Annotated in this window: 52 protein-coding genes (1 of these 52 running past the window's edge); 18 read left to right on the plus strand and 34 right to left on the minus strand. The window is 39.9% G+C overall.

What is annotated here, in order from left to right; all coding sequences use genetic code 11:
* Nucleotides 1–264: 264 nt before the first annotated feature.
* The 8 genes from DK207_RS07560 to DK207_RS07595 form a co-directional block, all read right to left on the minus strand.
* Complete coding sequence (locus DK207_RS07560; protein WP_109440655.1) at nt 265–825, minus strand: hypothetical protein; 561 nt, start codon at nt 823–825, stop codon at nt 265–267.
* Between the two features lie 32 nt (nt 826–857).
* On the minus strand, nt 858–2,873 hold the full coding sequence (locus DK207_RS07565; RefSeq protein WP_109440656.1) for an esterase/lipase family protein: 2,016 nt from the start codon (nt 2,871–2,873) through the stop codon (nt 858–860).
* A 113-nt stretch (nt 2,874–2,986) separates the two neighbouring features.
* Nucleotides 2,987–3,886, minus strand: a complete 900-nt coding sequence (locus DK207_RS07570) for an ABUW_2363 family tetratricopeptide repeat lipoprotein (RefSeq protein WP_109440657.1) — start codon at nt 3,884–3,886, stop codon at nt 2,987–2,989.
* Between the two features lie 105 nt (nt 3,887–3,991).
* Nucleotides 3,992–4,813: a serine O-acetyltransferase gene (gene cysE / locus DK207_RS07575; protein ID WP_109440658.1), complete on the minus strand. Its 822-nt coding sequence runs from the start codon at nt 4,811–4,813 to the stop codon at nt 3,992–3,994.
* Nucleotides 4,810–5,646 carry an RNA methyltransferase gene (locus DK207_RS07580; protein ID WP_109440659.1) on the minus strand — a complete coding sequence of 279 codons (837 nt, stop codon included), beginning with the start codon at nt 5,644–5,646 and terminating at the stop codon, nt 4,810–4,812. Before DK207_RS07580 ends, cysE begins: the two co-directional genes overlap by 4 nt.
* Nucleotides 5,647–5,659: 13 nt before the next feature.
* Complete coding sequence (gene dnaE / locus DK207_RS07585; protein WP_109440660.1) at nt 5,660–9,223, minus strand: DNA polymerase III subunit alpha; 3,564 nt, start codon at nt 9,221–9,223, stop codon at nt 5,660–5,662.
* Nucleotides 9,224–9,392: 169 nt separating this feature from the next.
* On the minus strand, nt 9,393–10,460 hold the full coding sequence (locus DK207_RS07590) for a type II asparaginase (RefSeq protein ID WP_109440661.1): 1,068 nt from the start codon (nt 10,458–10,460) through the stop codon (nt 9,393–9,395).
* Between the two features lie 338 nt (nt 10,461–10,798).
* A complete protein-coding gene (locus DK207_RS07595) occupies nt 10,799–12,034 on the minus strand; it encodes a pyridoxal phosphate-dependent aminotransferase (protein WP_109440662.1) in 1,236 nt (411 codons plus the stop codon).
* Nucleotides 12,035–12,188: 154 nt separating this feature from the next.
* Here DK207_RS07595 and msrB point away from each other — a divergent pair, with 154 nt between their 5' ends.
* Nucleotides 12,189–12,608, plus strand: a complete 420-nt coding sequence (gene msrB / locus DK207_RS07600) for a peptide-methionine (R)-S-oxide reductase MsrB (RefSeq protein WP_109440663.1) — start codon at nt 12,189–12,191, stop codon at nt 12,606–12,608.
* Nucleotides 12,605–13,093 (plus strand): glutathione peroxidase, encoded by a 489-nt coding sequence (locus DK207_RS07605; RefSeq protein WP_109440664.1) that lies wholly within the window; start codon nt 12,605–12,607, stop codon nt 13,091–13,093. The genes msrB and DK207_RS07605 overlap by 4 nt, the downstream gene beginning before the upstream one ends.
* A gap of 52 nt (nt 13,094–13,145) precedes the next feature.
* On the opposite strand, the gene DK207_RS07610 is transcribed toward DK207_RS07605, so the two are convergent.
* The 3 genes from DK207_RS07610 to DK207_RS07620 form a co-directional block, all read right to left on the minus strand.
* On the minus strand, nt 13,146–16,286 hold the full coding sequence (locus tag DK207_RS07610; RefSeq protein WP_109440665.1) for an efflux RND transporter permease subunit: 3,141 nt from the start codon (nt 16,284–16,286) through the stop codon (nt 13,146–13,148).
* A 1-nt stretch (nt 16,287) separates the two neighbouring features.
* Nucleotides 16,288–17,478, minus strand: coding sequence for an efflux RND transporter periplasmic adaptor subunit (locus DK207_RS07615; protein WP_109440666.1), 1,191 nt, complete (start codon nt 17,476–17,478; stop codon nt 16,288–16,290).
* A 159-nt stretch (nt 17,479–17,637) separates the two neighbouring features.
* The gene (locus DK207_RS07620; protein WP_004639361.1) at nt 17,638–18,090 is read right to left on the minus strand and encodes an Lrp/AsnC family transcriptional regulator; all 453 of its coding nucleotides are present in this window, start codon (nt 18,088–18,090) and stop codon (nt 17,638–17,640) included.
* Between the two features lie 151 nt (nt 18,091–18,241).
* Between DK207_RS07620 and DK207_RS07625 the strand changes: the two genes are divergently transcribed.
* Nucleotides 18,242–18,859 carry a LysE family translocator gene (locus tag DK207_RS07625; RefSeq protein ID WP_109440667.1) on the plus strand — a complete coding sequence of 206 codons (618 nt, stop codon included), beginning with the start codon at nt 18,242–18,244 and terminating at the stop codon, nt 18,857–18,859.
* Nucleotides 18,860–18,910: 51 nt separating this feature from the next.
* Here the strand turns inward: DK207_RS07625 and dapC are convergent, their stop codons facing one another.
* The 3 genes from dapC to purT all read right to left on the minus strand — a co-directional run bounded on the left by dapC (nt 18,911) and on the right by purT (nt 24,072).
* Nucleotides 18,911–20,080 (minus strand): succinyldiaminopimelate transaminase, encoded by a 1,170-nt coding sequence (gene dapC, locus DK207_RS07630; RefSeq protein ID WP_109440668.1) that lies wholly within the window; start codon nt 20,078–20,080, stop codon nt 18,911–18,913.
* An 84-nt stretch (nt 20,081–20,164) separates the two neighbouring features.
* Entirely contained in the window at nt 20,165–22,831 is a 2,667-nt protein-coding gene (glnD, locus tag DK207_RS07635; protein WP_109440669.1) for a [protein-PII] uridylyltransferase, read from the minus strand.
* Between the two features lie 23 nt (nt 22,832–22,854).
* Nucleotides 22,855–24,072 (minus strand): formate-dependent phosphoribosylglycinamide formyltransferase, encoded by a 1,218-nt coding sequence (gene purT / locus DK207_RS07640; RefSeq protein ID WP_171293651.1) that lies wholly within the window; start codon nt 24,070–24,072, stop codon nt 22,855–22,857.
* A 306-nt stretch (nt 24,073–24,378) separates the two neighbouring features.
* On the opposite strand from purT, the gene DK207_RS07645 reads away from it, so the two are divergent.
* Both DK207_RS07645 and DK207_RS07650 read left to right on the plus strand, forming a co-directional pair.
* The gene (locus DK207_RS07645) at nt 24,379–24,843 is read left to right on the plus strand and encodes a hypothetical protein (RefSeq protein WP_109440671.1); all 465 of its coding nucleotides are present in this window, start codon (nt 24,379–24,381) and stop codon (nt 24,841–24,843) included.
* A 138-nt stretch (nt 24,844–24,981) separates the two neighbouring features.
* Entirely contained in the window at nt 24,982–26,112 is a 1,131-nt protein-coding gene (locus DK207_RS07650) for a CNNM domain-containing protein (RefSeq protein WP_109440672.1), read from the plus strand.
* A gap of 91 nt (nt 26,113–26,203) precedes the next feature.
* Here DK207_RS07650 and DK207_RS07655 read toward each other — a convergent pair whose 3' ends face one another.
* Nucleotides 26,204–26,908, minus strand: a complete 705-nt coding sequence (locus tag DK207_RS07655) for a Crp/Fnr family transcriptional regulator (protein WP_109440673.1) — start codon at nt 26,906–26,908, stop codon at nt 26,204–26,206.
* A gap of 107 nt (nt 26,909–27,015) precedes the next feature.
* On the opposite strand from DK207_RS07655, the gene DK207_RS07660 reads away from it, so the two are divergent.
* The gene (locus tag DK207_RS07660) at nt 27,016–27,549 is read left to right on the plus strand and encodes a DUF962 domain-containing protein (RefSeq protein WP_109440674.1); all 534 of its coding nucleotides are present in this window, start codon (nt 27,016–27,018) and stop codon (nt 27,547–27,549) included.
* Between the two features lie 70 nt (nt 27,550–27,619).
* Here DK207_RS07660 and ychF read toward each other — a convergent pair whose 3' ends face one another.
* The 7 genes from ychF to DK207_RS07695 form a co-directional block, all read right to left on the minus strand.
* The gene (gene ychF / locus DK207_RS07665; RefSeq protein ID WP_109440675.1) at nt 27,620–28,711 is read right to left on the minus strand and encodes a redox-regulated ATPase YchF; all 1,092 of its coding nucleotides are present in this window, start codon (nt 28,709–28,711) and stop codon (nt 27,620–27,622) included.
* Between the two features lie 94 nt (nt 28,712–28,805).
* A complete protein-coding gene (locus DK207_RS07670; RefSeq protein ID WP_109440676.1) occupies nt 28,806–29,465 on the minus strand; it encodes a methionine ABC transporter permease in 660 nt (219 codons plus the stop codon).
* A complete protein-coding gene (locus DK207_RS07675; RefSeq protein ID WP_109440677.1) occupies nt 29,446–30,516 on the minus strand; it encodes a methionine ABC transporter ATP-binding protein in 1,071 nt (356 codons plus the stop codon). Before DK207_RS07675 ends, DK207_RS07670 begins: the two co-directional genes overlap by 20 nt.
* An 11-nt stretch (nt 30,517–30,527) precedes the next feature.
* Complete coding sequence (locus DK207_RS07680) at nt 30,528–31,355, minus strand: MetQ/NlpA family ABC transporter substrate-binding protein (RefSeq protein ID WP_109440678.1); 828 nt, start codon at nt 31,353–31,355, stop codon at nt 30,528–30,530.
* A 27-nt stretch (nt 31,356–31,382) separates the two neighbouring features.
* Nucleotides 31,383–32,795, minus strand: a complete 1,413-nt coding sequence (locus DK207_RS07685) for an LLM class flavin-dependent oxidoreductase (protein WP_109440679.1) — start codon at nt 32,793–32,795, stop codon at nt 31,383–31,385.
* Nucleotides 32,795–34,018: an SfnB family sulfur acquisition oxidoreductase gene (locus DK207_RS07690; RefSeq protein ID WP_109440680.1), complete on the minus strand. Its 1,224-nt coding sequence runs from the start codon at nt 34,016–34,018 to the stop codon at nt 32,795–32,797. The genes DK207_RS07685 and DK207_RS07690 overlap by 1 nt, the downstream gene beginning before the upstream one ends.
* 13 nt (nt 34,019–34,031) lie before the next feature.
* Nucleotides 34,032–35,243, minus strand: a complete 1,212-nt coding sequence (locus DK207_RS07695) for an SfnB family sulfur acquisition oxidoreductase (protein ID WP_109440681.1) — start codon at nt 35,241–35,243, stop codon at nt 34,032–34,034.
* A 358-nt stretch (nt 35,244–35,601) separates the two neighbouring features.
* On the opposite strand from DK207_RS07695, the gene DK207_RS07700 reads away from it, so the two are divergent.
* The 3 genes from DK207_RS07700 to DK207_RS07710 all read left to right on the plus strand — a co-directional run bounded on the left by DK207_RS07700 (nt 35,602) and on the right by DK207_RS07710 (nt 38,555).
* Nucleotides 35,602–36,372 (plus strand): glutathione S-transferase family protein, encoded by a 771-nt coding sequence (locus tag DK207_RS07700; protein ID WP_109440682.1) that lies wholly within the window; start codon nt 35,602–35,604, stop codon nt 36,370–36,372.
* 235 nt (nt 36,373–36,607) lie between these two features.
* Nucleotides 36,608–36,991 carry a hypothetical protein gene (locus DK207_RS07705; RefSeq protein ID WP_005080406.1) on the plus strand — a complete coding sequence of 128 codons (384 nt, stop codon included), beginning with the start codon at nt 36,608–36,610 and terminating at the stop codon, nt 36,989–36,991.
* Between the two features lie 103 nt (nt 36,992–37,094).
* Nucleotides 37,095–38,555, plus strand: coding sequence for an aminoacyl-histidine dipeptidase (locus DK207_RS07710; RefSeq protein ID WP_109440683.1), 1,461 nt, complete (start codon nt 37,095–37,097; stop codon nt 38,553–38,555).
* 40 nt (nt 38,556–38,595) lie between these two features.
* Here DK207_RS07710 and rtcA read toward each other — a convergent pair whose 3' ends face one another.
* From rtcA to DK207_RS07725, 3 genes are all read right to left on the minus strand, one after another.
* Nucleotides 38,596–39,642 (minus strand): RNA 3'-terminal phosphate cyclase, encoded by a 1,047-nt coding sequence (gene rtcA / locus DK207_RS07715; protein ID WP_109440684.1) that lies wholly within the window; start codon nt 39,640–39,642, stop codon nt 38,596–38,598.
* Nucleotides 39,643–39,825: 183 nt separating this feature from the next.
* Entirely contained in the window at nt 39,826–41,097 is a 1,272-nt protein-coding gene (locus DK207_RS07720) for an RtcB family protein (RefSeq protein WP_109440685.1), read from the minus strand.
* A gap of 257 nt (nt 41,098–41,354) precedes the next feature.
* On the minus strand, nt 41,355–42,320 hold the full coding sequence (locus tag DK207_RS07725; RefSeq protein WP_109440686.1) for a ribonuclease Z: 966 nt from the start codon (nt 42,318–42,320) through the stop codon (nt 41,355–41,357).
* Between the two features lie 67 nt (nt 42,321–42,387).
* Here DK207_RS07725 and rtcR point away from each other — a divergent pair, with 67 nt between their 5' ends.
* The 3 genes from rtcR to DK207_RS07740 all read left to right on the plus strand — a co-directional run bounded on the left by rtcR (nt 42,388) and on the right by DK207_RS07740 (nt 45,606).
* Entirely contained in the window at nt 42,388–43,989 is a 1,602-nt protein-coding gene (gene rtcR, locus DK207_RS07730) for an RNA repair transcriptional activator RtcR (RefSeq protein WP_109440687.1), read from the plus strand.
* A 67-nt stretch (nt 43,990–44,056) separates the two neighbouring features.
* A complete protein-coding gene (locus DK207_RS07735) occupies nt 44,057–44,377 on the plus strand; it encodes a helix-turn-helix domain-containing protein (protein ID WP_109440767.1) in 321 nt (106 codons plus the stop codon).
* Nucleotides 44,377–45,606 (plus strand): type II toxin-antitoxin system HipA family toxin, encoded by a 1,230-nt coding sequence (locus DK207_RS07740; protein WP_109440688.1) that lies wholly within the window; start codon nt 44,377–44,379, stop codon nt 45,604–45,606. Before DK207_RS07735 ends, DK207_RS07740 begins: the two co-directional genes overlap by 1 nt.
* A gap of 3 nt (nt 45,607–45,609) precedes the next feature.
* Here the strand turns inward: DK207_RS07740 and DK207_RS07745 are convergent, their stop codons facing one another.
* Both DK207_RS07745 and DK207_RS07750 read right to left on the minus strand, forming a co-directional pair.
* On the minus strand, nt 45,610–46,683 hold the full coding sequence (locus DK207_RS07745) for a DUF2157 domain-containing protein (protein ID WP_109440689.1): 1,074 nt from the start codon (nt 46,681–46,683) through the stop codon (nt 45,610–45,612).
* A 93-nt stretch (nt 46,684–46,776) separates the two neighbouring features.
* Nucleotides 46,777–47,406: an alpha/beta hydrolase gene (locus DK207_RS07750; protein WP_008941272.1), complete on the minus strand. Its 630-nt coding sequence runs from the start codon at nt 47,404–47,406 to the stop codon at nt 46,777–46,779.
* 125 nt (nt 47,407–47,531) lie between these two features.
* On the opposite strand from DK207_RS07750, the gene yaaA reads away from it, so the two are divergent.
* From yaaA to DK207_RS07765, 3 genes are read left to right on the plus strand one after another with little or no spacing between them, the layout of a single operon-like run.
* Nucleotides 47,532–48,314 carry a peroxide stress protein YaaA gene (yaaA, locus tag DK207_RS07755; protein WP_075315674.1) on the plus strand — a complete coding sequence of 261 codons (783 nt, stop codon included), beginning with the start codon at nt 47,532–47,534 and terminating at the stop codon, nt 48,312–48,314.
* Between the two features lie 21 nt (nt 48,315–48,335).
* A complete protein-coding gene (locus DK207_RS07760; RefSeq protein ID WP_075315673.1) occupies nt 48,336–48,599 on the plus strand; it encodes a hypothetical protein in 264 nt (87 codons plus the stop codon).
* Between the two features lie 9 nt (nt 48,600–48,608).
* On the plus strand, nt 48,609–49,232 hold the full coding sequence (locus tag DK207_RS07765) for a metal-dependent hydrolase (protein ID WP_075315672.1): 624 nt from the start codon (nt 48,609–48,611) through the stop codon (nt 49,230–49,232).
* Between the two features lie 137 nt (nt 49,233–49,369).
* Here DK207_RS07765 and DK207_RS07770 read toward each other — a convergent pair whose 3' ends face one another.
* The 5 genes from DK207_RS07770 to DK207_RS07790 all read right to left on the minus strand — a co-directional run bounded on the left by DK207_RS07770 (nt 49,370) and on the right by DK207_RS07790 (nt 52,117).
* Entirely contained in the window at nt 49,370–50,155 is a 786-nt protein-coding gene (locus DK207_RS07770) for a thiazole synthase (RefSeq protein ID WP_004653899.1), read from the minus strand.
* A gap of 23 nt (nt 50,156–50,178) precedes the next feature.
* Nucleotides 50,179–50,376 carry a sulfur carrier protein ThiS gene (gene thiS / locus DK207_RS07775; RefSeq protein WP_004653898.1) on the minus strand — a complete coding sequence of 66 codons (198 nt, stop codon included), beginning with the start codon at nt 50,374–50,376 and terminating at the stop codon, nt 50,179–50,181.
* A gap of 9 nt (nt 50,377–50,385) precedes the next feature.
* Entirely contained in the window at nt 50,386–50,751 is a 366-nt protein-coding gene (locus tag DK207_RS07780) for a DUF423 domain-containing protein (RefSeq protein WP_075315671.1), read from the minus strand.
* 107 nt (nt 50,752–50,858) lie between these two features.
* Nucleotides 50,859–51,728: an RNA polymerase sigma factor RpoH gene (gene rpoH, locus DK207_RS07785; protein WP_004639325.1), complete on the minus strand. Its 870-nt coding sequence runs from the start codon at nt 51,726–51,728 to the stop codon at nt 50,859–50,861.
* Between the two features lie 146 nt (nt 51,729–51,874).
* Complete coding sequence (locus tag DK207_RS07790; RefSeq protein ID WP_004639324.1) at nt 51,875–52,117, minus strand: sulfurtransferase TusA family protein; 243 nt, start codon at nt 52,115–52,117, stop codon at nt 51,875–51,877.
* Between the two features lie 377 nt (nt 52,118–52,494).
* On the opposite strand from DK207_RS07790, the gene DK207_RS07795 reads away from it, so the two are divergent.
* From DK207_RS07795 to fba, 3 genes are all read left to right on the plus strand, one after another.
* Entirely contained in the window at nt 52,495–52,707 is a 213-nt protein-coding gene (locus tag DK207_RS07795) for a cold-shock protein (protein WP_000126912.1), read from the plus strand.
* Between the two features lie 101 nt (nt 52,708–52,808).
* The gene (rhlB, locus tag DK207_RS07800; protein ID WP_004639323.1) at nt 52,809–53,960 is read left to right on the plus strand and encodes an ATP-dependent RNA helicase RhlB; all 1,152 of its coding nucleotides are present in this window, start codon (nt 52,809–52,811) and stop codon (nt 53,958–53,960) included.
* A 210-nt stretch (nt 53,961–54,170) separates the two neighbouring features.
* Nucleotides 54,171–55,208 carry a class II fructose-bisphosphate aldolase gene (fba, locus tag DK207_RS07805; protein ID WP_005080433.1) on the plus strand — a complete coding sequence of 346 codons (1,038 nt, stop codon included), beginning with the start codon at nt 54,171–54,173 and terminating at the stop codon, nt 55,206–55,208.
* A 47-nt stretch (nt 55,209–55,255) separates the two neighbouring features.
* Here fba and DK207_RS07810 read toward each other — a convergent pair whose 3' ends face one another.
* Together DK207_RS07810 and DK207_RS07815 are read right to left on the minus strand one after the other, a co-directional pair.
* Nucleotides 55,256–56,569 carry a peptidylprolyl isomerase gene (locus DK207_RS07810; protein WP_109440690.1) on the minus strand — a complete coding sequence of 438 codons (1,314 nt, stop codon included), beginning with the start codon at nt 56,567–56,569 and terminating at the stop codon, nt 55,256–55,258.
* Nucleotides 56,569–57,671, minus strand: the end of a protein-coding gene (locus DK207_RS07815; protein ID WP_109440691.1) for an LPS-assembly protein LptD. It continues 1,366 nt past the right edge of the window; the window shows 1,103 of its 2,469 coding nt (coding positions 1,367–2,469); its start codon lies beyond the right edge, outside the window; it ends in the stop codon at nt 56,569–56,571. The genes DK207_RS07810 and DK207_RS07815 overlap by 1 nt, the downstream gene beginning before the upstream one ends.

Consider the following 57,671-nt stretch of genomic DNA (forward strand, 5'->3'; position numbering starts at 1 on the left):
GTATAAACTAATAAATTATCTTTATAAAATTTAAAACAGATTTTAAAAAAGAATGATGTTATATCTGATTGTATAAAAATCCATTTTAAAGCTTGTTCATAATCTTTTTTGATCATAGAGATAGAGAAGAAAGCATTGTAGAACACGATACTACGGATAGCAGGGTGTTCAATGTGATTAAAAACATAAATATTTTCTCTATTATGTAGTGTGAAATCAATGAAATTTCCAGCTGGAGGGAATCTATTATATTTTTCAAATTCTTTATCTAATATTTTTTTTTATATTTAATGCCAAGTACATATTGGCATTTATTTTGTTAATGAATTTGTCAAAATTCTTTTGTTTTTTTAGTTCGAAATCATCTTTTAAGAAAAAATATAGAAACTCTGTATATGCCTCTGCACTAATTTTTTCGGAATAGCGTGTTCTTAATACTTTGAAAAAATTATACTTGTCAGGTGAGATATCTTCCCAATACTTTAAATATAGTTCTTCTTGATATTTTAAAAAGACGGTCTCTGTAAAATTATCAGGTATATTGCTTAAAAATTCTAATGTTTTAGTGCTGAAAGCTTTTGAAAAATGTTCATTAACTCCTCTGAGGCTGTAAAAGGATTTAATTAGTTCAAAAAATGACTTAATTCGAAATTCTTCGTTGGTATGTATAAAGTAAACATGGTCTTTATCATATTCACAGAGTGTTGAGGTTTGCATTCTTAAATAGCAATCTTTGGGTAGTGCTGATATTGATAAGAATTTAGTTAGTAACTCATCTGAATTTTTCTGAAATAATTTATTTAAATCATTTTTAAAATCTAACATTATTTCTATCCGAAAGATTTATGTATTGCTGATCATGGCTTATACAAGCCATGGTCAACAAGATGCAGACGAAGAATACGACGTAATTCAAGTATCGCCTCTGGCGTTTCTTGAATAGAATGCCCGCCATGTAAAACTTTTTCTGAAACCGCGCCATCTAAGTGAGCACTTTTATATGGAACGATTCCGTCTGTGATGATATTTGGATCATTACTTTTGGTAATATTCCCTAAAATGGAGTGGAAGACTAGACCTTTTTCAGGTGGAACATCAGCCGTTAATTCCATAAATTTTGACTTTTTACTTAAATCACTTGGACCATTTTGGATGACATCATTGGTCAATGTTTTAACAAAATCTTTCAGATCCATATCATCACTGGTGAGTGTGTCTGTGAGGGTTGTAAGGAAAGTCGCAGGTAAACGAATAATTTTCCGAGCAGCGAGGGTAAACCAACGGTCTGCATAATCAGTGCCACGATGAGGTGAAGCCAAGAAAACAGCACGATTAAAATTGGTAATAGGCTTCATTTTTAATCGTTCACTGATTACAGGATGCTTTCTCAGCTGAGTTTGTTGACGACTGCTCATCATTTCCAATGCTTGTTTGGATAGATCAACATCACTGACCAACAAGCGGCTAATAATGCCCCCCATACTATGTCCAATTAAAACAGCATCTTTCGCAGCAGCATCTTTAGGATTTATTGAGGAAAAAGCTTGTTTTAATAATGCATAAGTTTGGAAACGGCTTTCTAAAATAGGCATATTAGTTGAGTAGAAGACTTGCCATACTTGGTAATGTTCACGCAAAACGGGATCACCCATGATATCGTTGGTGACCGCAATCCATGCCTCCGGACTACTTGCCAGTCCATGTATCAAAACAATAACTTTTTTATTTGGATTATAAGGTTCTAACATATAGAGATGTGGCATGGTGAGATGCTGATCTCGGTCAATCAATGAAAGATAAGCTGCTGCGCCTAAATTATTTTCTGCTAGCCATAGACCGTAAGGTGCAGAAAAGTTAGCGGCTAGTGAGTATGCTTTGCCTGCTATATTCACTCTTTCGATCTTATAAGGATCATAAACTTTAATTTCAAAATTCGGGTTGTTTAAAACATCTTCGACACTTGCTGTTGTTTGTTTGGGTTGCGCAATAATCGTGGCAGCCAAATAACGTGCGTTATGGATATTAGGATTGGCACCATTCGGATATTTATAATTAAATGGGTCAAGAATATACTTATTTTCACCGCGATTTGTCTCTGTAGAAGGGAAGACCGCCACAAAATCAGAGCCGAAACCATCACGACGATTAATGGCTCTCAATCCAGAAAAATTCATATTGTAGCTAGATACAAACTGCTCAAGCTGTTGAATATTTTGTAGGCGTTGATAAGAGGTGATATCTATCGTATAGATACTTTTCCCAATTTTTATTGTTGGGGCGATGGTTTTAGAGGGATTCCGAAGATTATGTACATTAACCAATTTGGTTAGCGCTTGATTATAAAAATCTCGGATTTGAACTTGTCGGTTATCAAAAATACGTTCTTGTGGTTGACGGTCTGTTTTAAATAAATATGCATAACTATATCGAATACTTTTATCTAAGGATTCAAGTTCTTGGTCTAAGCATTGTTCATATTTTTGTTGAATGATTTTTTGTTCTTCTTCTTTGCGATGTTTGCTTAGTTTGCTAATTTTACATTCTGATGATTCTGATAATGCCAATGCTTTAGCAAGATATAACTCACTGGCAGTTGATAAGAGTTGTTCATCTAAAATTTGTGGAATCTTATGTAAATCTGCAACACACTCATTAGGTGTTTGTGTGCATAGCTTCGCTTCTTTACCAGACATTGAAAGTACATTCAGGCTGGCTTCACTTAGTTTTTTGTGCGTTAAAATGCTATTACGCTCATTGGCGATGGTCACATTTGTGGCTTGTTGCTTTAGACTGACAACTTGGCAACCACTCACCATGATTGCACTAAGTAGACTTACAGCAAATAAAGATTTATTCGGGTGAAATGCAAACATGATCGATGAGCACAGTAGGCTTAGATGTTATTTATAATACGAAAAATTAATGTTTTTTCAATGTAAAAAAAATAGACTGCTCAGGGCAGTCTATTTGATAGAGAAATAAAAAATTAATTCATCACTTGCCATACGTTCCAGCGCTTGCCAGATTCAATTTCACGAATTAAACGATCTGCAACTTCAGCTTCATCAGGGAATTTAATTTTATAGTTCTTTAATGTCTGAACCGCATTTTTCTTTTGCTCTAACCATAAATAGTTATTTACAGCAGAAAGATACGCTTCTTGTACGCCGCCTTTAATCGCTTTATCTAAATAAGGGATCGCCTCGCGTTGACCGCCACCTTCAGATAAGCCAAATCCGAACCAAAAGTTGGTTTCTGGGTCATTTGGATTCATTGCTAGGATACGTTGTGCATAATTTAGAGATTTAGAGGTATAAGAAGTTCCTAAATCAAGGTTGCGTGCCATGACACTCGCTTTAAATGCACGAGACAAAACATCAAAAGAAGCATTCGGTTTTTCTGCTAAAGCATCAAGCTTATGCGTGATTTCTTTAAGCTTAACTTCATAGCCTTTACGTTCTTGACGTTCAGTGAAACGTGGCGGATAGTGACGTGCTTTACCCTCTACGAGTTGTAAGAAATCATCAATCTCAGTGACATCCGCTTCATTTTCACCCGCAAGTACCGCATATTTGACATTACGTTGCTTGCTATCGATCGTTGGGATAATGATTTTGTTAACATCTAAGGTCATTGATTTAGATGGATCGCTTTGTAGAGAAACGACCATTTTTGTAACGGGTTGTGCAGCAGCTTCTTTGATTGCAAGCTCAAAGCTAGGCGGTGCATCGTATTGAATCGGATTTAAAGCATAGAATGCTGGAGTAGGATCAGGTTCTTTAAATACAAATGGCTCAGCAACATTTTCTTTTTTAGTTGGCGCTACGCCACAAGCCGTTAAAAAAGAAGTTGAAAGTACAAGTAATGCCAAGGGCTTAAAATTCATGATCTACATCCATTAATTTTAGTAAGAGGATAAAAATGATTGGTTCCGCTAGTCTAGGAAAAGCGGAACCAACTTGCAATGTACGAGATGTTATATTTTTTTAACTCAATCGGTTTTGAAGGTTGTACTCTGTGCTTCACATTCACGACGTACTTCTTCAATGATTTTTAACTCTTCTTTGCTATAGGGTTGAGTTTTAGAGTTTTGACCGTTAAAAGTTGGGTCAAGTAATGATAATCTTTGGCACAGTGTATTCATACGCTTTTCATTCTTTTGCATACGATCCAGTAATACACGAATACCTTCTAAAATAGGATCAGATTGATCTTCGGTAGTAGCATAGGGTTCAAAACCGATACTTTTTGCATAATCGCGTCGTAAAGCTTCTTGTTCTGTCTGCTCTTTGGTGTCTTGTTGTTTAAAGATGTAGCGGGCAGGGCTACCCACCGCAGTAACGCCTGCAGGAACTTCTTTCGTTACAACGGCATTTGAGCCAACCTTTGCACCTTTGTGAACTGTAAATGGTCCTAAGATCTTCGCACCTGCACCCACCACCACGCCATCTTCCAAGGTTGGATGACGTTTACCTTTATTCCATGTGGTACCACCCAGAGTAACGCCATGATACAGCGTGACATCGTTACCAATTTCAGCTGTTTCACCAATCACAACCCCCATGCCATGATCAATGAAAAAACGTTTGCCAATTTTTGCGCCTGGATGGATTTCGATCCCTGTGGCAAAACGACTGAAAGATGACAGTAAGCGAGCAGTCCCTTTAAATTCTTTTTTCCAAAGTTCATGTGCCATTCGATGCATGATTAATGCATGAATCCCTGGATAAGTGGTTAAAACTTCAAGCGTATTGCGTGCCGCAGGATCACGTGCAAATACAGCCTCTATATCTTCTTTAAGCTGTTTAATCATTTGTTATGATCCTCCGATTGAGATTTTTTCCATGAACCATTCGCTAGAGACTGTACACGACTGAAAACACCGCGTAATAAATGATATTCCATACGATCTAATTGTATCCTTCCGAATAAACGACGCAAGCGTAAAGGCAGTAAACGAGGATTATCAGGGTCTAAAAATTCAATTTCAGTCAACATTTTCTCAAAATGAGGATAAAACTCTTCCATTTGCTGTTGGGTTACAAGCGGTTCGTCCCATTGCATGGTTTGCTGTTGTTTAAGTTGCATTTGCTCATTTGATGTGTCAACCACTGGACTGACTTGCTCTAGTGCCGCCATTCTTAACTCGTAGCATACGACTTGAATGGCTTGAGCCACATTTAACACGCCATATTCAGGATTTACAGGAATTGTTAAATGATAATTGGCGAGAGCAAGCTCTTCATTAGTCAAACCTCGATCTTCACGACCAAAAACAATGGCAATATTTTGTTGTTGTGTAGCCGCTTGAAGTGCTTCTTTTGCTGCTGGACGTACGTCTAATAATGGCCATGGAATAGTACGACTACGCGCGCTGGTTCCAAAAACAAGATGACAGTCTTGAATCGCTTGTTCGAGCGTTTCTACAATTTCAATATGTTCGATTAAATCTTGTGCACCTGCTGCTAAGGCATCAATATCTGGATGAGGATATGTTTTAGGTGCAACTAATACTAATTTGGATAATCCCATGGTTTTCATGGCACGTAAAGCACTACCAATATTTGCTGGGAGAGTTGTATTGACCATAACAATACGGACATGATCCAATGGTTTGGTCACATTATTTTGCTCAAACTGATTCATATATCATCCAAATTTAAGAATATTGAGAAACTTCGGCTTGATAAAGGTCCAAAGCTTCATCCATAGACATATTTTCAGGTGGTGTTGCGACAGTGCTAACTTTAGGTTTTTCGATTGCTTTGGCAGCTTTTGATTTCACTTGATATTCGATGAAAATAGCATCTTTTCCAAAATAATCACGTAATTTAGCGAGTAGTTCATCTTGAGGGGCAACTTTCCATTGCGGTCCTAGATGTACTTCAGCATATGCAAAGCTTTGCTCAATTTGTAACTGTAAGCCAATATGTTGACTCATATAGACATTACAATACGGAAGGAGAATGGTTTGTAGATCTTTGGCTAAAGATTTGGTCATTAAATCAGGGCTTAGCTGTATTTGAATGCTTTGAGCGCGTTTTTGGCGGATTTCATTCAAGCTAAATGCTTTGCTCAAACGCGCCATTGGGCGGTCAAAACCTTCACGTTCATAAATTTCACCTTCAATGACAACCACTTGTTCAAGTCGAACAATTTCTTTGTAACGTTGGAAACGTTCATGATTGCAACTGATTTCTACACGTGAAGTACCATCATCTAAGGTGATCATAATCCGATTTGGGAAGTTGGCGATATCCACGACCAAGCCAGCAAAGACAGTTGTAACTCCGCGACGAGTCGGTGTCAGTTCATTCAGTTTTGCTGGAATAAAGGCTTTTAATTCTGGACGATAAACATCAATTGGATGACCGGTTAAATACAGGCCAAGCGTATCTTTTTCACCTTTTAATCGAACTTCATCCGACCAAGGTTTGACAGGTTTGGCTGGTTTGCGTTGAACCTCTTCAACTTCACCAAACAAATCCATAATGCCTGTTTCACGATTACTACGTGCCTGTTCAGCTGCTTGCACGGCTTCAGGCAGTTGAGCCATTAAGCTTGAACGCTCAATGCCGAGACAATCTAATGCACCAGCGCGGATGAGTGCTTCAAGTGTACGTTTATTGATTTTCTTTAAGTCAATACGATGACAAAAATCGAACAAGTCTTTATATGGACCTTCTTTAATGCGTGAGTCGATCACAGACTGCATTGCCTGTTCGCCAACACCTTTAATCGCACCTAAACCGTAGACAATAGTACGTTCGTCACTGGCATGGAAATGATATAAAGACATATTTACAGAAGGAGGAAGTACTTCGAGCTTATTGTTACGGCAGTCATCAATTAAGAACACGATACTGTCAGTGTTCTGCATTTCCGATGATAAAACAGCTGCCATAAACTCAGCAGGGTAATGAGCTTTTAACCAAGCGGTATGATAGGCAACAAGGGCATAGGCAGCAGCATGTGATTTGTTAAAACCATAGCCTGCGAATTTTTCCATATAATCAAAGATATGGTTGGCTGTTGCTTCATCAATATCCTTTTCTGCGGCACCTTTAATAAAGATTTGGCGTTGTTTTACCATTTCTTCAGGTTTCTTTTTACCCATGGCTCGACGAAGTAAATCTGCACCACCCAAGGTGTAACCCGCACAGAATTGTGCTGCTTGCATTACCTGTTCTTGGTAAACCATGATGCCATAAGTCGGTTCTAAAACGCTTTCGAGTAATGGATGTAAATATTCAAACTCGCCACCGTGCATACGATGAATAAAGTCAGGAATCAGATCCATTGGGCCAGGACGATATAAAGAAACGAAGGCAATAATTTCTTCGAATTTACTTGGCCTTGCTTCTTTAAGCATTTTTTTCATGCCGACGGATTCAAACTGGAATACCGCGGTCGTATTCGCTTCCGCAAAAACTAAATATGCATCTTTGTCGTCCAACGGGACATTTGCGATTTCGAGTGGAGTTTCAGATTTGATTCTTTTATTAATATTCTGAACGGCATCCTCAATTACAGTAAGGTTTCGTAAACCCAAGAAGTCAAATTTGACTAATCCCGCTGCTTCGACATCATCTTTATCATATTGTGCGACGCGGTTGGTACCATCTGGATCACATAATACTGCAGAGTAATCGGTAATTTTCCCCGGAGCGATAACCACACCACCAGCGTGTTTACCCGTATTTCGTGTGATACCTTCAAGTTTAAGTGCCATTTCCCAAATTTCAGCCGCATCATCATTGTCTGGGTTGGATGGATTGGTGACGATATCTTTAAGTTGCGGTTCCATATCAATCGCAGTCGCCAGATCAACACCAAGCGGTTTGGTTGGCACCATTTTTGAGATACGGTCTGCAAGCCCATATGATTTACCCAAGACACGTGCAACATCTCGAATGGCACCTTTTGCCGCCATGGTACCAAAGGTCGCAATCTGGGAAACAGCTTGGCGACCATAGTTTTGAGCTACATATTCGATAACGCGATCACGTCCTGCAATACAGAAATCCACATCAAAATCGGGCATTGAAACACGTTCTGGGTTCAAGAAGCGTTCAAAGAGTAGATCATATCGAAGTGGATCGAGATCGGTAATTTTTAAACTATACGCGACCAAGGAACCTGCACCCGAACCTCGTCCTGGTCCGACGGGTACCCCATTATTTTTTGCCCATTGGATAAAGTCCATGACGATGAGGAAGTAGCCGGGGAAACCCATTTTTAAGATGATATCAACTTCATATTTGATTCGTTCATCATAGGGTTTACGGATATCATCCCAATCTTCATCTCGCTCTGATATTGGATAAAGATGATTTAAGCGTTCTTCTAAGCCTTGACGAGATAGATGCTCAAAATAGGTATCGATGGTATAGCCATCAGGGATAGGGAAGTCAGGTAAGAAATAGGTCCCGAGTTGTAGTGCTACATTGCAGCGCTGTGCGACATAATATGTATTTTCAATCGCGCTTGGAATATCTGAGAATAGCTCAGACATTTGCTGTCCAGTTTTGAAATATTGTTCGGGGCTATAATTTTTTGGACGTTTATCATCACCCAATACATAACCATCAGCAATACAAACGCGAGCTTCATGTGCGTAAAAGTCATCTTTGTCAATAAAATGGATATCATTGTGTGCGATGACACCAATTTGGTATTTTGCAGCGAGTTTGACTGCCTCTTGAATAAAGTCTTCTTCACCCGCGCGTTCGGTACGTGTTAAGGCCAAATAGACACGGTTACCAAATTTTTCAACCCATGCTTCTAACAAAGGTTCTGCTTTTTGTGGATTTGACGAGCAGAGCATCTTACCCACATCACTGTGTTGCCCCAACAGGATAATCAAATCCTCAGATTGTTCGAGCACCCATTCTTTTTGGACGCAGGGGATACTGAGTTGTTGTCCTTCGATAAAACCACGAGATACAATTTCTGTCAGGTTCCGCCAACCTGTATTGCTCATCGCCAAGAGTGTCGCGCGATGTTCAGCATCATTGAGTCGAATGACGCTGCCTAAAATCGGTTTAATTCCTTTCTTAAGGCATGCTTCATAGAACTTCACTGCAGCATGTAGGTTTGACAGGTCAGTTAATGCCAGAGCAGGCATTTCATCGTTTATAGCAGCTTTGACCAAATCGGGTATGCGAACAATCGACTCTGTAATCGAAAACTCTGTATGAATACCAAGATGAACAAACTGCATAGATCTATCCTTAACGCGACCGCCGATTATTCTAACACGCTCTGTCTATGGCTGTTGTCTAATATTTTTGCAATAAGATCATATCTGCTTTGTATTCGGCTCAGAAACTAAAAAACCGATGTATATGCGATTTGATCATATACATCGGTTTAGTCGTTATGGACGTAAATTAATACTCCCAGAACATCCGTTGAATTTCTTTAGCATCATTGGTTTTAGTGAGTGCCAATGCCGCGAGAATGCGTGCTTTTTGTGGATCAAGGTCATGTGCAGCAACCCAACCATATTTGTCATCAGGTTGTTCCGCATTACGTAAAACAAAACCTTGAGCGACTCGAGAAGAACGGATAATTTGAATACCGTTGTCATCGTGTAGTTGTTGTAAAGTTGGCACTAAGTATTTTGCAACAGAGCCGTTACCCGTACCCGCATTGATGATTGCTTGCGCTCCAGCCTTTGCATAAGCAAGATAAGCATCAGGTTTCATTGAGTCGGAACCATAAACAATTTGAACAACAGGTAACTGTTCACCTTTAATCTGTTCAATATTAAATTCTGATGTCTTCGTATGACGTTTAATACTATTTCTAAACCAATATGGTTTTCCTTCAACAACAGTTCCTAAAGCTCCCCATTGACTTACAAAAGCGTTGGTATGGATGTTGATTCCTTTGGTTACATCGCGTGCAGCAAAGATTGAGTCATTCATCAATACCAGTACGCCTTTATTTTTTGCTTCATCAGAAGAAGCAAGGGCAACAGCACTATATAGGTTAAGCGGGCCATCAGCCGAAAGTGCGGTAGACGGGCGCATTGAACCTACTAAAACAATTGGTTTGTCAGTATGAACGACAAGGTTTAAAAAGAATGCCGTTTCTTCAAGCGTATCTGAACCATGGGTAATCACAACGCCATTCACAGAAGGTTTTTTGACTAAATCGTTGACTTGGCGTGCAAGTGATAAAAGTTCTTTATCGGTAATATTCTCTGACGCAATTTGTAGAGCTTGAACACCGCTTACGTTTGCTAAATCTTTAATTTGAGGAACTGAATTAATTAAAGTTTCTACAGGAACTTTCGCAGCTGTATAAGTTGCGCTATTGGTTGAGCTTGCGCCAGCGCCTGCTATCGTGCCACCAGTCGCCATAATCACGACATTATTTTTCGCGTACAATGAAACTGAAGCTGCAAGCAAAGTGCATGCTAATCCTAATGATTTAACCGTTTTAATCATCAATTACAATCCTGTTTTCTAGTTTTCCATCGAAGTGCTATGTCTAAATCCGACATGACATCGGCGGCTATTATTTGAAGTTTTAGGGTTTAAATCATTGGCAAAATTATTTTTTATTAGACTTTTGTCTAGAATGAAAATGGATGTGATTAAAGATTTAAGCAACTGAAGTGACTCGAGAACATTTACTTTTTAATTTTAATAATATCAGGTGTTTATTTGAGTATTTATGGGTTTTTCATATGATTGCATCATATTGGTGCGGTTTTGTGTAATGACAGACGAACTCTTCTAAAAATAAAAAAAGCAATGTCTAGTGAAGACATTGCTTTAATTTTTTATTAGCGACGAGTGGCGAGGAAGCGGCCTAAACGATTAATTGCTTCACGAAGTTCATTTTCTGCTGGTAAAAATACCACACGGAAATGATCAGGTGTTGGCCAGTTAAATCCTGTACCTTGTACGAGTAATACCTTTTCTGCTTTCAACAAATCAAGCATTAACGCTTCATCATCCTCGACGGCATATACAGTTGGATCAAGTCTCGGGAAACAGTACATCGCACCTTCAGGCTTAACACAACTTACACCTGGGATTTCATTGAGCATTTCCCAAGCAATATTACGTTGTTCGTATAATCGACCACCTGGACGGATCAAATCATTAATCGATTGGTAGCCACCCAAAGCGGTTTGAATTGCATATTGGGCTTGATGGTTCGCACATAGACGCATTGAAGCCAACATATCTAGGCCTTCAATATAATCAGCAGCACGTGCTTTATTACCTGTAATTGCCATCCATCCCGCACGATAACCTGCGATACGATATGCTTTGGATAGACCATTAAACGATACGCAGAGTTGATCACCAGCTAATGTAGCAACTGAAACATGTTCAATCCCGTCATATATAATTTTGTCGTAGATCTCATCCGCAAATAAAATCAAATCATACTTTTTCGCCAAAGCAACAATTTGTGCTAAAACATGGCGAGGGTAGACTGAACCTGTTGGATTATTGGGATTGATCACCACGATTCCGCGGGTATTCGGTGTGATCTTACTTTCCATATCAGCAATATCAGGATACCAGTAGTTTTCCTCATCACATTTATAATGGATTGCTGTACCACCCGACAGATTAACTGCTGCGGTCCATAACGGATAATCAGGCATTGGAACCAGCATTTCATCGCCGTCGTCTAATAAGCCTTGCATTGCCATTACAATAAGTTCTGAAACACCGTTTCCGACATACACATCATTGACGTGCATATCAAAAATACCTTTTTGTTGGTAGTACTGGCAGATTGCCTTACGTGCAGGGAAAATACCTTTAGAATCGGTATAACCAATCGCATTTGGTAAGTTTAAAGCAACATCATTGATAATCTCTTGAGGTGCTTCAAAACCAAATGGTGCAGGGTTACCGATATTGAGCTTGATAATTTTATGCCCTTGCTCTTCCATCTCATTGGCGGCTCGTAACACAGGTCCACGAATGTCGTAGCAAACATGCTCGAGCTTAGATGATTTTTTAATTTCTCGTGGCGTAGTGTTACTGATAACGGACATAATTCCATCCAATGTTTTGTAAGTTAAGAAAAAATAGATTACCGAAAACGCACAATCTATTTTGAAATTCCGCTAGAAATTTATCAACGACTAGCGTAAATATGGAAAGCATGAAGCATGACATTGAATCTCATAGATTTAAAGGAGTTTTTTCATGGGAAAAGTCAATAAAACTGACCGAGAATGGCAAAGAGAGTTATCACCAGAAGAATATCGCATTACCCGTAAAAAGGGTACTGAGCCGGCGTTTACTGGGCAGTATTGGAACAGTAAACAAAAAGGGATTTATGTATGTCGTTGCTGTGGTGCGAAATTATTTTCCTCTGAAACAAAATATGACAGTGGTTCAGGTTGGCCAAGTTTTTATCGACCGATTGATAATTCAGCTATAGAGGAGCACGACGATTCTTCACATGGCATGGTTAGAACTGAAATCATCTGCCATGATTGCGACGCACATTTAGGGCATGTGTTTGAGGATGGCCCAGAACCGACTGGATTGCGGTATTGCGTAAATTCAGCATCATTACAACTTAAAACAGAAGAAAAGAATGACGAGGAAACTTATCCATGAGTAACATTTATCAGTTTGAAGCTGAGTTGTTAGAAGGAGAAATAAAAGCACTTGCCGATTATAAAGGTAAAGTGATGCTGATTGTAAATACAGCAAGTAAATGTGGCTTTACTCCACAATTTGCAGGGCTTGAGAAACTTTATGAAAAATATAAATCTCAAGGTTTAGAGGTTTTGGGTTTTCCATGCAATCAGTTTGGAGGGCAAGATCCTGGGACAAACAAGGAAATAGGAACGTTTTGCCAGCGCAATTATGGCGTTAATTTTCCAATGTTTGCCAAGGTAGACGTTAAAGGACCTGAGGCCCATGTAATCTTCCGTTTTTTAACGCGTGAAGCAAAAGGAATTTTAGGTAGTCGTAATATCAAATGGAATTTCACTAAGTTCTTAGTGGGACGCAATGGTGAAGTATTAGGTCGTTACGCACCGACCACTAAACCTGAAGCTTTGGAAGCGGATATTGAAAAAGCATTAGCGAAATCATAGATATTCCTATGAATAAAAAAGACGGTTATAAAACCGTCTTTTTTATTTTTTACTAGGAAGTTTCTGTCGGTAATGGTTTATTCTTTTTGAAGTTAAACAGCTTTTGATGAATATCATCAATAAATGTGTAAACCACGGGAATAACCAGCAAGGATAAGAATGTACTGGTAATCAATCCGCCAATTACAGAAATTGCCATTGGAGAACGGAAACTAGGATCAGTTCCTACCCCTAAAGCAATTGGTAACATGCCTGCACCCATTGCTAATGTGGTCATAATAATAGGACGCGCACGTTTATGGCAGGCATCGAGTAAAGCATTGAAACGTGAGTAGCCCTTTTCGTTCCTCGCAATGATGGCATAATCGACCAATAAAATAGAGTTCTTACTTGCGATACCCATTAGCATGATCAAGCCAATTAAACTTGGCATGGAAAAACTACTTTTTGCTAAAAGGAGTAAAACAAAAGCGCCGCCTAACGATAATGGTAATGCTACTAAAATGGTGATCGGTTGTAAGAAATCTTTAAATAAAAGCACCAACACAACATAGATACACAATACGCCTGTTAACATTGCCAAACCAAAACTTGAAAATAATTCTTGCATGACCTCTGCATCACCAATGTTGGTATGTGTCACGCTCGGCGGTAGATTTTTCATGGTAGGTAATTGATCAACTTGGGCTGCAATATCTCCTAAAGGTTGGTTATTGAGCTCAATATTTAAATTGATATTACGCATGCGATTAAAGCGATCGATTTGTGATGGACCACTTTCAATGTTGACATCAGCGATTGTGCCTAGCATTACTGGGCCGTGACTTCCCTGAATAATCAAACGCTTCATCAACTCTTGATCTTGTCGTGCTGATAAAGGAAGTTTAATGACTACAGGTACTTGTCGTTGTGAAAGATTTAGCTTTGCCAAATTCTGATCGAAGTCACCCGCAGTCGCAATCCGAAGTGTTTCAGCAATATCATAGGTGGTGATCCCTAGATCAGCAGCTTTTGCAAAGTCTGGACGAATCACTAACTCTGGGCGAATCAATGCTGCACTTGAAGTTACGCTACCGATATTTTGAATCGTACGTAATTCTCTTTCCAACTGTCGAGCAGTTGAAATCAGCGTTTCAGGATCATCACCTGAAAGTGCTAATTGATATTGACTGTTGTTTCCTGCTATGCCGACTTGAATTCTGGCACCAGGGAGTTCAGCAAGCCGTTGTCTGATTTCATCTTCGACTTGTTGAAGACTTGCATCACGACTTTTACGCTCAGTGGTTTGGATCGTTAAGGTCGCTTTACGTGGTTCAGTTGAAGCACCCCCAGCAAAAGGGTCTGTACCTGCCGCGCCGCCACCAATAGTGGTATAGATACTTTTGATTTCAGGGTGATCTTTAATTAATTCGCGGGCATATTCTGCAGTTTTTAATGTATCTGCAAATTGTGAACCAGGTGTCAATTCTAGGCGGACTTGGGTTTGTCCTGTATCAGGTGGAGGAACAAAACCAGTCGGTAGCAATGGAATGAGCATGAGCGAACCGATAAAGAAGAGGATTGCACCAAATAAAGTAATCCAACGATGGCTAATACACCAAGTCACCAATCGCATATATCCGCTCATGACTTTTCCATCATTTTCACGATCTTTAGCTAAACCAGTTTTACCCTGATCATTTGAAGTTTCGCTCTGTAAGGGATGATCAATTTTACCGACCCAAGGTTTTAGAATATAGGCCGCCATCATTGGTGTCAGCAAACGCGCGACAAGTAAGGATGCAAAAATAGCAAGGGATGCTGTCCATCCAAATTGCACAAAGAACTTGCCAGCGATACCACTCATAAAGGCGGTTGGCAAAAAGACAGCGATTAGGGTAAACGTTGTAGCAATGACTGCAAGACCAATCTCGTCGGCAGCCTCCATCGCCGCTTCATAAGGTGTTTTGCCCATCCTCAGATGGCGAATAATATTTTCAATTTCGACAATTGCGTCATCGACTAAGATGCCGACAACCAAAGACATGGCTAACAAGGTGACAATATTTAAAGTAAAACCTAGGTAATACATGCCAATCATGGCGGGTAGAATGGAGAGTGGTAGGGCGGTCGCTGCAATAATGGTGGCACGCCAATCCCGCAAGAATAACCACACGACAAGCACAGCTAAAATTGCACCTTCATAAAGTAGTGCCATTGACCCTTTATAGTTTTCTTCAACGGGCTGAACAAAGTTAAATGCCTCAGTAATTTCAAGATCTGGATGAGATGCTTTGAGTTTATCCAATGCAAGGATAACTCCTTTTTCAACATCAACTTCACTGGCACCTTTACTGCGCGTAATTTCAAAGCCGATTACAGGTTTTCCATTTAATAACGCAGCTGAGCGTCTTTCGGCAATACCATCATGAATCGTTGCTACTTGATCGAGACGGATATGTCGCCCGTCACTCAGTGCGATATCCATCGCGCCAATTTCTTCGGCTGTTTGTACAGTGGCGATTGTACGGATTGACTGTTCACTACCACCTATTTTTGTTTGTCCGCCTGAAGCATCTTGTTGGAGTAGGCGTAGCTGGCGACTGATGTCAGTTGCCGTTGCATTGAGTGCGAGTAGTTTTTCTGGATCTAGTTCAACTTCAACTTGTCTTGTGACCCCACCTACACGTGAAACTGCACCAACCCCTTTGACTTGAAGCATGGCACGGGAAATATCATAGTCCACAAACCATGACAATGCTTCTTCATCCATTTTCGGGGATTGAATTGTATAAGTTAAGATGGGTGAGCCAGATAAGTTGATTTTACTGACAATAGGATCTCGTAAATCTGCTGGTAAATCTGAACGTACCTGTGAAACCGCATTCCGTACATCATCTACGGCTTCTTGGAGCGGTTTTTCAAGTTGGAACTCGGCAGTGATGCTCACTACACCATCTTGAATATTGGTATATTGATTTCTAAGACCTTGTAAAGTTGCTATCGAGTTTTCAATTTTACGGGCAACTTCCGTTTCCAATTGTGGGGGAGCAGCACCTGGAAGTGCTGCCGTTACGGTCACCATTGGAAGTTCAATATCGGGAAATTGTTGAATTTTCATCCAGTGAAAACATAACAAACCCGCTAAACCCAACATGATAAATAACAAAATACCGGGAATTGGATTGCGAATCGACCAAGCAGAAACATTCATCTTAACGCTCCTGCTGAGTAACAAGTTTTTGACTAAGCGGTGTATCAGGGATTTCTTTCGCGATGCTCACTAGGTCTCCATCACTTAAAAAGCCTGTACCCGATGAAACAACTTTGACATTTGCAGGTAAATCTAGAATCTCAACACGATTACCAGAACGACGACCTATGGTGACTTTTTGCTGAGTCACACGGTTATTACGGTCAACTGAGAAAATATAAGTAAAACCATCACGGAGTAACAATGCGCTTTGAGGCAGAGTGAGTGCTGATTTTTGTCCCAGATCAAATTCACCTTTAACAAACATCCCCATGCGGACAGCTTGTGTCGAAGGTAAATCGACATACACAATCCCATAGCGTGTTTGCGGGTCGATAACAGGTGCGATCATTCGCACTTTACCTTTAATCTTCGGTTGAGTAGGGTCGGGAGAAATAATTTCGGCGACCATACCTTGTCTGAGTTTATAGAGATCGGTTGTGGTTACTTCAGCCCGCCATTCTAAGCGGTGATCTCTAATTAACCTGAATAATTCTTGTCCTGTTTGCGCCAAAGACCCGACAGTTGCACTACGAGCAGAAATCACGCCGTTATCAGGGGAAACAACTCTGGTTTGAGTTAAACGCAACTGATTACTTTCAATTTGTGCCTTGGCTGCATCTAAGCGTGCTTGGGCGGTCGCTTGAGAAGTTTGATATTGTGCAGACTCTTGAACTGAGATAGCGCCTGTATTTTTTAGCTGCTGAACACGTTTAAGATTAGCTGATGCATCTGCAAGAACTGCTTGGGCTTCTGCATAACTGGCTTTGGCTGCTGCAAGATCTGCACGAATCGTATCGCTATTTATTTCGGCTAAAACCTGTCCGCGTTTAACCTGATCACCAACGTTGACATTGACCCGAGTAAGGCGTTGACCAGATAACTCACTACCAATTACCACTTCTTGCCATGCAGCGACATTGCCATTGGCAGTAAAGCTTTGTTTCCAGTTTTGTAATACTGGCTCAACGACTGTTACCGTGAGAGCCGATTTTTGCTCAGTCTGTTCTGTAGCTTTTGGCGGCTTGTCCGTTGTTGATTTTTTAGTAATTCCAGTTAACCGTAAGGCAATGAGAACAATGACCAAACCAACGATGATTGCAAATAAAAGCCAAACTTTTTTATTCGTTTTTTGAGGAGTTTGAGAAGCCATCTTTCCATAGTCATCAAGTTGTGTGATGGCTAAGTATAGACCAAGATTTCAACAGATGGTCAAGTGTTCGATTATAGATTTCAGTATATTAAGTAAATTATCGTATTATGCGATTGATGGTAGGGTATCTAATTGATATTTATTTATATAATTTTTATCTTAAAGGGGCAATAATCGATTAAATACCACATTTTTCATGACAATTGTGGAGGTAAGGCGTTGCACGTTGGGTAGGGCAGATAAGCTATCATCATATAATTTTTGAAAACTTGCCAAATCTTTGGTAACCACATGTAATAGATAATCTGGGTTTCCAAATAGACGTTGGGCTTGTGTTACATTTGCGATTTCACTGACTTTTTCTTCAAAACTGGATAAAGCCTTTTTATCTCCATCTTTTAACGTCACGAAAATAATAGCTGAAAAGTTCAACCCAATTTTTGATGCTTCCAGATCTGCATGATAGCCTTTGATAATTCCTGATTCTTCCAATGCTTTCACACGACGATGACATGGAGATAAGCTTAGTCCAACTCTCTCTGCCAGTTCAGTGATAGATAATCGCCCATTTGCTTGGAGTTCAGCAATAATTTTCTTATCAATGCGATCCATTTAGAAGAAACTACCTTTTCATTTTAGATGTATGGAATTATTTAGAATAACATTTTAATCACAAAAGCCTATTATCTCAAAGCGATATTTACCAATTGGTTTAAATATCAAGCGCTGAAAACAGTATGTCATTGGGATATAGGGTCGCATTATGGAATTAAGTGTAATTTTAGCTTTCTGGAGTGTTTCAATTCTATTTGTGCTTACACCTGGTGCCGATTGGGCTTATGCAATTTTGGCAGGGATTGAGGGAAAGTTTGTTAGTACTGCAGTTACTGGATTGATTTTAGGACATTTAATTGCAATTTTATGTGTTGCAGCAGGTGTAGGCTCGCTGTTAAATCATTTTCCTATTCTAATGACGGCAATGACAGTATTAGGTGCGGGATATTTACTGTGGATGGGAGTTCATCTGTTATTACAGCCAGCCACCATTTCACATGCTGATGGGCAGCCTCGATCATTACTGAATGCTAAAGCATGGTTGATTAAAGGTGTGGGTATTAGCGGCTTAAATCCAAAGGTTCTTTTTTTATTTTTTGCGCTATTGCCACCATTTATACATCCGAAAATGGCACTTTCTCCAACAGTACAAATTATGATGTTAGGTATGATTCATTTACTAAGTTGTGCTGTGGTGTATATGTTAGTGGGTGTAACTGCAAAAAAATTACTAAGAACGCGACCTACAGCAGTAAAAATTGTGAGTCGTATTTCGGGCAGCTTGATGGTAATGATTGCTTTAGTTTTAGTGATTGGGCAGGTTTAACATGAAAATAGGAATCCATAAACAGTTTATGGATTCCTTTGATCGTATAAATTAAAGAATCGCTTTCAGACGTTTCACGACCTCTTCACATTGAGCTAGATCTGCGACCAGGGCCATTCGGACATGACCTTCACCGGGATTGCCTTGTTCAGTATCACGAGAAAGATAACGGCCTGGCAAAACTTTGATATGGGCTTTTTCTATGAGCATTTTGGCAAAAGTTTCATCATTATCCACTTTTAACCAATAATAGAAGCCGGCATCAGGTTTTTGTAAAGGCAGTAGATGACCCAGTTCCGATTGGAATAAGTCAAATTTGGCACGGTATTGTTGACGGTTTTCTTCAACATGTGCTTCGTCATTCCAAGCTGAAATGGATGCCAATTGATGCTGAACTGGCATCGCAGCACCATGGTAAGTGCGATATTGTAAATAAGGTTTTAATAAAGTCGCATCTCCAGCTACAAAACCAGAACGCATACCGGGTAAGTTAGAACGTTTAGAAAGTGAGTGAAATACGATGCAATTCTTATAATCATCACGTCCCATTTCTGCACAAACTTCTAATAGCCCAACAGGTGCTTGATCGAACCATAGCTCCGAATAACATTCATCGGATGCAATCACAAAATTATATTGGTCTGACAAAGCAATTAATTTTTTAAATTGTTCTTTTGACAGTACTGTTCCAGTCGGATTTCCTGGTGTACATACAAACAATAATGCTGTTTTTTCCCAAACTTCAGCAGGGACTGCATCAAAATCGCCTAAATAACCATTTTCTTCAGTGCAGTTGATGAAATAAGGTTTAGCGCCTGCAAGTAGTGCAGCACCTTCATATATCTGATAGAAGGGGTTTGGCATGACGATAAAAGGTTCATCTTCACGTTTAATGAGTGATTGCACAAACGAAAAAATACCTTCACGTGTTCCAGAAACAGGCAGAATATGATCTTCTGCACTGATAGTGTTCAATTTAAAACGGTTTGTCAGCCATTGTGCAATACTTTGGCGTAACTCAGGTAAACCTTTACTATTTGGATAGGTAGATAAATGCGCGAAATTATCAATAATGGCTTGTTTAACGAACTCAGGTGCTGGATGTTTTGGCTCACCAATTGAGAGTGGAATCAATGGTAAGTTGGCAGGTTGCACCTCTTTAAAAAGTTGATTTAGCTTTTCAAAAGGATAGGGATGCAATAGAGACAAGCTTGAGTTCATTTAAACATTACCAAAAATAAGAATGAAAAGTCTCCCCATTTTAACAAAGGGGATGCGGAGCGATTGTAGCTCCGCAAGATGTTTTTAAGTTGGATTGCAAACTTGATTAGAAGCTTCATCCAATGCTGCTTTTAATGTTTCAGCAAAAGCCTTTACTTCTTCATCGGTGAGCAATACACCATTTTTCTTGGTGACAAAGAAAATATCCTCTGCACGCTCACCAAGCGTTGCGATTTTAGCAGAATGAATATCTAAGCCTTGCAGCATAAATAATCCACCGATACGAGCCAGTAAACCCGGTTGATCGAGTGTTGAGATTTCAACCATATGCTGTTGTAAAGCTGGGTTGAGTACAATATCAACCGTGTTTTGTATATCGAAGTGACGTAAATGGCGCGGAATTCGGCGTTGCATAATGCCAGGATATTGATCTGAGTGGCTCAATGCTTCAATTAGCGCCGCTTTAACTTTACGCTCGCGTTCTGGGTCGGTGAGTAAGGTGCCAAAACGATCAAGGACTAAGTAAGTGTCCAGACTAAACGAGGTTGAGGCAGTGATAATACGTGCATCTTGTACGTCTAGATTCATCCGATCGAGTACCGCTACTGTTGTTGCGAACAAGTTCGGTTGATCACGTGTATAAATAAAGATCTGAACCGCATCATCTGCAGCGTTGCGGTGGGCACGAAGTAAAACCAAAGGTTCTGGGTTATCCCCATGTTGTAATATGGCTTGAGTATGCCATGCAATTTCATTGGCTGACTCTTTAACAAAATATTCATCACCAAGCTCTTGCCAAACTTTTTCAACTTCGGCGAGGGAGAAATCATTAACCAATAATTCACTGGCAGCAAATTTGGTGTCTTCGATCAGCATTTGGTAATCAACAGGACGACCCAGACCAGAGCGAATCACATCACGTGAATAAGTATAGAGTTGACGCATGAGCGAAGCGCGCCAAGTATTCCAAAGTTTTGGATTAGTTGCATTGATATCCGCTACCGTCAAGGTATAAAGATAATCAAGATGCTCCATATCACCGATTTTTTCAGCAAACTCTTTTACTTCATCAGGATCAGAAATATCTTTTTTCTGTGCAGTGAGTGACATGAGGAGGTGATTGTTGATTAACCATGCAACCAGTTTGCATTCACGTTCAGTAAAACCATGAGTGCGACAGAATTCGATGGCATCAATTGCACCAAGCTCACTGTGATCACCACCACGACCTTTTGCAATATCATGGAAAATTGCCGCGAGATAAACAATGTCATGGCGCGAAATACGTTGGAAAACGGAGCTTACGACAGGAAATTCTTTGGCAAATTCAGGTTCTTTAAAACGACTAAGGTTACGTAGTAGTAATAGAGTATGAGCATCCACTGTATAGATATGGAATAAATCGTATTGCATTAAGCCTGTGATTTGTCCAAAAGCTGGAATGTAATTACCCAATACACCATAACGTTTCATCGAAACCATTGTTTCATATAAACGGTGAGGTGAACGAATAATAGACATGAACAGGGCTTGATGAACAGGATTGTCACGGAAACGTTGATCAATACGTTTTGCCGCAAGTACTAATAAACGTAGGGTACGTGCACGGATACCGGTGATTTCAGGTCGATTTGCCAGCAAATAGAATAATTCTAAGATAGCGCTTGGTTCTTCTGAGAAAACCTTGTGATGCTGTACTGCCAATTTGCCATCAACGATTTTAAAACGTTCATTAATATCGATAATATGGCGTTCATAGTCTGGTAAACGAGGTGTAATTACTGATTCATTGAAATAAGCCAGTAGCATTTCATTCAGGGTTGAAACCTGTTGCGCTGTGCGATAATAGCGCTTCATGAATTGTTCGACTGCAAAGTTTACAGGTTGACCTTCTTCTCGAACATAGCCAAATTTTGCAGCAATATCACGTTGATATTCAAATAATAAACGGTTCTCATCTCGTTTTGCGAGGCGATGTAAATGGGTGCGGATTTCCCATAAAAAGCTTTCTGCTTCTTCCAATACGCCTAGCTCAAATTCCGTAATAAAACCAAGGTGTACAAGGTCATAAATACGGTTTACACGGAAATGACGTTTTGCAATCCAACCAATTTGATTAATGTCTCGGATACCGCCTGGCGCATTTTTAATATCAGGTTCTAGATTACTTTCTGTATTATTATGCTGAGCATAGCGTTTTGCCTGCTCTTGCATTTTCGCATCATAGAAAGTTTGATCCGTCCATGTTTGAGCAACGATTCGACGCGGCCATTTCGCTAGTTGTTCTTTGCCCGTAATTAAACGTGCTTCAATCAACGTTGTTGCAACCGTTAAGTCATTACTCGCTTGTTCGACACAGTTTTGAATGGTACGGACGCTGATACCAGGTTTGAAGTTACCGACATCCCAAAGCGATGAAATAAACGTGGATATGAGTTTCTCTTGTTCCTCGTTAATTTCATTTTCAGACAAAATCATGATATCCGTATCTGAATACGGAAGCATCTCATGACGACCGTAACCGCCAACCGCAAATAAACCTAATTCAGTTTGAGCTAATCCTGCATGATTCCAAAGGAATATAAGGGCTTCATCAATAGAGTTTGATCTTGCTTTGATGACATCGCGAATGGATTGCCCATTTTCATAGCTCTCTTGCAACTGCTTTTCTACATCCGTTCGCCATTGGTTAATAGCTTGAATATCATGATGACTGGTCACGTAGTTTAACAATGGAGATGTATTGATCATGAAAATGGGTCTACTCAATCAGGTTAAGAGTTTGTTTGTACGCTCACTTGGTCAGCTGCTTGCTGAGCTAATTCACGAGCAAGCTCAGTATTTTCAGCGCGTGCAGTAGCAACACCCATACGACGACGTTTGAAGCCTTCAGGTTTGCCAAATAAACGTAAGTCCGTGTTTGGATTAGCTAAAGCAAGATTTAGGCCAGAGAAACTTAAGTTATTTGCATCAACACCCGCATAGATCACGGCACTGGCTGCAACACTATGACGTGCTGTATTCACAGGTAAACCTAATATTGCTCGTGCATGTAGTTCAAACTCGCTTTGGAATTGAGAAGCCAATGTCACTAGACCTGTATCGTGTGGACGAGGAGAGACTTCACTAAACCAAACTTGATCACCTTTGATGAACAACTCTACACCAAAAATACCACAGCCACCCAAAGCGGTTGTGACTTTATTGGCAATGCGTTTTGATTCTTGTAATGCAGTTGCTGTCATCGGTTGAGGTTGCCAACTTTCTACATAGTCACCAGCATCTTGACGGTGGCCGATTGGATCACAGTAATGGGTCTCGATTTCACCTGTTTCAGGATTTTTCGCACGTACCGTCAATAGGGTAATTTCAAAATCAAAATCAATTTGTGATTCAACAATAACCGTACCCTGGTTGACACGCCCACCTTGCATTGCATATTCCCAAGCGGCATCAACTTCATTGAAGTTTTTTACGCGTGATTGACCTTTACCAGAAGAAGACATTACTGGTTTTACAAAGTTCGGATAGCCTATATCGTCACAAGCAGCACGGAAGCTTTCAAGTGTGTTGGCAAAACGATAAGCGGAAGTTGGCAAACCAAGTTCCTCTGCTGCTAAGCGACGAATTCCTTCACGGTTCATCGTTAAATTAACGGCTTTAGCAGAAGGAATCACCGTTGCAGTTTGGCTTTGTTCAATCTCAACGAGTACTTCAGTTGCAATTGCTTCGATTTCAGGAACAATTAAATTAGGTTTAATTTTCTCAATCAGTTTTTTTAATTCAGTAGGATCAGCCATATTTAAGGTATAAGCATAATGCGCTACTTGCATTGCTGGCGCATGATCATAGCGATCAGCAGCATGAACTTCGACACCTAAGCGTTGTAGAGAAATAACGACTTCTTTACCAAGCTCTCCAGAACCTAACAGTAAAACCTTAAATGCAGAAGATTGAAGTGGAGTTCCTAGAGTGACGCTCATGCGAATAATCCTATCCTGAATAATTTGTGTTTAAGCATAGCAGAACTTTTTACGGAATTAAGCTTGTGTTAGACAAAAAACATGGTTTTTGTTAGACAAAAAAGAGTGAACTAAATGCCTACGATCTGCTTAGACATTTACATCATCATTCAGTGGTAATTTATCTGCTTTTTTCCCAAAAATATTTCAATGGTTTTTAAGCGTTTAAAATCGTAATTTCTTATGATTAGGTGTTTGGTAAATCAGTAACAAAGATTGAGAATTATTTCTAAATTGACTAGCATAAGTCGCAAAAGTTTCGGTGATCATTTTCAGATGTTAAAGACTAAAACCTGTGTCACAGCAATGGTGTTATGTACCCCCTTATTACTTATCGCGTGTGGTAATGGCAGTAATGAGCCTGAAAAAAAGGTTGAGATCAAGCCTGCACCGAGACTAACCAATGACGCGACTGCATATGCAAATGCGGCTTGGCAATTAATCAATGACATTGATCAACTTGTTTATGATAAACAAGTTGATGAAATAGAAGAAAAGGTAAGAAAGCCATTGCGCCAATTGAGCACAGATTGGCGAATCAATGTCAAAATGACGGATTCAGTTACAGAAGGGAAATATGCGCTGTGCCGTAAAGCCCTTACCAGCTTAGATAGCTGGGCTAGAGATGTACTCGCAAATGCCAACAGTGCAACTCAAAAGCAAGCCGACTATGAAAGGGATAAAACCCAATGTAAAGGTGCGATTGATAACCCAGCATTAGGGAATACCTCACCTAAATAAGTCGTCATTGCTAAGGTTATAAATTGTAAAGAAATAGTGTTGAAATTTTTCTGAAATGATTGACTCAGAACCATGGAGAACGTAGGATAAATTTCCTCAATTGCGTAAGGAACCTGTGGTTAAAAGCCAAGTTCTCATATGGATACTCCCAGTTTAATTTCAGAAACTTTTGGACAAATCTCTTTTGCTTCTGTCTTCAGTGGTGATGCATTACTTTTATTATTATATGTTGTTTTAGCACTATTTTTTTCGTTTTTATGTTCGATAGCTGAAGCAACATTACTCAGTATTACGCCAAGCTATATTGCTGGCCTCAAGGAAACAAATCCTAAAAAAGCTGAACAGTTACGACGTTTAAAAGAAGACAATATTGATCAATCCCTAGCTGCGATCCTAACCGTAAATACCATAGCACATACGGTTGGTGCGATTGGTGCAGGTGCTAAGGCGATCTCAGTATTTGGTCAAGTTTGGTTCGGCGTTTTCTCCGCTGTGATGACTTTACTGATTCTGTTCCTTTCAGAAATCATTCCTAAAACTCTTGGTGCTGTATATTGGCGTCAATTGGCTTCCTTTACGGGTATTTATGTCAATTTTCTTATCAAAACCATGTATCCATTAATTATTGTTTCAGAAAAGTTAACCAAACTCATTTCTGGCGATAAAAAAGCGCAACAATTCAGCCGTGATGAGTTTGTGGCGATGGCGGGTATTGGTAAAGAAGAGGGGATGTTGAATGATCGAGAATCTAAAATTATCCGAAATCTCTTTTTGTTCAAATCTTTTGATGCCAGTACAGTAATGACACCGAGAATTGTTGTTTCAGCTTTGCAAAAAGATCTAACGGTTGATGAAGCACTTGCCATACCGACTGTATCGAATTTTTCGCGTTTGCCTATTTATGAGGATGATCTCGATAGCGTAGTGGGTTTTGTGCTACGTGAAGATTTGTTAGTTGCAAAAAATAAAGAACAAGGTGAGCATTCAATTAATGAGTTCCGACGTGAATTGATCACAGTCATGGCAAAAACTCCTTTATCCAGATTAATGGAAATCTTATTGGAACAACGACAGCATATTGCGCTAGTTGTTGGCGAATATGGTGATACCAAAGGGGTCGTGACCTTAGAGGATGTTGTTGAAACGCTCTTAGGGATTGAAATTCTTGATGAAGGTGATAAAGTCGAGGATATGCAGAAATTGGCAAGACAACTTTGGGAAAAGCGTGTCGGAAAAATGGGTATCCATTTGGAATCGCCATTTAAATAGGTTTTAATTCAATGCCAATGCTTTATTGGTATTGAATGCTGTATCTTTTAGCCTGTGTGATCTTTTCAACAAGATGAAGATTACATGGGCTTTAATCATTTAGGTTACCCATTGTGGACAACGCTTTTAATTTTTTTAAATCAATAACCTGTATTTTTTTAAACCCTAATTGAATAACTCCTTGTTTTTCTAAATGGTTAAGCTCTTGATTTATAGTCTGCCTCGACACCGTGAGCATATTGGCGAGTTGATCTTGAGATATTTGAATATTCAGATCATTAATAGAAGCTCGATTACCATATCCCTCCAATATAAAGAGTAGCCGCTGCGCTAGGCGTTGAGTAATGCTCTGGGTCTGAATCGCAATTTGTTCTAGAAACACATAACGTAATTTCTGACTGGTGAGCAAGGCAAAGTAGTACCAATAAAAAGGGTTTTGTAATAAAAATTCTTTTAGTGGCTGTGCAGGGATTTGTAAAACAACACTTTTTTTCAGTGCAATTGCATCATGTGATCTTGGCTGCTTATCGATCAATGAGATTTCACCAAACCACATGATCGGTTCCGCAATTGCAGCGATTGCTTCATTGCCATTTACATCGATGTAACCCAAACTAATCGAACCCTCAAGCACACCGTAAACACCATCGAATAGATCTTGGGCATTGAACACAGCAGCATTTTTTTCAATGATAAGTTTTTTGCCATGTTTAAGAATAAAGTTTTGAAATGGCTCTGCTAGGTGTTGATACCAGGAGTTTTGCTGCAAATGGTGAATATAAATAGGATCTAGCACTACTTTTCCCTTTCAAAAATAGAAACCTATTTGTCAGCTATTTGACAACTTGGTTTTTGGATTTCTTATAGATTAATAACATATAGAAATAATATGAGGAATGCGACATGACAAATTTGGAGCGTCAACTTAGCCAATATGCGGCTTATCATTTAGATCGTCATAATATTGTGACTCATTTTATAGGTATTCCACTGATTGTTTTCTCAATCTTGTGTCTCGCTGCAAGAGCAGGTATTGAGATTTCAGGCTTTTCAATCACCTTAGCGATGCTGTTGATTGGATTGAGTACAATTTACTATATTTCATTGGATAAACTCTTTGGTCTTCTGATGCTGATTCTATTTATAGCGGCATATCCGCTTGCCATAAAAATAGCATCGTTGCCAATGTGGAGTTGGTTAGGAGCAAGTATTGGTATTTTCGTAGTGGGTTGGGTATTTCAATTCGTTGGACATTATTTTGAAAAGAAAAAACCCGCATTTGTTGATGATTTGATTGGTTTAGCCATCGGACCATTGTTTGTTTTAGCTGAATTTATTTTTATGCTGGGTTTCCGTAAGCCTCTGCATGAGCGTATTTTAAAAGAAGCAAAAATGAAGCGTGCGGCAATGGATATGAAAACGCAAACTATCTCTTAATGTTGTGTTGAAAGAATAAAAAAACCGCCAATAAGATCATCATTGGCGGTTTGGAAATCAAAAAGTTAATTTATACGTTAAAGCGGAAGTGAAGAACATCACCGTCTTGAACGACATAGGTTTTACCTTCTAAACGCCATTTTCCTGCTTCTTTGGCGCCGTTTTCACCATTGTATTGAATAAAGTCATCGTAAGAAATACATTCTGCACGAATAAAGCCTTTTTCAAAGTCAGTGTGAATCACACCTGCTGCTTGAGGCGCAGTTGCACCGATTTTAACTGTCCAAGCACGAACTTCTTGTACACCCGCAGTGAAATAAGTTTGTAAGCCGAGTAAGTTATAACCCGCACGGATTACCACGTTTAGGCCAGGTTCTTCCATACCCATTGCTTCTAAGAATTCAGCGCGATCTTCATCTTCAAGCAATGAAATTTCAGCTTCGATTTGGTTGCAAAGCGGAACAACAATCGCATTTTCTTCAGCAGCGAGTTTTTTTACTGCTTCAAGGTGTGGGTTATTTTCAAAACCATCTTCTGCAACGTTGGCAATATACATGGTTGGCTTAAGTGTCATTAAGCCAAAACCACGAACAGCTTTACGTTCGTCATCAGACAAGTCAGCGGCGCGCGCTGGTTTACCTTCGTCAAGTAAAGGTTGGATTTTTTCTAAAGCTGCTTTGGTTGCGATTGCTTCTTTATCGCCACCTTTTGCTGCTTTAGTTAAGCGTAATAATGCTTTTGCAACTGTATCAAGATCCGCAAGTGCAAGTTCAGTATTGATGGTCGCGATGTCATCTAATGGGTCAATTTTACCATTTACGTGAATGACGTTTTCATCTTCAAAACAACGTACGACATGTGCAATTGCATCTGTCTCGCGAATATTGGCAAGGAATTGGTTACCCAAACCTTCACCTTTTGATGCACCAGCAACCAAACCTGCAATATCAACGAATTCCATTGTAGTCGGAATAACGCGTTGTGGTTTAACAATTGCTGTAAGTTTGTCTAAACGTGGATCTGGAACAGGTACAATCCCTGTATTGGGTTCAATGGTACAGAACGGAAAGTTTTCAGCAGCAATCGCTGCCTTTGTTAATGCATTAAATAATGTAGATTTACCTACGTTTGGCAGACCAACAATACCGCAATTAAAACCCATGAAACCACTCACAAATGTGTTATTTAAAAATTGCTGCTGATTTTACATGAAAGCCATGACAAAGTCATGGCTAGAGTAGAGGATCCATTCGGGCTTAAACTTTGCGTTTATCCAGTTGTTGGGCAATGTGATCGCCAGTGGCCTGCACCAACATGACCAAAACGATCAGGACCAAAATCACAGCAAGCATCACTTGCATATCAAAACGTTGATAGCCATAACGATAGGCAATATCGCCTAGACCACCTGCACCTATTGCACCGGCAATGGCAGAAGAGCTGATCATCGTGACAATAGTCACGGTAAAACCTGCGATAATACCAGGTAATGCTTCCGGGAGCAGCACGTTCCAAAGAATCTGCTTGCGATTACAGCCCATTGCTTGCGCTGCCTCAATCAGCCCTTGATCGACTTCACGTAGGCTGACTTCCGCAATACGGGCAAAGAAAGGAATCGCGGCGATAGTTAAGGGCACAATTGCCGCCAAGATTCCATAGCTGGTGCCGACAATCCATCGGGTAAATGGAATCAAAGCCACCATTAAAATGAGGAAGGGTACAGAACGGGTAATATTAATCACCCAGCCTAAGGACTGATTGATTTTCTTGGAAGGATAAATGCCAAAATCGGCGGTGCTGACCAGAATCAAGGCAATCGGCAAACCAATCAAAAAGGCGAGAATTGCAGAGACACCGACCATGATTAAAGTATCGGTGGTTCCTGTCAGTAACAGATCAATGAGTTGATTGTACATAACCGATCACCTCAAGTTGTGTTATGGCTGGATGTTTTACAAATTTGGGGCTGTTCAGATCAAACTCGAGATTGCCAATCCCAATCACTAGTGAACCAATGGTTCGCTGTTGAATGGTATCAATCTGACTGTAATACACCTGAACGGGGCTGTTAAATCTATCCAGTAATTCATATAAATCAGGTACCGATCTAGATTCACTGACATATTTCAGTTTTAAAAGCTGATGGGTACTCTGTGGCAGAATGGTTGGGCTAAGTTCAAAAGGTAAATTCACCTGTTCAAAGTTGAGTAATTCCTGTGTGATCTGTTGTTGCGGATTGGAAAATACCGACCAGATCTGCCCAGACTCAACGATTTCACCCTGATCAATCACGATCACCTGATCACAAATTTCTTGGATGACATGCATTTCATGGGTGATCAAAACAATGGTTAAACCAAGGTTCTGGTTAATCTGTTTCAGCAAAGCCAAAATATTTGCGGTACTTTCTGGGTCGAGTGCAGAAGTGGCTTCATCACATAGTAGAATTTCAGGTTGAGAGACTAAGGCACGCGCAATACCGACACGTTGTTTCTGTCCTCCCGACAGTTGGGAGGGATAATCATGTCGCTTTGCATCCAAACCTACCAGCTTCAAGACATTACTGACCCGTTGCTCAATCTCAGCCTTGTCATAACTTGCGATTCGCAGTGGTAGAGCCACATTTTCCCACACCGTTTTGGCAGACATTAAATTAAAATGCTGAAAGATCATGCCAATTTTCTGCCGGGCCTTGATCAACTCGGCATGGCTGAGTTCAGCAATATTTTGCTGATGAATCAGGATACTGCCGGTATCAATCGACTCCAGTCCATTTAGGGTACGGAGTAGGGAGGATTTACCAGCACCGCTTTTCCCAATAATCCCGACAATCTGTGCTTTGGGAATATCGAGATGAATGTCTTTTAAGGCATGTAAGCGTTGGCCCTGTACATCATAAAACTTATTTAAACCGCGTATTTTCAGATGAGGGACTGAAAAATCGACTTGTGAACCAAAACTCACCATCATCGTTCTCCTTATTTCCAGCCAGGGAACCACAAGGTTGGACCGAAATCGCTATCCAAGGCCGCTTTCACTTTGGGTGAATTTTGATAAATCTCGACAAATTTCTGTAGTTTGTTGTCTTTGTCCTGATAGTCATCACGCACCACAAATAAAATCGCATAACGCTTATTGGTGTTGTCATCAAACAACAAGGCACTTTCAGGATCAGCCGTTTTGGCCAAACGTAAGTAGTGCGGATAACCAAAAGCGAGATCAACATCATCAATGGCACGTGCAGTTTGAGGTCCTTCAACTTCAGTAAATTTGAGGTTCTTCGGATTTGCGGTAATGTCTTTCAGTGCAGAAAGATGATTATTGCTGTCTTTCAGTTCAATCAGCTTGGCTTGTTGCAACAGCAATAAAGCACGACCTTGATTGACAGGATCATTCGGAATCGCAACAGTTGCACCATTCGGGAGTTCATCAAAACTTTTATATTTTTCTGAATACAGCCCAACATGCGAAGCCGCACCCGCAGCAAATGACTTTAACTTAAAGCCAGTTTCTTTAATGGAATTATCCAGAAAGGGCTGATGCTGGAAAAAGTTCGCATCGATATCGCCATGACTTAAGGTGATATTCGGGGTATTCCAGTCGGAAAACTCGACCAGTTTGACATTTAATCCCTGTTGTTTGGCTTCATCCGCTGCGACTTGAAGCGGATGAGCAAAAGAAGGACTTATTCCAATTACCAGTTCACTATTACTGCTTTGTCTGTGTTTATTCCAGATCAATAAGGCAATAATCGCAACAACGACCAAGCCAATACCGAGCCATTTTTTAGAGGCTGTTTGAGCCATATATTTCTCCAATTCTTTTCTTAAATGTTAAGCACTAATTTCTTCAATTATTTTTAGGTGATCTGCGTTGTTATGCGTTCTACATCGGAATTGGTCAGCAGGATGGCTTGCAGTTAAAAGATCGCCTTGGGCAAACAATTTGTTACGCAGTGAACCTGTGGCATATTCAGTTTTATAACGACCACGTTGCTGTAACTCAGGGATCACCAGTCGAATGAAATCATAGTGTGATTCAGGTGCAACCGTACGCGTCAGGTTAAAACCATCAATGCCAGTTTGATCGAGTAGTTCAATGAGATATTCAGCAACTTCAGTGCCACTACCGACGATGAGTGGATAGCGCCCACCTAGCACATGCTGTGCTTTCAGGTCATTTTTGCTGATGCGCTGTTCTTTAAATTTCTCATTGACTGAAGCAATGCTATTGCTCTTTTGATATGGAATCGCTTCATCATCTGCAAACTTGGCAAGATCAATTCCGACTGAACTGGCGTAATGTGCTAAACCTGCTTCAGGACTGGCATATTGACGGTATTCAGCCAGTTTTTGCTGTGCAAGTTCATGTGTTTCCGCGACTACAATGGTAATGCCGACAAAGATTTTAATCGCATCTTGATCTCGACCTTGCTGTGTTGTTTGTATACGTATTTTATTGACTTGTTGACGAATCTTTTCTGGTTGATCACCACCAATAAAAATACATTCGGCATGACGCGTAGCAAACTGTAGTCCTTTCGGTGAAGCACCTGCCTGAAAGAGAGTTGGTGTGCGCTGTACCGATGGCGCAACCTGAAATACCCCTTGGCTTTGGTAATATTGCCCTTGATGATTGATCGAGTGTACTTTTTTGGGGTCAGTAAAAATACGCTGTTGTTTGTCTTTCTTTAAGGCGTCATTTTCCCAGGAACCTTCCCAATATTGATAGCAAAGTTGTAAGAACTCCTCGGCTTGATCATAACGTGCATCATGATCTTTTAAGCCTTTTTGTCCAATCAAGCGTTCAGCACTGTCCAGATAGCCAGTGACAATATTCCAGCCCAAACGACCTTGAGTTAAATGATCGAGACTGGCAAAACGCCGTGCAAATTGATAGGGCTGCTCATAGCTGAGATTGACCGTGACACCAAAACTCAAATTCTGCGTGACCAAAGCCATGGCTGAAATCAGGGTGGAAGGGTCATGGCTTGGCAGTTGAATTGATTCTTTCAGAGTGAGATCGATGCCATTCTGATAGACATCATAAACACCTGTAATATCAGCAAGGAATAAACCATCAAACAAACCTTGTTCTAAAGTTTGTGCCAATTCAGTCCAATAATTCAGTTCATTAAAGCGATGTGATTGATCACGCGGATGCGTCCATAAGCCATGATTGATATGACCGACACAATTCATATCAAAGGCATTTAACAAGATTTTTTTAGCAGTGGTTTGAGTCATTACAATGTCCCCCGACGTGGAGGCAGAATGCCATTCAGCACATAATTACCGATGAAGTAATATTTCCAGCGTGCAGCATCATGCAAGGTGTGTACACGCGCATTACGCCAGTGACGATCCAGCCCATCGGCACGTTGACTACCACGACTGCCAGCTAGTTCAATCAATTTAGAAGATGCCTTTAACGCTGTTTCAGTACTATGCGCACGAACTTTAGCAACATCAATTGAGGCTTTGGCTAAGCTTTCTGGATTGAGATCCTGTTTGGCAGCATCAACAGATCGAGCCGCCTGTTTGAGGAGTAATTCACTGGCTTTGACATCGGTTGCGACACGACCCAATTCAGATAGGGTTAACGGATCTTGGGTAGCGGAATCAATATTGGCATCAATCCAGGGGCGAGCGACACGCACGCGTTGCAACGTTTCCTCAAAGGCCGCGCGAGCAATCCCGACTTCAATTGCGGCATGCATGATTTGAGCAAATGGCCCGACCAAAGACAGTTGTTTGAATGCGGTGTCAAACGGAATCACATCCTCTTTGGCAACGAAGACCTGATTAAACTTGACTGTGCCGCTGCCTGTAGTACGTTGACCAAAACCAGACCAGTCATCAATCAGCTCCAAACCTTGACTGTCGCACTGTACAAAAGCCAGAAATTCGCGTCCAGATTCATCCACCACTAAGGTTGGAATACGATGGGCAAAGAGACTACCCGTGCAATAAAACTTTTCCCCCTGAATCAGATAACCGTTTTCGCTTGGGATTAAGGTGGTTTGTTTATGTGCTGAGGTACGGGTTTTAAACTCAGCCAGCGCATTACCAAAACGTGCACCTTGTAATACTTCCTGATAGAGACGCTGCTTTTGTGCTTCGGTACCGGTATTGCGTAATACTTCCAGTGCATAAAAATGGTTTTGTGGAATTTGACCGATTGAACCATCCGCACCACTAAATAGGGCAATCACTTTGGCAACGGTAAGACTTGAAACCTCTGCACCGCCATACTGTTTAGGTACGGTAATTGCCCATAAACCTGACTGGCTATACGCTTCGATTTCAGTAAACGGCAAGTTTCTATTGGCATCACGTTCAACGGCTGTTTGTTTAAACTGTTGACTGAGTTGTGTGGCAATTTCCAATGCTTCAGCATCGTTTTGAATAATATGTGCTGCTTTAAAATTGGTTTTGGAAAAACCTTGTAATTCTTGATAAGAGGTCATGATGATTTGCTCCTTAAATCCAGGCATGGCGGGCAGGGTGCGTACCATTGAGGTAATAGTCACCGATGGCATGGAATTTCCAACGCACAGGATCATGTAAGGTATGTACGCGAGCATTGCGCCAATGCTGATCAAGATTATGTTGGCTCAGGCTGGCTCGGCTACCACCAAGTTCGAGTAATTTTTCTGAGATATGCAGGGCAGCGTCATTGGCATAAATCTTTGCTTCTGCCACCAGAATCGAAGCACGTGCAGCTTGCTCGGCAGAAATCTCAGCGAGTTGATCCAGTTCATCCAGATATTCAGCTGCCTCATCCAGTAATAAAATGGCTGCATCGAGCAGGATATTCAGTTTGCCGACCTCTTGTAGGGTGTAATGTTCCTCACTGGCTTTTTCTACACCTGCATCAACAATTGGACGTGCTTTACGAATGCTAGATAAAGTGTCATTAAAGGCTGCTTCTGCAATCCCAACATCAATCGCAACTTGCAAAAGTTGAGAATAAGCACCGCGAACATTTGGGGTATCGGCAATAATGCGCTCATCAAAAAATAGTGCAGGATCAACAACGACGTTGTGTAGTTTTACCGTTCCACTGGCTGTAGTACGTTGACCAAAGCCATTCCAGTCATTAATCACTTCAACGCCTTCGGCATGACGCTCAACCAGAGTCAATACGGTATAACCATCTGGATGTAAGGCTCGAATCGCTAACCAATCCGCAAAGCTGGTGCCAGTCGAGTAAAATTTTTCCCCGTTTAAAAAGTATTGACCATTTTCTAACCTTAATGTGGTTTGAATGGCTTTGGTATCTTTGGAGTTTTTTTCTGGCCCACCATTGGCAATGCGTTTGCCTGCCAAAATTTCAGTATAGACAAACTGTTTTTGTACATCTGAACCGGTGATATTGATAAAATTTAAAAGACCAAACTGGTTTTGTGGAATTTGTCCGACATTGGCATCGGCTTTCGTTAAAATACGAAACACATGTGCCAAGGTCTTATTGGAGACAAAAGCACCCCCATATTGTTGTGGTATACGGATTCCGCCAAGGCCTTTTTGGCTAAACTGAATAATTTGTTCTGTCGGCAAAATCCGATTTTGATCACGATGATTGCGATCTTCTAATGCAAAGTCAGCAACTTGATAGGCAGCATTGATGGCCTGCTGATCATTTGAAATCAGTTGTGTTTGAGCTTGGATCACTGATTGATTACTGGACATGTGAGCACCTCTAATAGATAAGAGGGACTTTACATAAAAATTACTTTTCAACTAAATTAGAAGTTTTGACTTAGATATCATAATAATTATTAAGCATTTTTTTTGAGAAAAAGCACATAAAAAGTAATATGGAATTTAATGGTAAAACAAATATTTAACTCTTTAAGACGTTTTCTTAATTCTTAAGGTCTATACTTTTATGAAGTAAATGAATATTTTCACCTTAAAAACATATAAATATTTTTAGCCAAAATTTAAAAAAGATAGAGCAAAAACGACATTGTAATCATTCACTTTTACTTCTAAAGTATCAAAAAGCTTATGTTTGATCGAATAGAAAAATAAATTTGGAGTGTTTATGCGGGTTTTATACCAATTTCCTTTATCTCATTATTGTGAAAAAGCTCGCTGGTTGCTAGATCATAAAGAATTGGATTATGTGGCACATAATTTAATTCCGGGTTTTCATCGTGCGTTTACCTATTTAAAGTCTGGGCAAAACTATTTGCCGATGTTGAAGGACGATAAGCAGTGGGTTGCAGATTCAACGCAAATCGCTCTGTACCTTGACAGTACATATCCTGAGCATGCCTTACTACGGCGTGATGAACAATTACGTGAACAAGCTATTGAAATAGATGTGCTTGCAAATGAACTGGGTATTCATGTACGTCGATGGTCATTGGCACAAGCACTTTCCACTAGCGACCATCCACTTGAAATTATGATGGGAGAGCAAGGTTATTTGCGTCAATTTGAGAAATTTTCAAAGCCAATTCTTAAAAGTTTGGTGGCTTCAAATTATCAATTAAATCCAGAAAAAGTCGCCCATTCCAAAGTGCGTATGACAGAGTTAATTACGGACTTAAATCAACGTTTGATTGACAATCAAGGTCGTTATCTAGTGGGTGATCGTTTAGGATTGGCAGATATTTCCGTTTGTTCCATGCTTGCGCCATTGTTGGTGATTAAGGGAACACCTTGGGAGTTGGAAAATGATGGCGTTGATCAATTTGGTGGAGAGTTAAAAGAATATTATGACTATTTGTTAGATCTTCCGATTGGACAATATGTACAACGCATTTACTCAACTGAACGTAATGCCCGTGTGGATTGGCGCGGTCTTTAACCTGTTTTTCAATTTAGATCTAATGATTAAACTGAACATAAAATGTTTGGTTTAATTGATTAGATGAACGATAAGAAGATGTACATATCTAATCGGGTCGAAATTTATCAAATTAATAAAAGAAGTAAGACAATCGGCTAATCAATAAAACACAATTGTATATATAATAATTCATACCGTACGAGTCGGTTTTAAGCTGTGATCCAGCTAAAAACATAAAAATAGAGGGAATACCATGAAAACATTGCAATTTATAGCAGATTGCCCTAAGCATGGGTTAATTGATCATCCGCCAAATGAATGCTATATCACGCAAGAATATGTGGCTGCATTATTGTATAAACAATTAGAACAATACGGTTTTGATGCACAGCATATGCGTCATGAACATGAAAAAATCGAAGTTCGTATCGACAATCATCAGCTGCCACTTTCTATTCTGTGTTCGCAACAAGACTCGGAAGGACATATTTTGTGTGAGATCACGGCAAACCCTCAGCAAGAGTTAGCTTGGTTTGAAAAGATCGAGACGCAAAGTATTATCCGCCAATTGGCTCAAGCTGTTGAAAATAGTTTAAAAGCTGAACATAGCTTTTCTAAGTTTGTATGGAAAAGCTAAGTCAACTTTGAGCATGTGATCTTAAATGAAGTGATTTAACATCATGACCGTTTCGGTGTATGGTGTATATTTGTTTAAACGCTTTATTTGAGAGTATATGTGCATGATACAGGTCGATTTTTCTAAATTATCTCCCCAAGTGGTTTGGCGACATTTTGAGACTTTGTGCACGATTCCTCGACCATCAAAACATGAACAACAATTACGACAGCATCTCAAAGATTGGGCGGAACAGCGTAACCTAGAAACCTATGTCGATGACATTGGTAATCTGATTATTCGAAAAGCTGCCACAGCTGGTAAAGAACAAGTTGCAGGTGTGATTTTGCAAGGGCATCTGGATATGGTGACTCAGGCAAATCGTGGCACGCAACATGACTTTTTTAAAGATCCGATTCGACCAATATTAAAAGATGGCTGGTTGATTGCTGAAAATACCACGTTGGGTGCAGATAATGGTATCGGAGTTGCACTGGCGTTGGCGGTATTAGAATCAGATGATATTGCGCATGGGCCGATTGAAGTACTTTTGACGATTGATGAAGAAGCAGGAATGAGCGGTGCTCGTTTACTTAAGTCGGGTGTTTTAACAGGGCAATGGTTATTTAATATCGATACCGAAGAATGGGGCGAACTCTATCTTGGTTGCGCTGGAAGTATTGATATTGAAGTACAACAGCCACTTGAGTATGAAATTGCACCGAATGATTTAATCTATGTTGATCTACTTGTTTCTGGATTAAAAGGCGGTCACTCAGGCGTTGATATTCATTTAGGTCGTGGCAATGCTAATGTGATATTAGCTAATTTTTTAAATGATTTTTTAACACAATCAAATGGTCGGCTGGTTGAATTTGTCGGTGGAACAGCGCGCAATGCCATCCCGCGTGAAGCGGTAGCAACCATTGCAATTCAAGCAGAACAATTTCCCGAATTAGACAAAGCAGTTGCGGCGACACAAGCTAAATGGCAGCAAAAACTGCAGGGCATTGATGATCAATTACAAATCACCGTACAGCAAAACGTTAATCAGATAAATGAAGTTATTAGCTTGCAACAGCAAAATGATTGGTTGAAAGCATTGGCAGATTGTCCTTATGGTATTGCGAAATGGAGTACTGCTTTACCTGATGTGGTGGAAACATCGAATAATATTGGTGTGATTAAGCTGACCAAAGATGAAGCCAAAACTTTGATTATGGTTCGTTCGATGGTGAATCAAGATGCAGTAGCCTTTGCACATCATATTCAACAGTACTTTGCAAAGTTTAGCATTCAGTCCGAGCTAACACCCTTAGTCTCAGGTTGGACACCGAATCCAGATTCGGCTGCATTAAAGTGTCTACAACAAGCTTATCAATCCGCATTTGAAATTGAACCGAACTTGAAAGTGATTCATGCGGGCTTGGAGTGCGGTATTATCGCGGAACACTATCCTGACTTGCAGATGGTATCCTTTGGTCCAGATATTCAGGGCGCCCATGCACCGGGAGAACGGGTTAAAGTGGATACGGTAGAAAAATGCTGGAAGTTGTTGGTGACGGCGTTAGAATCTGTAAAATAAGTTTTCATAGTAAAGAAGCTCATGATTGAGCTAGTACATCTTAAACTTTAGCAGTGACTTGAAACAGATTTTTGTCCAGTTCGATAAATTCAATTTCACAATCAATAAATCTTTCAATCATGTGAGCCTGACTACGGGTATGTTCGCTAATAAATTGTGCCGTAAATTCTCCACCTTGACCTAATGCCAAAGGTAATAATAGCTGATCCGCCAAATATTCATCTGCAACCGCTTGAGAATCAATATATTGCTTCACTTGTTTAGCTAGATGATTGGCAATTTGTTCAGCACTTTTTCGCATTTCACCTAATGCGGTGAATAGCTGAACATGGTTCTCGTGCTCAACTTTGACATATACAGTATTTCCTTGACTGATACCATTTAAATGGAATTGCTGCTGAGTATTCAGTTTCAGTTTTTGATTTAACGTGGCCAATTCTCGTTGTGCGATTTGCGCTTCTTCTGAAAGATTTAATACGGCTGCAAAAGCATCAGTACTTTGCAAACTACCACGCTCTAGTAAACTTAGTTTGCTTTGATGTTGCCAAGGTTGAATCTTGATTTGAATTTCACCTGCACCAATCGGAAAGAAGCCTGCTTTATTTAACTTAAACTCGACCTCTATTCCAAGTTTTTCTAATGCTGGCAAAAAGCAATGCTCAATAAAATCTGCTGTTGGTGCAAGTGGGTTATGGGTAGCGCCAGAAATCGTGAGTTCACTGGCTTCGTTTTGCAATAACAATGCAGGCAATAGGGTTTGTAAAACCAGTGTTGTACTTCCTGCCGAACCAATCTGAAATTGGTATTTTCCGCTCTGCACATGCTGTGGTGCAAAGTATAGACGTTGGCTATGGAGTTCAGCACCTTCCACATAAGCTTGGCTGATGTGTTGAGATGCCTCGACACAGACCAAATGCTGACGCATTAAGCCCGGTTTTTTTCGTCCAGCACGAATATTGCTTAATTCAAATGCTTGACCTGTAATCATCGAAAGGGCAAGAGCGGTTCTTAAAATTTGTCCACCACCTTCACCCTGTGAACCATCAATTTGGATGGTTACTGGCGTGTTTGCCAAAGCTTTTTTCACTTCTATTTTCCTTATTTTCTAATTTAATGAATATACTGTCAGTATGAATAGCCATTTTTGATTTCACTAAAAATACCTTCTGCAGCACCAGCTAAAGTAATAGCTGGTACAAACGCATTTTCATATAAATGTTTTATTGCTCATTCAAATTGCACAATTCCTGTTTCAATTTGGTTGATTAAATCAACCTTTCACACAAACCACTTGCCGTAAGGTATACACTACTTCAACCAAATCCTTTTGTGCATTCATTACATCCTCAATCGGTTTATAAGCCGATGGAATTTCATCAATAACAGCAGCATCTTTACGGCATTCCACACCTTCAGTTTGTGCGATCTGATCTTCCACAGTGAATCGGCGTTTGGCTTCAGCACGACTCATCACACGACCTGCACCATGTGAACATGAACAGAAAGATTCCTGATTTCCAAGACCACGAACGATGAAAGACTTAGCACCCATTGAACCTGGAATAATTCCATATTGTCCAAGCTTGGCACTTACAGCACCTTTACGGGTTACCATCACTTCTTCGCCGTAATGTTCTTCCTTTTCCACGTAGTTATGATGACAGTTCACTGCTTCCAGTTTGGCATTAAATGGTTTTGGAATAATCGTTGCTAAAGCTTTAATCGCTGACTGCATCATGATTTCACGGTTTTTCATGGCAAAGCGTTGTGCCCAACCTACAGCAAACCAATAATCATCAAAATGCTCAGTTCCTTCGACTAAATATGCCAAATCTTTGTTCGGTAAATTAATAAAGTGTTTCTGCATATCTTTGCGTGCAAGCTCAATAAAATGATTGCCGATGGCATTACCCACACCACGAGAACCTGAGTGCAACATAATCCAAACATGATCATGTTCATCCAAACAGATTTCGACAAAGTGATTTCCTGTACCTAAAGTTCCTAACTGTTTTCGGTTGTTGGTATTCTTTAGACGAGGGTGCTTGGCACAGATCAATTCAAAGTCTGCCACTAAACCCGCCCAAGCTTGATCCACTATTTCAGGTGGGTTTTCCCAAGAACCACGATCTCGTCCACGACCTTTGGTCATCCCATGTGGGATTAAACGTTCAAGTTCAGTACGTAAAGCATGTAAATTATCAGGTAAATCCGATGCAGTTAAGCTAGTGCGAGTTGCCATCATTCCACATCCAATATCGACACCTACAGCAGCAGGGATAATCGCACCTTTGGTTGGAATTACACTTCCGATCGTTGCACCCAAACCAAAGTGCACGTCTGGCATCACTGCCATCCATTTATAAATAAACGGCATTTGTGCTGTTTGCAGCAATTGTTGTTTTGAGTTGTCATCAACAAGTACACCATTGGTCCACATTTTTACAGGCATGCTTTTTTCATTTTGTAGAACCTGATATGCACGTTGTTGCTGTTCTTGTTCAAATTGGGCTTGTTGGTTGATTTGTTCAACGACAGACATTTTCTTTTTCCTTTTAAAACCTGCCTGCCAAGCTTTTGCAGGAAGGTAAGTGAGATTCACAATATCCCAATGATGTTGTGTGCTATTACTATTGCAGTGAGTGTGCTAACTTTTTTAAATTTAATTTATTTATTAATAAAATATTGATAATTAATAATTTAATTAATTTTATCTAACTAGCCTGATAGGTGGAAGTGGGTTTTATATATAAAATATATATTTAATTAGATATGAAAATATCCTAAAAGATATTTAATCTATAGCGGTTTATCGATTTTTTTAAATTGACCCGTCTCATCTAAGCTAAATTGCTCAAAATCATCAGCTAAATAGAAATTGCCTTGATAATATTGACGGACTTCTTCAGCAATTGTTCGTTGCCCGGCATAGTCCTGATGGCGTGGGCTAAAATGAGTCAGGATAAGATTGTTTAGATCTTGCTGTTGAGCGAATTCGGCGACCATCTTTGCCGAACTATGCATGGGGCCTGAACCCACTTTATCTAAAATAGCTTGAGTGTAAGTGCTTTCATGAATTAACAGTTGAGCATCTTGGCATGCTGATGCAAGTAATTCGGGACAATCATTATCTCCACCCACAATGGCATGAACACGTTTAGTCTGTAACTGAATAAAATCAGTTGCTTTCAAAGTTTGCCCATTAAACTCGATGTCTAAGCCTTGCTGTAAATCACCCCAAACTTTACCTTTGGGAATACTGAGTTTAATTAAAGCCTGCGTATCTAATTTCTTTTGTGTGTGCTGCGCAATAATACTAAAGGCAAAACTGGGTACACGGTGACTTAGTGGATGAGCTTGGATCGAGAGTTCATCGGTCAACGGTAGTATCTGAATTGCTTCATTCACCTCAATAAAGTGAAGTGGATAAGGTAAATGTAGGTCGGTCAGTTGTGCTGTGATTTCAATCCATTGTTGAATCTCTTTGGGTGCGATAATCGTTAATGGAGTTGTTCGGGCATTCATACCTGCACTCGCTAATAAACCAACTAATCCGTAACAGTGATCACCGTGAACATGGGTAATGCAGATGGCAACTAGGCTTTGCAACGAAAGTTTGGCTTGTTGAATACGATGCTGTGTACCTTCACCCACATCAACTAAAATCCAGTCTTTATTCTTGCTATTACGTACTGCTAAGGCATAAACATTCCGTGCAAGGGTGGGCACACCAGAAGAGGTCCCTAGAAAAGTAAAATGAAGCATATTATTGGAATTTTTCATCGAATTGCGTATTGTATATGATAGACATGTATAAAATATTATAGAAATTATGCTCAATGCAAAGAAAACCGTCGTAATTGGTTTTGTAGGCTCTACTTTAGATCAAGGAAAGCGGCCTGATCGATGGCAACGCTGGCGTCCGACGCTAAGTCTTTTGATGCATGAAGATTTGATTGTGGATGAAGTGGTACTGTTGCATGATCGGCAACATCATAATTTAGTCAAATTTATTGCTGAAGATGCTCAACAGGTGTCACCATCGACCACAATCTCAGATCATAAAGTAAGTATTCGTGATCCTTGGGATTTTGCCGAGGTTTATGGTGCGCTATATGACTTTGTAAAAAGCTATTCTTTTGATACTGAAAAAAATAACTATCTTTTGCATATCACTACAGGCACACACGTTGCTCAAATCTGTTGGTACCTTCTGGTCGATGCCAATTACCTACCTGCCAAGCTGATTCAAAGTGCACCTAATCAGCAGAAAACACCAGAAGGTGAATATCGCATCATTGATCTGGACTTGTCTCGCTATGATGTGCTCAAGCAGCGTTTTGAAGATGAACAGCAACAAAACTGGCAACAGCTTAAAGCCAATATTTCAACTTATAACCACGAATTTAATCAACTGATCACCGAAGTTGAGTTAGTGGCAACACGTTCGAGTGCACCGATTTTGATTATGGGTGCCACAGGTGTCGGTAAATCACATTTAGCCAAACAAATCTTTCAGTTAAAGAAAAACAAGTTTCATCTGAGTGGCCGTTTTATTGATGTGAACTGTGCGACGTTACGTGGTGATAGTGCCATGTCGAGTTTGTTTGGACATATCAAGGGGGCATTTACAGGCGCGGCAGTTTCACGAACAGGGTTATTAAAAAGTGCCGATCAAGGCATTTTATTTCTAGATGAAATTGGCGAGCTTGGGCTAGATGAGCAAGCGATGTTGCTTAAAGCGCTCGAAGATAAATCATTTTTTCCTGTTGGAAGTGATAAGGAAGTTCAGGCAGATTTCCAATTAATTGCTGGGACAAATCGGGATTTGAGGACTGAGGTGCAAGCAGGTCGTTTCCGAGAGGATTTGTGGGCGCGACTGAATACATGGACTTTCTTTTTACCGAATCTCAAAGATCGAATTGAAGATATTGCCCCAAATATTGAGTTTGAATTACAACGTTTTGCAGCGAATCATCAACGTCAATTGCGTTTTCAACGTGATGCACTTGATGTGTATTTGAAATTTGCCAAGTCTAGAGAAGCATCATGGCAGGGAAATTTTCGTGATTTGACTGCCAGTGTGACACGGTTAGCAACATTATCCAGCGGTGAACTTATCCGTTTAGAGGCAGTTGAAAAAGAGATTCAGCGCTTAAAGCAGTTGTGGTCGATTCAAACTCCACAAAACCAATCTAAAGAAACGGATATTTTATGCAAATATTTAGATCAAACGCAGTTAAATGAGATCGATGAATTTGACCAGATTCAACTGCGTGGTGTGCTTCAAGTCTGTGAAAATGCCAAGTCGATGGCTGATGCTGGACGTCAGCTTTTTGCTGCTTCACGCCAGCAGCGCAATACAACCAATGACAGTGACCGAGTCAAAAAGTATTTGGCTCGGTTTGGCTTGAGTTGGCGTAATTTTCACTAATCATTCCGCGGAATTTAAATTTTTGTGCTATATTTAAGTTCATATATGAACTTTTAAGTTGAATAAAGTGTCAGATATAAGCTATAAAAATAAGTTTTATCCCCTTGATGGGCAATTATTTACCCAGCAACTGGCTACATTAATCAAGCAAAAAAGACTTGAGAAACGGCTACGTCAAAGTGATTTAGCTAAAGCAATTTCTACTTCACTATCAACAGTTAAGCGTATTGAAAAAGGTGATCTTTCAGTCGAATTTGGTATGGTTGTAAAAGCACTATGGTATTTGAATATTTTAACTGATTTACAAAAAAATCTTCCAGCAATAGAAAATAAAGAAAGCCAAAAAAGCCGAGTTCGTTTGGAACGAATAGATGAGGATGATTTTTAATGAAACAAACGATCTATTTATATATTCAGCTTCCTGATCAAACTGACTTTGTGACCCTTGGGCGTTTAACCGTTGAAAATGGTGTTGGGCAATTTGTTTATGCGCCGAGTTATCCGACAACTTGGGTGTTAGATGAGGTTCATTATCCTTGGCGAAAAGAACCTTATACGATCACTACCAATAATGGTATCCCAAATTTTGTCATGGATATTATGCCTGATGCGTGGGGGAAAGTAATTCTCAAACGAATTTATGCAAGAGAAAAAGATACACCTTGGTCGGACTTAGATTTTTTGATCAAAGCAAAAAATGCAGACCGTTTTGGGAATTTGTGTGTGGGTGAGATTAAAACAGTCACTCAAAAAGCAACTTTAGAAAATTTCCAGCACTTAGTTAAATTATCAGATTTTCTTGATTTTAGTGTTGCTATGCGAAAAGGCGAGGCAATTACACGAATCCAGTTGGCCATGGCACAAACGACTTCATTAGGAGGGGCTAGACCTAAAATTACTTTGGTTGATCAAGATAAGTTATACCTCGCTAAACCAAAAGATCGGGATGATTTGATTAATGTGCCGCAAGTTGAATTTGCCTGTTTAAGCTTTGCTGAAAAAAAGGGATTGGCTGTTGCTAAACATCAACTTATTCAAGTTTCTCAACAGAGTGAACAGAAAGATGTATTACTGTTAGAACGTTTTGACCGTATTTATGATTTACAAAGTCAAAAATTTAAACGCTTACCGATGTTAAGTGGTTTAACGTTACTGGATGCAGAATGGAATAGCACTAATCATCAACGCTGGTCATATCCACTTATGGCAAATGAAATGTATCGAAAAGGGATGTCACAACAGGATATACATGAATTATTTCGGCGAATGATTTTTAATATTTTGATTGGAAACGATGATGATCATCCTAAGAACCATGCTTTTATGTATCTAAATGGTCGTTGGCGAATTGCTCCATTGTTCGATATTGTGCCAAATCAGGAATATAAACCCCAAGGATTGAGTATGCAGATCGGTATTTATGGTACTCAAATGGGGCGAGAAAATGTATTAAGTATGGCAAATCAGTTCTTATTGAGTCCCGATCAAGCACAAATGATTTTAGATGAGATGATTGGGTGGGAAGCTGAGTTGATTCAGTATTATCGCGCTCAACTCGCACCTCATGATGCAGAAATTGTCATTTCTGCTATGGGCGTGAGTTATTTAAAAACTTAGATGTTATTTCGATTGTGGATCATCTTTTTTACGCTGCGATTGGCTAGATAAAAACTCCAAGTTCCAAAGTTTTTCAGCATGTCGACCAATCCACCAAAATGAAGCCGCCAATATGATAAAGAAGATTGCTTTATGCATACCAACCCAAAAGAACTCAAAATACTTGGTGTAGAGGTTAATAAATAAGAAGGTGATACCAAAACCACGTGATGTAGCATCATCATGTTTTAAGCCATAGACAATTGCTATGATGGCAATAAATGCGAAGAGAATACCCCAATGTAACAGCTCATATTGCTTGACGTTATACCAGCTACCCAAGTCACCATAATTGCCAAAGATCGAGAGAATCCATAAGGCAATAAATAGATAAAGCAGTCCCATGACATAAGTTGAATGGGCGAAGTCTTTAAAATGCGCATAGCGTTTAAATATCAGGCTTAAGCCAATCAAGGCACCGCCAAAAAAGACAAAGCGTAAAGGGAAGTTCATGCCTAGGTAATAGGCACCCCAACCCGACAGATAGCCTGTTTCTGTCCCAAACCATGAGCCGAGTGAAAGTAGAGAGAACACCCAGATCAGTTTAGAAGGAAACCAGAAGGCAAGTGCGGCATAAATAATGGTAGAAAGTAGGAATAACAAAGAGAAATGCCCACTACCAGTATCAATCGCTTGACCGAAATAGGCGACAGATGCTGCGGTAGAAAGCACCCCTGTGAAAATAATCGCTTCATTGCTAAATTGATGTAAGGGTTTGGTTTTACGTCGAAAATAGGCAAAGCTATAAAAGGCCGCCGCAACTGTAGCAAAAATCAGACAAGGAATGATTTTGGAATCGATAAAGATTTTTTCAATTAACTTCATCAAGTAATCATCAAGTGTGATGGCAGCTATTGCAATCACTGTGCAAATCATTGAAATCCAGAACGAATATTTTGCCATTCGTTCCCAGTCAAAAGACCGAATCGAAAAACTCTGATTTAATTTATTGGCCACATCAGGCGTAATCGTGCCTTGTTGTTGCCAGTGCTCAATGGTTTGCTTTAAAAAAAGTCCCTGTTTTTTATTTAATTTCATTATTAAAGAACCTAAATGCCTGTACATCTATACTGATATAACAGACATTGGGTTCAAAAGACGTATATTTTTCTTAGTAATTTGTTGTTAAGTCTACAGTTTTAAAAAACGACTAATGACTTGACGCAACTGTTTTAGATAACCTGTAAAGAAATGATTGGCACCCGGCAGAATCGTGATGGGATGTTTTTGTGGTTTTGCCCAAGCGATCATATCTGAGAGGAGGGTAATATCATCTTGCTCGCCGTGAACAAATAAAATATCACCATCAATTGCAGGGGTTTTATAATGACGTAACCCCACCACAGAACCTGTTGGTAGGCCGCAGAGCACTAATTGTTTTGGACGTAACTCTTCACTGAGTTGTGCTTGGCATTTAGCCAATACATGAGAACCGAAACTAAAGCCACCGGCATAAAAAGTTAAACCAGCATGCTTTGCACGGGCATATTCAATCACAGCCATAATATCATCAGTTTCGCCGTGACCTTGATCATGTGTACCTTCGCTACCCTGTAAACCACGGAAGCTAGGACGATAAACCACACATCCCATTTCATTAAAAATCTGAGCCAATAGGACAGGGACTTTATGATGAGGTGTTCCACCTTGTAAAGGATGTGGGTGGCAAACAACAGCAAAACCTGTGATTTCACCTTGGGGTTGATCTACAAACATTTCAATTTGACCAACAGGACCTTGGATGAATACTTGCTCAGACATAAGATACGCAATGGATAATGGAAGAATCTACTATTTTACCGATAATGAAGAATGAAAACACGAATTGGCATTAAAAATTATCAACTGTTATAGTTTCACCAAGTTAAATTTATTTTTGATTGATTATGCTTGCTTTAATTTCTCCAGCGAAAACACTTGATTACACAACAGCTCTGCCTACAGATACATATACACGGCCACGTTTATTAGAACAATCACAGCAGCTGATTGATGTATGTCGCAAGCTTTCTGCGAGTGAAATCGCATCTTTGATGACGGTTAGTGAGAAAATTGCCAATTTAAATGTAGAGCGTTTTCGCGACTGGAATGCAGATTTTGATTTTTCCAATGCGCGTCAAGCCTTGTTTGCATTTAAAGGTGATGTCTATACAGGGCTGGATGCATATCATTTAAAAGATCAAGATATTGATTTTGCTCAACAACATTTGCGAATGTTATCTGGCCTTTATGGTTTATTGCGTCCTTTGGATTTGATGATGCCGTATCGTTTAGAAATGGGTACTAAATTAAAGAATAGCCGTGGTCATAATTTATATGAGTTTTGGGGTAGCATTATCACTGATCAAATTAACCAAGATTTAGCTGAAATTGATGCAAAAGTATTGGTAAATTTAGCTTCTGACGAATATTATAAATCTGTGAATGAAAAGAAAATTAAGGCAGAAATTGTTAAGCCTGTATTCTTGGATCAGAAGAATGGAAAATATAAAGTCATTAGTTTCTATGCGAAAAAAGCGCGTGGTCTAATGGCAAGATACTTGATTGAAAATAAATTAAACCAAGTAGAACAATTAAAAGCATTTGATAGTGAAGGGTATTACTTTGATGCTGAAAGTTCATCGAATAAAGAGTTGGTCTTTAAGCGAGATGAACAGCACGCAGCTTAGATTTGCCCTAGGTAGGGTGGGATGTTAACCAAACAACATTTATTAAAACACGCGATATCGTCTGATCAAGTCCGAATCAAAGGGCATCTGACAGAACCTCGGAGTTATGGGGTGTATGCATTGCCTTTAGATACGGATGGTACTCGACGATTCAGATTTGGTAATCATCCTATGCGCCAACAGGAACTGAAACATGAGTTTGGTTCTTGTACCTTGTATCAGCTCTTTCTGGAGCGTAAAGATGCTGAATCCTTGGCAAAGTGGCTGAATAAAGCAATTCAATGAGGATGAGTAATGCAGCAGTATTTAACGCGACTAGAAAAATCATGGTTTGAACTGCATCAGTATTATCATTTTTCTGAACCACAGAAAGTTTTTAATAAGTTAATTGCTGTCTATAGTGAAAAGCAGCGGGCTTATCATACTGTTCAGCATTTGTATGAATGTTTGGTTTTGTTTGAATCGATTCGACCAGATTTAAATGATGCGAATGCAGTTGAGTTAGCACTCTGGTTTCATGATGCGGTTTATGATCCGCAAGCGAAAGATAACGAGTTGAAAAGTGCTGAGCTGTTTGAAAAGTATATGGCTCAGGACCTATCTGTTGAGATTATTGAAAAGATCAAGCGCTGGATTATTGCGACGCAAAAGCATGAATTAACGAACGAGTTGGATTTGCAGTTTTTATTAGATATCGATTTGGCGATTCTAGCTACTTCGCCAGCGCGTTTTGCGGAATATGAACAGCAGATCCAGCAGGAATATGCTTGGGTAGATTCAGATGTTTATTTGATTAAAAGAAAAGAAGTTCTAGCGCATTTTTATCAGACAGAATCACTGTATCAAACGGAATATTTTCAACAGAATTTTGAGCAAAGGGCGAAAGAGAATTTGAGGGAAATATTGGATGGAAAATAGTTCAAATATTCCTAAGTTCCCTAACACTAATGCTAGGTTAGCATTGGCAAAGCGATTGAACTTGCCTTATCACGATAATATGCAAGATTGGGAATATGAAGTTGCTGTAAAGGGCGAACTGTGTTCGCCCAAAAACTTTACTTAAAGAAATAGCCAGTTTCAGGCGAACTCGCATTCGCCATACGTTTACGAGGCATACGACCTGCTAAGAATGCTTCACGACCTGCTTCAACCGCTTTTTTCATTGCAGAAGCCATTAAAATTGGATTTTGCGCAGCCGCAATCGCCGTATTCATTAATACGCCGTCGCAACCGAGTTCCATTGCAATGGCTGCATCACTGGCTGTACCCACACCAGCATCCACCAACACAGGAACCTTAGCATTTTCTTTGATAATGGAAATGGTATGTGGATTTAAAATACCAAGGCCAGAGCCAATCAAACTACCCAAAGGCATGATTGCAACACAACCCATGCTTTCAAGTTCTTGGGCAACAATTGGGTCATCCGAGGTATAGACCATGATTTCAAAGCCATCATCAATCAAGGTCTGCGCAGCTTTCAGTGTTGCAGTCACATTTGGGTATAAAGTTTTTTCATCACCAAGTACTTCTAACTTCACCAAATTGTGACCATCAAGCAGTTCACGTGCCAGCATACAGGTACGAATCGCACTATCTGCATCAAAACAACCTGCCGTATTCGGCAGAATCGTGTATTTTTCTGGTGGAATCACTGAAAGCAAATTCGGCTGATCGGCATGTTGACCAATGTTTACACGACGAATTGCAACGGTGACAATTTCAGCGCCACTGGCTTGAATGGCTAAATCAGTTTCATTTAAATCTTTATATTTACCAGTTCCGACCAATAAACGAGATTGGAAAGTACGTGAACCAACAATTAAAGGGGAATCTTGCATGGGCTTACTCCATTTTTAGCCGATTAGCCGCCACCAACAGCTTGAATAATTTCAATACGATCTTCAGGAGCAATTGTTGTTTGCTCAAGTTTGCTTTTCGGAATAATCTGTTGGTTCTTCTCTACAGCAAAGCGTTTGCCTTCTAAGGCTAAATTCTGAATCAATTGCTGTAGGTTTTCACAAGACGTGTCTGTTGACTCGCCATTTAAATAGATGTGCATGATCAATCCTTATTTCGCATGCTTGATTGCTTGCCATGCGAGTAACAGCCAGCCCGCTATCATAAACACACCGCCAATCGGTGTAATCGCACCTAATATTCTAGGTAAGCCAAGCGCCATAATGTACAACGAACCACAGAAAAAGAGGATGCCAATTTGCATCAAAATAAACGGAATTTTTATAGGAAAACTTGTTGTGGTTTTATTTAGTACACTCAGAATTAATAAGCCGAGGGCGTGATAGAAAAAATATTGGGTTGCTGTGTCCCACCAAACGAGTTGCTCAGGTGATGCAAAAGATTTGAGTCCGTGTGCGCCAAACGCTCCAAGCATGACTGCAAGGGCAAGATTGATTGCAGAGATCGCTATCCACATAATGAAAATGGAACTAGAAATTTGATAAGCAACGTTAACATATTCGGGTGTTTAAACAAAGCCAGATACAACAAAAGGGCATGAAAGCCCTTGTGTTTGATTTAATCTTAACTCGCAGACATGGCGGTTTTGATTTTTTCCATTGCATTTTTTTCAAGCTGGCGAATACGTTCAGCAGAAACATTATATTCAGCAGCAAGTTCATGCAATGTAGATTTATCATCGTCTAACCAGCGACGCTGTAAAATATTACGAGAGCGATCATCTAATTGGTCCATCGCTTGATGTAATGCGGCCGTACTTTGTGCTTCATAATCTTCTTCTTCAGCTAGGCGTGCTGGATCATAACGATTATCTTCTAAGTAAAGGGCTGGCGCAGTATGAGGTGTGTCATCGTCATCATCGCCTTGTGCTTCGAAAGCAGCATCATAGGCGGTCAATCGACCTTCCATTTCAAGTACTTGTTCTGCCGTGACATTTAAATCATTCGCGATTGCTTGCGCTTCTTCTAAAGTCAGGCGTTTACTCGATTTTTTCAAACTACGTAAATTAAAGAACAATTTACGTTGTGCTTTGGTCGTCGCAATTTTGACAATACGCCAGTTACGAATGACATATTCGTGAATTTCGGCTTTAATCCAATGTACAGCAAATGAAACAAGGCGCACGCCCATATTGGGATCGAAGCGCTTAACTGCCTTCATGAGGCCTAAGTTGCCTTCTTGAATGAGATCACCTTGTGGTAATCCATAACCTGCATAACTTCTTGCAATATGTACAACAAAGCGTAGATGTGACATCACCAATAATTTGGCGGCATCAAGATCTTGGTCATAATAATAACGTTCAGCAAGTTCTTTTTCTTGCTCGGCCGTTAAAATTGGAATTTGATTGACAGTGCTGATATATGCACCGAGGTTTACACCAGGCGCAGACAATGACAGGGGCATCAATTGATTGCTGCTGTCAGTAGTCATGGAGTCTCCTTATAGGATGATATTTGAGTCAACAATTTCATCTTAATGCGAATGTTCTTCATCACTAAGGAAATTTGAGTATAGAAATGTAAATTTATCTTTACGAGTAACCAAGAGTTTAACAAAGAATAGCAGTTCCACAAGACCTAGATGGATTCAATCAGATAGTGAAACTCATTTTCTGAGATTTTTTTTGTTTGGCATTGCAGATTCTGAATTTGGCAATATCGTGTTACATCAATTTCACTGTGTGGATCAGAAGACTTTAACAGGTAGGTTTTTTTACCTGTTGCTTTTTTTAGTGCTCGTTTCAACATAAGTAATGGCATCGGGCAAGGTTGCCCTAAGGCGTCGATAACTTCAGCTGAATGAGTGGGTGAGATAGTCATAAAGGTTGAATATAGCTTATATCAGAATTTATCTCATTTGATTTTATATACGTAAAGGAAGTTCAACAAGTTATTTTTGGAGAACCGTGTTTCTGTAAAATAAACTAAATGATGAGTATAAACAGATAGAAGCATGGGAAATAACTTAAAATAAGTCTATTAATTGTCATAAACCCATGTTAAGCTCGATGCGTTTTAGGAAGTGTTTCATTTCGTTTTATCGTAAAAAACCCTATAACAAATGGATGTAACCGGAAATTGTTGATAGTTTTACAGAATGATTACAAGCTTTAAAATTATAAGATTTTAAAACCTTGTTGGCTCTGCTGTTTGCAACACCGGAAGGTCCTTATCTTTCAATATCTGAGGATTGACTTATGACAGCTCGTGAACAAGGCGTAGTAAAGTGGTTTAATGACACTAAAGGCTTTGGTTTTATTCAACGCAATGGCGGTGATGACGTTTTCGTTCATTTCCGTGCAATTGTTGGTGATGGTCACCGTTCTTTACGTGACGGTCAGCGTGTAGAATTTAGCGTAGTTCAAGGACAAAAAGGTTTCCAAGCTGAAAACGTTCAGCCGTTAGACTAATTTGTTGCTTTAACGCGATATAAAAACGCTCCAATGTTATTTGGGGCGTTTTTGTTTATAATAACGACTTTATTTTGGTCATTGATGGTTTGAGAGCATATATGACGTCTGGTTTTGAAACCTTAAAATTACATCCGCAGTTGAAAAAGGCGATTGATGCTTTGGGTTTTACTCAAATGACTCCAATTCAGCAAAAGGTTTTAAAATATACGCTAGCAGGGCATGATGCGATTGGTCGCGCACAAACAGGGACTGGTAAAACGGCTGCCTTTCTGATTAGTGTGATCAATGATTTGTTAAATAATCCGATTCAAGAACAACGCTTTCGTGGTGAGCCACGTGCTCTAATCTTGGCGCCTACTCGTGAGTTGGCTTTACAAATTGAAAGTGATGCAAAGTCGCTGACAAAGTTTTCTAACTTGCACCTTGTAACGTTGTTGGGTGGGGTTGACTTCGATAAACAGAAGAAAATGTTAGATCGAAACTTTGTTGATATTATTGTTGCGACCCCTGGACGCTTAATTGATTTTGTTGAGCAGAAAGAAGTGTGGCTGGATCGCATCGAGTTTTTAGTTATTGATGAAGCTGATCGATTATTGGATATGGGCTTTATTCCTTCGGTAAAGCGTATTGTTCGTTATTCTCCATCCAAAGAGCAACGTCAAACTTTAATGTTTTCTGCAACATTTAGCTATGATGTGCTGAATTTAGCTCGTCAATGGTTGTTTGAGCCTGTTACTGTTGAAATTGAACCTGAGCAAAAAACGAATGTTGACGTTGAGCAGCGTGTATATGTTGTTGCAAAAGAAGACAAGTATAAATTGTTGCAGGATATTCTACGTGATGAGCCGATTGATAAAGTCATGATTTTTGCGAATCGTCGAGATCAGGTTCGTCGTTTATACGATCATTTGAAACGTGATGGTTACAAAGTTGGAATGTTATCTGGTGAAATTGCACAAGATAAGCGTTTGAAAATGCTGGATCAATTTAAGCAAGGCAAACACAACATCATGATTGCTACAGATGTAGCTGGACGTGGTATTCATGTTGATGGCGTCTCACATGTTGTGAATTTTACGCTGCCAGAACAATCTGATGATTATGTGCATCGTATTGGTCGTACAGGTCGTGCAGGAGCTCAAGGGGTGAGCATTAGTTTCCTGTCTGAAGACGATGCGTTTTACTTACCTGAAATTGAAAAAGCAATTGGTAAAAAATTACCGCTTACACGCCTTGAAGGATACTGTTAAGGATTGAATTGGTTCTTTTTAGTATTTGATGCCTAAGCACGAAATAATTAGAGGCTAAATCATTATTGGATTTAGCCTTTTTTATTGTTAAATGTGTTGTGATACGCAAATTACACAAAAGATTCAGGTTTTTTTTTCAAATCCTGTGATTAGTTGCTGAATTGAAATAAATCAACATGTAGAATATGGCGCATTACCTGGGAGGATATTATGGCTCTAATCTCGATGCGCCAGCTCTTGGATCACGCTGCAGAACACAACTACGGCGTACCAGCGTTTAACGTAAACAACTTAGAACAAATGCGCGCAATTATGCTAGCTGCAGATGCGACGAATTCACCTGTAATCGTACAAGCTTCGGCGGGTGCGCGTAAATATGCAGGTGCACCTTTTTTACGTCATCTTATTTTAGCTGCAATTGAAGAATGGCCACATATTCCAGTGGTAATGCATCAAGATCATGGTACTAGCCCTGATGTTTGTCAACGTTCAATTCAATTGGGTTTTAGCTCTGTGATGATGGACGGTTCATTGGGTGCTGATGGTAAGACACCTACATCATATGATTATAATGTTGATGTAACTCGTCGTGTTGTTGCTATGGCGCATGCATGTGGCGTTTCAGTTGAAGGTGAAATTGGTTGCTTAGGTAGCCTTGAAACTGGTTTGGCTGGCGAAGAAGATGGCGTGGGTGCAGAGGGTGTGCTTGATCATTCTCAATTGCTTACTTCGGTGGAAGAAGCGACCCAATTTGTTGCGGATACTAACGTTGATGCTTTAGCGATTGCAGTTGGTACTTCTCATGGAGCGTACAAGTTTACTCGTCCACCTACAGGCGATATCTTGGCGATTGATCGTATTAAAGAAATCCATGCTGCATTACCAAATACACATCTTGTAATGCATGGTTCAAGCTCAGTACCACAAGAGTGGTTGGCTGTAATTAACCAATATGGTGGCGATATTAAAGAGACTTATGGTGTGCCTGTAGATCAGCTTGTAGAAGCGATTAAACATGGCGTACGTAAGATTAACATTGATACCGATTTGCGTTTAGCTTCTACTGGTGCGATGCGTCGTATGATGGCTGAAAAACCAAGTGAATTTGATCCACGCAAATTCTTTGGTGAAACCGTTGAGGCAATGAAAGATATCTGTGTTGCTCGTTATGAAGCCTTTGGTACAGCAGGTAATGCAGATAAGATTCGCCCGATCTCTCTAGAGAAAATGGTTGATCGTTACAAATAATTTTGGTGCAAAAAATAGCGGCATTTGCCGCTATTTTTTTGGTTAAATTATTTTTGCGCTGCTTTTGAGTCCATATTTACATCTTTGATTTCAACGTAGGCATTAGCACGTAGTTCGCGAGTCCAACTATCTACTTCCGTTTCAAATTGACGCTCACCTAAGATTTGGCGTGCCATACGTTCTTGCGCTTCTTTGGTCATATCTTGTTGGCGTGTATCTGTTACTTCTAAAATATGCCAACCAAATTGACTTTGGAATGGTTCGCTGAGCTGGCCAACAGGTATTTCCTTCATTACTTTTTCAAACTCAGGCACCATTACACCAGCATTGACCCAGCCTAAGTTGCCGCCATCACGAGCAGAACCTGGATCATTCGAGAAGGTAGCTGCTAAAGTTGCGAAGTCTTCACCTGCTTTAATTCGGTTGTATAAGCTATCAATCATTTGTTTAGCGCGATCAGAGCTTACAACTTCAGATGTTTGGATCAAAATGTGACGTGTTTTATATTGTGGAACAAGTGCACGTTGATCATTCTGTTTACGTTCAAGTAATTTTAATACATGCGTTCCATCACGAACATTGACTAAGCCGGTGGTTTGTCCTACTTGCAGTGGAGTGACACGAGCAGCAAGTTCGGTTGGGATTTCAGATAAAGCACGGAAGCCCATATCTGCGCCATCAACTGTTACTGTTCCTGTTGATAATTTAGTGCTGATTGCCTTAGGATCGTTACTTGTAGCAAGAGATCGTCTGACTTCTTCTGCAACTTTTCGTACTTCATTATTGTCTGTACCAGAAATACGCATATGAAGAACATGAACTTGTGTTCCCAAAGCTGCTTGACCTTCAGGTGATTTTAGGAAGTTTTCAACATCGTGATCACTGATTTTAATACGTGACATCACTTGTTGTTGACGAAGACGACCAATTGCAAGGTCTTCTGCAATTCGGTTTCTTAGATTTTCATAAGTGCCTGGTGCAATAGCATCTAACTTTTGTTGAAATGCGGATAATGAATTACTACCTGATTGATTGGCGACTCTTAATACCGCCGCATTTAAGCTATTTTCATCAGGTTTGATGCCATAACGTTTTACTTGTTCTAATTGAGCTTGGCGAATAATCAGTTGATCCAAAACCTGCATTTGTAAGTATTGCTTTGGAGGGACAGTTTGATTTTGAGCCTTGAGTTGGTGTTCAGCCTCAGCAATTCCTTGTACTAAGTCGCTTTTAAGAATGACACTACTATCTACAATTGCGACAACCTCATCCGCAGGTTGAGCAAAGCTATGCATTGATGAAGAAATTAGGGCTGCTAGAACAGTGGCTCTAAAGATATGTTGAAAATGTTTTATCTTCATTAACGTTGTGTCCAAGATTGATTAGTTTTGTTGAAACCTAAAACTCTATTCTCAAGCAGAGAAGATAGTTTGGTATTTAAAGCGCCTAAACCTTTCAGCGTAACTTCGGCCATAACGGCATTCTTCTTACGTACATCAGGAGAGTTTGGATCATCCAGATCGTTATAGTAAGAGCGACCGTATACTGAAACAGCCCAGCAGCAAGATTCGTAATTGACGCCCAATAAATACTCACGCATGAGGTTATTGTCAAGGTCATACTGAGCATGACCCATAATACGCCAATTATCTTTTACGGGTTGTATAAAGGATGCAACAACTTGATCGTAGGCATTTTGTCGGTCTTTGATATCTTTGCGGTAAAAATAACCAACATTATAAAGATTGCCTTTATCGCCAGTATAATATGCTTGAAAATCACGTTGCGCATTATCGCCATTCGACATCCATGCAGAGTTGGCGCTAATGGTAAAGTTTTGATTAAGTTGGCTAGTCAAATTGACTACAGGCCCAGTACGTCGCTGTGTATCAAATTCATCAAGTTGTTCGTTGAGGCTGACTCGACGATCATTAAAATAATAACTTTGTCCGACGCTGGCTTTGATACGCTCTAAGCCTTCAGTATCTAAGAGGCTATAAGTTACACCTAGTGACAGGAAGTTATTGTCATCTAAACGGTCGTGTCCATAAAAGCGATATGGATTAAATAATTGATCGTAATTGATCGATGCTGTTGTGGAATCAAAGTTTGGATGATCATCCTGTTTTCGATATGGTGAATAAGCATAAAAAGCACGTGGAGAAATACTTTGTAAGTACTTACCATCTTTTTCAAAAGTTAAACCTGTAGCCAATGTAAATTGAGGTACCACAACTGATTTTTCTAAATCATTAGAACTACGATCTTGTTGAGAGTCTTGATCGTAGAATGTATTGATACTACGTACAGAAGCCTCTGGAATAACATAGAACCATGATGGAGTAATATGATTGTATCGTACAGCAAATTGATTGTAGATACGTGTACCACTTGATTCTAAGGCAGATCCATCATTGATGGATTTTTTGAAATACGCAGTATCATTATTAAATTCATACTGTA

This window comes from Acinetobacter haemolyticus, assembly GCF_900406815.1.
Lineage (GTDB): Bacteria > Pseudomonadota > Gammaproteobacteria > Pseudomonadales > Moraxellaceae > Acinetobacter > Acinetobacter haemolyticus_A.

What these genes read in the sequence shown, in the direction of transcription:
- DK207_RS07560 (WP_109440655.1), bottom strand. Translation starts at nt 825, where the DNA reads ATGTTAGATTTTAAAAATGATTTAAATAAATTATTTCAGAAAAATTCA.
- DK207_RS07565 (WP_109440656.1), bottom strand. Translation starts at nt 2,873, where the DNA reads ATGTTTGCATTTCACCCGAATAAATCTTTATTTGCTGTAAGTCTACTT.
- DK207_RS07570 (WP_109440657.1), bottom strand. Translation starts at nt 3,886, where the DNA reads ATGAATTTTAAGCCCTTGGCATTACTTGTACTTTCAACTTCTTTTTTA.
- cysE (WP_109440658.1), bottom strand. Translation starts at nt 4,813, where the DNA reads ATGATTAAACAGCTTAAAGAAGATATAGAGGCTGTATTTGCACGTGAT.
- DK207_RS07580 (WP_109440659.1), bottom strand. Translation starts at nt 5,646, where the DNA reads ATGAATCAGTTTGAGCAAAATAATGTGACCAAACCATTGGATCATGTC.
- dnaE (WP_109440660.1), bottom strand. Translation starts at nt 9,223, where the DNA reads ATGCAGTTTGTTCATCTTGGTATTCATACAGAGTTTTCGATTACAGAG.
- DK207_RS07595 (WP_109440662.1), bottom strand. Translation starts at nt 12,034, where the DNA reads ATGTCCGTTATCAGTAACACTACGCCACGAGAAATTAAAAAATCATCT.
- msrB (WP_109440663.1), top strand. Translation starts at nt 12,189, where the DNA reads ATGGGAAAAGTCAATAAAACTGACCGAGAATGGCAAAGAGAGTTATCA.
- DK207_RS07605 (WP_109440664.1), top strand. Translation starts at nt 12,605, where the DNA reads ATGAGTAACATTTATCAGTTTGAAGCTGAGTTGTTAGAAGGAGAAATA.
- DK207_RS07610 (WP_109440665.1), bottom strand. Translation starts at nt 16,286, where the DNA reads ATGAATGTTTCTGCTTGGTCGATTCGCAATCCAATTCCCGGTATTTTG.
- DK207_RS07615 (WP_109440666.1), bottom strand. Translation starts at nt 17,478, where the DNA reads ATGGCTTCTCAAACTCCTCAAAAAACGAATAAAAAAGTTTGGCTTTTA.
- DK207_RS07620 (WP_004639361.1), bottom strand. Translation starts at nt 18,090, where the DNA reads ATGGATCGCATTGATAAGAAAATTATTGCTGAACTCCAAGCAAATGGG.
- DK207_RS07625 (WP_109440667.1), top strand. Translation starts at nt 18,242, where the DNA reads ATGGAATTAAGTGTAATTTTAGCTTTCTGGAGTGTTTCAATTCTATTT.
- dapC (WP_109440668.1), bottom strand. Translation starts at nt 20,080, where the DNA reads ATGAACTCAAGCTTGTCTCTATTGCATCCCTATCCTTTTGAAAAGCTA.
- glnD (WP_109440669.1), bottom strand. Translation starts at nt 22,831, where the DNA reads ATGATCAATACATCTCCATTGTTAAACTACGTGACCAGTCATCATGAT.
- DK207_RS07645 (WP_109440671.1), top strand. Translation starts at nt 24,379, where the DNA reads ATGTTAAAGACTAAAACCTGTGTCACAGCAATGGTGTTATGTACCCCC.
- DK207_RS07650 (WP_109440672.1), top strand. Translation starts at nt 24,982, where the DNA reads ATGGATACTCCCAGTTTAATTTCAGAAACTTTTGGACAAATCTCTTTT.
- DK207_RS07660 (WP_109440674.1), top strand. Translation starts at nt 27,016, where the DNA reads ATGACAAATTTGGAGCGTCAACTTAGCCAATATGCGGCTTATCATTTA.
- ychF (WP_109440675.1), bottom strand. Translation starts at nt 28,711, where the DNA reads ATGGGTTTTAATTGCGGTATTGTTGGTCTGCCAAACGTAGGTAAATCT.
- DK207_RS07670 (WP_109440676.1), bottom strand. Translation starts at nt 29,465, where the DNA reads ATGTACAATCAACTCATTGATCTGTTACTGACAGGAACCACCGATACT.
- DK207_RS07675 (WP_109440677.1), bottom strand. Translation starts at nt 30,516, where the DNA reads ATGGTGAGTTTTGGTTCACAAGTCGATTTTTCAGTCCCTCATCTGAAA.
- DK207_RS07680 (WP_109440678.1), bottom strand. Translation starts at nt 31,355, where the DNA reads ATGGCTCAAACAGCCTCTAAAAAATGGCTCGGTATTGGCTTGGTCGTT.
- DK207_RS07685 (WP_109440679.1), bottom strand. Translation starts at nt 32,795, where the DNA reads ATGACTCAAACCACTGCTAAAAAAATCTTGTTAAATGCCTTTGATATG.
- DK207_RS07690 (WP_109440680.1), bottom strand. Translation starts at nt 34,018, where the DNA reads ATGACCTCTTATCAAGAATTACAAGGTTTTTCCAAAACCAATTTTAAA.
- DK207_RS07695 (WP_109440681.1), bottom strand. Translation starts at nt 35,243, where the DNA reads ATGTCCAGTAATCAATCAGTGATCCAAGCTCAAACACAACTGATTTCA.
- DK207_RS07700 (WP_109440682.1), top strand. Translation starts at nt 35,602, where the DNA reads ATGCGGGTTTTATACCAATTTCCTTTATCTCATTATTGTGAAAAAGCT.
- DK207_RS07705 (WP_005080406.1), top strand. Translation starts at nt 36,608, where the DNA reads ATGAAAACATTGCAATTTATAGCAGATTGCCCTAAGCATGGGTTAATT.
- DK207_RS07710 (WP_109440683.1), top strand. Translation starts at nt 37,095, where the DNA reads ATGATACAGGTCGATTTTTCTAAATTATCTCCCCAAGTGGTTTGGCGA.
- DK207_RS07720 (WP_109440685.1), bottom strand. Translation starts at nt 41,097, where the DNA reads ATGTCTGTCGTTGAACAAATCAACCAACAAGCCCAATTTGAACAAGAA.
- DK207_RS07725 (WP_109440686.1), bottom strand. Translation starts at nt 42,320, where the DNA reads ATGCTTCATTTTACTTTTCTAGGGACCTCTTCTGGTGTGCCCACCCTT.
- rtcR (WP_109440687.1), top strand. Translation starts at nt 42,388, where the DNA reads ATGCTCAATGCAAAGAAAACCGTCGTAATTGGTTTTGTAGGCTCTACT.
- DK207_RS07740 (WP_109440688.1), top strand. Translation starts at nt 44,377, where the DNA reads ATGAAACAAACGATCTATTTATATATTCAGCTTCCTGATCAAACTGAC.
- DK207_RS07745 (WP_109440689.1), bottom strand. Translation starts at nt 46,683, where the DNA reads ATGAAATTAAATAAAAAACAGGGACTTTTTTTAAAGCAAACCATTGAG.
- DK207_RS07750 (WP_008941272.1), bottom strand. Translation starts at nt 47,406, where the DNA reads ATGTCTGAGCAAGTATTCATCCAAGGTCCTGTTGGTCAAATTGAAATG.
- yaaA (WP_075315674.1), top strand. Translation starts at nt 47,532, where the DNA reads ATGCTTGCTTTAATTTCTCCAGCGAAAACACTTGATTACACAACAGCT.
- DK207_RS07760 (WP_075315673.1), top strand. Translation starts at nt 48,336, where the DNA reads ATGTTAACCAAACAACATTTATTAAAACACGCGATATCGTCTGATCAA.
- DK207_RS07765 (WP_075315672.1), top strand. Translation starts at nt 48,609, where the DNA reads ATGCAGCAGTATTTAACGCGACTAGAAAAATCATGGTTTGAACTGCAT.
- DK207_RS07770 (WP_004653899.1), bottom strand. Translation starts at nt 50,155, where the DNA reads ATGCAAGATTCCCCTTTAATTGTTGGTTCACGTACTTTCCAATCTCGT.
- thiS (WP_004653898.1), bottom strand. Translation starts at nt 50,376, where the DNA reads ATGCACATCTATTTAAATGGCGAGTCAACAGACACGTCTTGTGAAAAC.
- DK207_RS07780 (WP_075315671.1), bottom strand. Translation starts at nt 50,751, where the DNA reads ATGTGGATAGCGATCTCTGCAATCAATCTTGCCCTTGCAGTCATGCTT.
- rpoH (WP_004639325.1), bottom strand. Translation starts at nt 51,728, where the DNA reads ATGACTACTGACAGCAGCAATCAATTGATGCCCCTGTCATTGTCTGCG.
- DK207_RS07790 (WP_004639324.1), bottom strand. Translation starts at nt 52,117, where the DNA reads ATGACTATCTCACCCACTCATTCAGCTGAAGTTATCGACGCCTTAGGG.
- DK207_RS07795 (WP_000126912.1), top strand. Translation starts at nt 52,495, where the DNA reads ATGACAGCTCGTGAACAAGGCGTAGTAAAGTGGTTTAATGACACTAAA.
- rhlB (WP_004639323.1), top strand. Translation starts at nt 52,809, where the DNA reads ATGACGTCTGGTTTTGAAACCTTAAAATTACATCCGCAGTTGAAAAAG.
- fba (WP_005080433.1), top strand. Translation starts at nt 54,171, where the DNA reads ATGGCTCTAATCTCGATGCGCCAGCTCTTGGATCACGCTGCAGAACAC.
- DK207_RS07810 (WP_109440690.1), bottom strand. Translation starts at nt 56,569, where the DNA reads ATGAAGATAAAACATTTTCAACATATCTTTAGAGCCACTGTTCTAGCA.